The sequence below is a fragment of the Gordonia sp. SCSIO 19800 genome (assembly GCF_018132775.1).
In the GTDB taxonomy this organism is placed as follows: Bacteria; Actinomycetota; Actinomycetes; order Mycobacteriales; family Mycobacteriaceae; genus Gordonia; species Gordonia hongkongensis.
Genome location: NZ_JAGRQM010000009.1, coordinates 115344 through 170920, shown reverse-complemented (window position 1 = coordinate 170920; position 55577 = coordinate 115344). Strand labels below are relative to the sequence as shown.

The 55577-nt window shown below is 68.2% G+C and carries 61 protein-coding genes (2 of these 61 cut by a window edge); 38 read left to right on the top strand and 23 right to left on the bottom strand.

Features of this window, described 5'->3' with window-relative positions; all coding sequences use genetic code 11:
• Window positions 1-21: the 3' end of an SRPBCC domain-containing protein gene (locus tag KB201_RS12975; RefSeq protein ID WP_058252460.1), read on the top strand. 465 nt of this gene lie to the left of the window's left edge; only the last 21 of its 486 coding nucleotides appear in the window; the start codon falls outside the window, past its left edge; it ends in the stop codon at window positions 19-21.
• Between the two features lie 3 nt (window positions 22-24).
• Here KB201_RS12975 and ygiD read toward each other — a convergent pair whose 3' ends face one another.
• Window positions 25-900 carry a 4,5-DOPA dioxygenase extradiol gene (gene ygiD, locus KB201_RS12970; RefSeq protein WP_159371226.1) on the bottom strand — a complete coding sequence of 292 codons (876 nt, stop codon included), beginning with the start codon at window positions 898-900 and terminating at the stop codon, window positions 25-27.
• Window positions 901-993: 93 nt separating this feature from the next.
• Between ygiD and KB201_RS12965 the strand changes: the two genes are divergently transcribed.
• The 6 genes from KB201_RS12965 to KB201_RS12940 all read left to right on the top strand — a co-directional run bounded on the left by KB201_RS12965 (window position 994) and on the right by KB201_RS12940 (window position 6923).
• The gene (locus KB201_RS12965; RefSeq protein WP_211539420.1) at window positions 994-2229 is read left to right on the top strand and encodes a serine hydrolase; all 1236 of its coding nucleotides are present in this window, start codon (window positions 994-996) and stop codon (window positions 2227-2229) included.
• Window positions 2230-2297: 68 nt separating this feature from the next.
• Entirely contained in the window at window positions 2298-2897 is a 600-nt protein-coding gene (locus tag KB201_RS12960; protein WP_058252553.1) for a DUF1707 domain-containing protein, read from the top strand.
• Between the two features lie 127 nt (window positions 2898-3024).
• On the top strand, window positions 3025-3870 hold the full coding sequence (locus tag KB201_RS12955) for an ABC transporter permease (protein ID WP_058252462.1): 846 nt from the start codon (window positions 3025-3027) through the stop codon (window positions 3868-3870).
• A 40-nt stretch (window positions 3871-3910) separates the two neighbouring features.
• Window positions 3911-4699 (top strand): ABC transporter ATP-binding protein, encoded by a 789-nt coding sequence (locus KB201_RS12950; protein ID WP_058252463.1) that lies wholly within the window; start codon window positions 3911-3913, stop codon window positions 4697-4699.
• 32 nt (window positions 4700-4731) lie between these two features.
• Entirely contained in the window at window positions 4732-5805 is a 1074-nt protein-coding gene (locus KB201_RS12945; protein ID WP_058252464.1) for an ABC transporter substrate-binding protein, read from the top strand.
• Window positions 5806-5828: 23 nt separating this feature from the next.
• Complete coding sequence (locus tag KB201_RS12940; protein WP_058252554.1) at window positions 5829-6923, top strand: LLM class flavin-dependent oxidoreductase; 1095 nt, start codon at window positions 5829-5831, stop codon at window positions 6921-6923.
• A 36-nt stretch (window positions 6924-6959) separates the two neighbouring features.
• Here KB201_RS12940 and KB201_RS12935 read toward each other — a convergent pair whose 3' ends face one another.
• The 3 genes from KB201_RS12935 to KB201_RS12925 form a co-directional block, all read right to left on the bottom strand.
• Window positions 6960-8006, bottom strand: a complete 1047-nt coding sequence (locus tag KB201_RS12935; RefSeq protein ID WP_058252465.1) for a PHP domain-containing protein — start codon at window positions 8004-8006, stop codon at window positions 6960-6962.
• Window positions 8007-8097: 91 nt separating this feature from the next.
• The gene (locus tag KB201_RS12930) at window positions 8098-8442 is read right to left on the bottom strand and encodes an Lsr2 family protein (RefSeq protein ID WP_058252466.1); all 345 of its coding nucleotides are present in this window, start codon (window positions 8440-8442) and stop codon (window positions 8098-8100) included.
• Between the two features lie 265 nt (window positions 8443-8707).
• A complete protein-coding gene (locus KB201_RS12925; protein ID WP_374193920.1) occupies window positions 8708-9529 on the bottom strand; it encodes a hypothetical protein in 822 nt (273 codons plus the stop codon).
• Window position 9530: 1 nt separating this feature from the next.
• On the opposite strand from KB201_RS12925, the gene KB201_RS12920 reads away from it, so the two are divergent.
• From KB201_RS12920 to KB201_RS12895, 6 genes are all read left to right on the top strand, one after another.
• A complete protein-coding gene (locus KB201_RS12920) occupies window positions 9531-10388 on the top strand; it encodes a rhodanese-related sulfurtransferase (protein WP_058252467.1) in 858 nt (285 codons plus the stop codon).
• Window positions 10388-11446, top strand: coding sequence for a GTP-binding protein (locus KB201_RS12915; RefSeq protein WP_211539419.1), 1059 nt, complete (start codon window positions 10388-10390; stop codon window positions 11444-11446). The genes KB201_RS12920 and KB201_RS12915 overlap by 1 nt, the downstream gene beginning before the upstream one ends.
• A 197-nt stretch (window positions 11447-11643) precedes the next feature.
• A complete protein-coding gene (locus KB201_RS12910) occupies window positions 11644-12666 on the top strand; it encodes an N-acetylmuramoyl-L-alanine amidase (protein WP_058252468.1) in 1023 nt (340 codons plus the stop codon).
• An 82-nt stretch (window positions 12667-12748) separates the two neighbouring features.
• Window positions 12749-13672 carry an SDR family oxidoreductase gene (locus tag KB201_RS12905; protein ID WP_058252469.1) on the top strand — a complete coding sequence of 308 codons (924 nt, stop codon included), beginning with the start codon at window positions 12749-12751 and terminating at the stop codon, window positions 13670-13672.
• Window positions 13669-14466, top strand: a complete 798-nt coding sequence (locus KB201_RS12900) for a fructosamine kinase family protein (RefSeq protein WP_078113690.1) — start codon at window positions 13669-13671, stop codon at window positions 14464-14466. The genes KB201_RS12905 and KB201_RS12900 overlap by 4 nt, the downstream gene beginning before the upstream one ends.
• 20 nt (window positions 14467-14486) lie before the next feature.
• A complete protein-coding gene (locus tag KB201_RS12895) occupies window positions 14487-15071 on the top strand; it encodes a nucleosidase (RefSeq protein WP_065631068.1) in 585 nt (194 codons plus the stop codon).
• A 3-nt stretch (window positions 15072-15074) separates the two neighbouring features.
• Here KB201_RS12895 and KB201_RS12890 read toward each other — a convergent pair whose 3' ends face one another.
• From KB201_RS12890 to KB201_RS12875, 4 genes are all read right to left on the bottom strand, one after another.
• Window positions 15075-15977 carry a DUF6542 domain-containing protein gene (locus tag KB201_RS12890; RefSeq protein ID WP_211539418.1) on the bottom strand — a complete coding sequence of 301 codons (903 nt, stop codon included), beginning with the start codon at window positions 15975-15977 and terminating at the stop codon, window positions 15075-15077.
• 4 nt (window positions 15978-15981) lie between these two features.
• On the bottom strand, window positions 15982-17235 hold the full coding sequence (locus tag KB201_RS12885; protein ID WP_211539417.1) for a DNA recombination protein RmuC: 1254 nt from the start codon (window positions 17233-17235) through the stop codon (window positions 15982-15984).
• A 57-nt stretch (window positions 17236-17292) separates the two neighbouring features.
• The gene (locus KB201_RS12880; protein WP_211539416.1) at window positions 17293-17916 is read right to left on the bottom strand and encodes a methylated-DNA--[protein]-cysteine S-methyltransferase; all 624 of its coding nucleotides are present in this window, start codon (window positions 17914-17916) and stop codon (window positions 17293-17295) included.
• Window positions 17917-18000: 84 nt separating this feature from the next.
• Window positions 18001-19554, bottom strand: coding sequence for a DNA-3-methyladenine glycosylase 2 family protein (locus KB201_RS12875; protein ID WP_211539415.1), 1554 nt, complete (start codon window positions 19552-19554; stop codon window positions 18001-18003).
• A 118-nt stretch (window positions 19555-19672) separates the two neighbouring features.
• On the opposite strand from KB201_RS12875, the gene KB201_RS12870 reads away from it, so the two are divergent.
• The 5 genes from KB201_RS12870 to KB201_RS12850 all read left to right on the top strand — a co-directional run bounded on the left by KB201_RS12870 (window position 19673) and on the right by KB201_RS12850 (window position 23608).
• Window positions 19673-20011: a hypothetical protein gene (locus tag KB201_RS12870; protein WP_223258998.1), complete on the top strand. Its 339-nt coding sequence runs from the start codon at window positions 19673-19675 to the stop codon at window positions 20009-20011.
• Window positions 20012-20095: 84 nt separating this feature from the next.
• The gene (locus KB201_RS12865; RefSeq protein WP_058252557.1) at window positions 20096-21394 is read left to right on the top strand and encodes an AI-2E family transporter; all 1299 of its coding nucleotides are present in this window, start codon (window positions 20096-20098) and stop codon (window positions 21392-21394) included.
• 57 nt (window positions 21395-21451) lie between these two features.
• Entirely contained in the window at window positions 21452-22531 is a 1080-nt protein-coding gene (gene ychF, locus KB201_RS12860) for a redox-regulated ATPase YchF (RefSeq protein WP_058252475.1), read from the top strand.
• A 7-nt stretch (window positions 22532-22538) separates the two neighbouring features.
• Window positions 22539-23030: a peptide-methionine (S)-S-oxide reductase gene (locus KB201_RS12855; protein ID WP_211539414.1), complete on the top strand. Its 492-nt coding sequence runs from the start codon at window positions 22539-22541 to the stop codon at window positions 23028-23030.
• Between the two features lie 140 nt (window positions 23031-23170).
• Window positions 23171-23608 carry a VOC family protein gene (locus KB201_RS12850; protein ID WP_211539413.1) on the top strand — a complete coding sequence of 146 codons (438 nt, stop codon included), beginning with the start codon at window positions 23171-23173 and terminating at the stop codon, window positions 23606-23608.
• A gap of 16 nt (window positions 23609-23624) precedes the next feature.
• Here KB201_RS12850 and KB201_RS12845 read toward each other — a convergent pair whose 3' ends face one another.
• Complete coding sequence (locus KB201_RS12845; protein ID WP_211539412.1) at window positions 23625-24983, bottom strand: S1C family serine protease; 1359 nt, start codon at window positions 24981-24983, stop codon at window positions 23625-23627.
• 134 nt (window positions 24984-25117) lie between these two features.
• Here KB201_RS12845 and KB201_RS12840 point away from each other — a divergent pair, with 134 nt between their 5' ends.
• From KB201_RS12840 to KB201_RS12825, 4 genes are all read left to right on the top strand, one after another.
• Window positions 25118-25759, top strand: coding sequence for a GNAT family N-acetyltransferase (locus KB201_RS12840; protein WP_277244498.1), 642 nt, complete (start codon window positions 25118-25120; stop codon window positions 25757-25759).
• A gap of 22 nt (window positions 25760-25781) precedes the next feature.
• Complete coding sequence (locus KB201_RS12835) at window positions 25782-26333, top strand: putative immunity protein (protein ID WP_211539411.1); 552 nt, start codon at window positions 25782-25784, stop codon at window positions 26331-26333.
• Between the two features lie 106 nt (window positions 26334-26439).
• A complete protein-coding gene (locus tag KB201_RS12830) occupies window positions 26440-27423 on the top strand; it encodes an arabinofuranosidase (RefSeq protein WP_307848068.1) in 984 nt (327 codons plus the stop codon).
• Between the two features lie 156 nt (window positions 27424-27579).
• A complete protein-coding gene (locus tag KB201_RS12825; RefSeq protein ID WP_211539410.1) occupies window positions 27580-28461 on the top strand; it encodes a sulfurtransferase in 882 nt (293 codons plus the stop codon).
• Window positions 28462-28910: 449 nt separating this feature from the next.
• Here KB201_RS12825 and KB201_RS12820 read toward each other — a convergent pair whose 3' ends face one another.
• Entirely contained in the window at window positions 28911-29882 is a 972-nt protein-coding gene (locus KB201_RS12820; RefSeq protein ID WP_211539409.1) for an isopenicillin N synthase family oxygenase, read from the bottom strand.
• Complete coding sequence (locus tag KB201_RS12815; protein ID WP_159371211.1) at window positions 29882-30379, bottom strand: nucleoside deaminase; 498 nt, start codon at window positions 30377-30379, stop codon at window positions 29882-29884. The genes KB201_RS12820 and KB201_RS12815 overlap by 1 nt, the downstream gene beginning before the upstream one ends.
• Window positions 30380-30467: 88 nt before the next feature.
• Here KB201_RS12815 and KB201_RS12810 point away from each other — a divergent pair, with 88 nt between their 5' ends.
• Entirely contained in the window at window positions 30468-32060 is a 1593-nt protein-coding gene (locus KB201_RS12810) for a PucR family transcriptional regulator (protein WP_211539408.1), read from the top strand.
• Here KB201_RS12810 and cynS read toward each other — a convergent pair.
• Window positions 32048-32500 carry a cyanase gene (gene cynS / locus KB201_RS12805; protein ID WP_058252560.1) on the bottom strand — a complete coding sequence of 151 codons (453 nt, stop codon included), beginning with the start codon at window positions 32498-32500 and terminating at the stop codon, window positions 32048-32050. The two genes, KB201_RS12810 and cynS, sit on opposite strands and share 13 nt — an antisense overlap.
• Window positions 32501-32753: 253 nt before the next feature.
• On the opposite strand from cynS, the gene KB201_RS12800 reads away from it, so the two are divergent.
• Window positions 32754-33623 carry a formate/nitrite transporter family protein gene (locus tag KB201_RS12800; RefSeq protein WP_058252561.1) on the top strand — a complete coding sequence of 290 codons (870 nt, stop codon included), beginning with the start codon at window positions 32754-32756 and terminating at the stop codon, window positions 33621-33623.
• A 66-nt stretch (window positions 33624-33689) separates the two neighbouring features.
• Here the strand turns inward: KB201_RS12800 and KB201_RS12795 are convergent, their stop codons facing one another.
• Window positions 33690-35732: a DUF2339 domain-containing protein gene (locus tag KB201_RS12795; RefSeq protein WP_211539407.1), complete on the bottom strand. Its 2043-nt coding sequence runs from the start codon at window positions 35730-35732 to the stop codon at window positions 33690-33692.
• A gap of 126 nt (window positions 35733-35858) precedes the next feature.
• On the opposite strand from KB201_RS12795, the gene KB201_RS12790 reads away from it, so the two are divergent.
• Window positions 35859-36191 carry a hypothetical protein gene (locus tag KB201_RS12790; RefSeq protein ID WP_058252485.1) on the top strand — a complete coding sequence of 111 codons (333 nt, stop codon included), beginning with the start codon at window positions 35859-35861 and terminating at the stop codon, window positions 36189-36191.
• Window positions 36192-36234: 43 nt separating this feature from the next.
• Window positions 36235-36744, top strand: a complete 510-nt coding sequence (locus tag KB201_RS12785) for a carboxymuconolactone decarboxylase family protein (RefSeq protein ID WP_211539406.1) — start codon at window positions 36235-36237, stop codon at window positions 36742-36744.
• A 15-nt stretch (window positions 36745-36759) separates the two neighbouring features.
• Here the strand turns inward: KB201_RS12785 and KB201_RS12780 are convergent, their stop codons facing one another.
• Together KB201_RS12780 and KB201_RS12775 are read right to left on the bottom strand one after the other, a co-directional pair.
• Window positions 36760-37584 (bottom strand): ABC transporter permease, encoded by an 825-nt coding sequence (locus KB201_RS12780; protein WP_249145390.1) that lies wholly within the window; start codon window positions 37582-37584, stop codon window positions 36760-36762.
• On the bottom strand, window positions 37581-38567 hold the full coding sequence (locus KB201_RS12775; RefSeq protein ID WP_211539405.1) for an ATP-binding cassette domain-containing protein: 987 nt from the start codon (window positions 38565-38567) through the stop codon (window positions 37581-37583). The genes KB201_RS12780 and KB201_RS12775 overlap by 4 nt, the downstream gene beginning before the upstream one ends.
• Window positions 38568-38672: 105 nt before the next feature.
• On the opposite strand from KB201_RS12775, the gene KB201_RS12770 reads away from it, so the two are divergent.
• Window positions 38673-39374 carry a TetR/AcrR family transcriptional regulator gene (locus KB201_RS12770; RefSeq protein ID WP_211539404.1) on the top strand — a complete coding sequence of 234 codons (702 nt, stop codon included), beginning with the start codon at window positions 38673-38675 and terminating at the stop codon, window positions 39372-39374.
• Between the two features lie 67 nt (window positions 39375-39441).
• Window positions 39442-40680 carry an MFS transporter gene (locus KB201_RS12765; RefSeq protein ID WP_159371206.1) on the top strand — a complete coding sequence of 413 codons (1239 nt, stop codon included), beginning with the start codon at window positions 39442-39444 and terminating at the stop codon, window positions 40678-40680.
• On the opposite strand, the gene KB201_RS12760 is transcribed toward KB201_RS12765, so the two are convergent.
• Window positions 40661-41269, bottom strand: coding sequence for a TetR/AcrR family transcriptional regulator (locus KB201_RS12760; RefSeq protein WP_211539403.1), 609 nt, complete (start codon window positions 41267-41269; stop codon window positions 40661-40663). The genes KB201_RS12765 and KB201_RS12760 overlap by 20 nt on opposite strands.
• A 116-nt stretch (window positions 41270-41385) precedes the next feature.
• Between KB201_RS12760 and KB201_RS12755 the strand changes: the two genes are divergently transcribed.
• The 6 genes from KB201_RS12755 to urtE all read left to right on the top strand — a co-directional run bounded on the left by KB201_RS12755 (window position 41386) and on the right by urtE (window position 47705).
• Entirely contained in the window at window positions 41386-42432 is a 1047-nt protein-coding gene (locus KB201_RS12755) for an oxygenase MpaB family protein (protein WP_211539402.1), read from the top strand.
• Window positions 42433-42709: 277 nt separating this feature from the next.
• Window positions 42710-44023, top strand: coding sequence for an urea ABC transporter substrate-binding protein (gene urtA / locus KB201_RS12750; RefSeq protein ID WP_091344393.1), 1314 nt, complete (start codon window positions 42710-42712; stop codon window positions 44021-44023).
• Window positions 44024-44125: 102 nt separating this feature from the next.
• A complete protein-coding gene (gene urtB / locus KB201_RS12745) occupies window positions 44126-45013 on the top strand; it encodes an urea ABC transporter permease subunit UrtB (protein WP_058252491.1) in 888 nt (295 codons plus the stop codon).
• The gene (gene urtC, locus KB201_RS12740; protein ID WP_211539401.1) at window positions 45010-46122 is read left to right on the top strand and encodes an urea ABC transporter permease subunit UrtC; all 1113 of its coding nucleotides are present in this window, start codon (window positions 45010-45012) and stop codon (window positions 46120-46122) included. The genes urtB and urtC overlap by 4 nt, the downstream gene beginning before the upstream one ends.
• On the top strand, window positions 46119-47009 hold the full coding sequence (urtD, locus tag KB201_RS12735; protein ID WP_211539400.1) for an urea ABC transporter ATP-binding protein UrtD: 891 nt from the start codon (window positions 46119-46121) through the stop codon (window positions 47007-47009). Before urtC ends, urtD begins: the two co-directional genes overlap by 4 nt.
• Window positions 47010-47012: 3 nt before the next feature.
• Window positions 47013-47705: an urea ABC transporter ATP-binding subunit UrtE gene (gene urtE, locus KB201_RS12730; protein WP_211539399.1), complete on the top strand. Its 693-nt coding sequence runs from the start codon at window positions 47013-47015 to the stop codon at window positions 47703-47705.
• Window positions 47706-47723: 18 nt separating this feature from the next.
• On the opposite strand, the gene KB201_RS25080 is transcribed toward urtE, so the two are convergent.
• Window positions 47724-47855, bottom strand: a complete 132-nt coding sequence (locus KB201_RS25080; RefSeq protein WP_282958907.1) for a hypothetical protein — start codon at window positions 47853-47855, stop codon at window positions 47724-47726.
• 182 nt (window positions 47856-48037) lie between these two features.
• Window positions 48038-48778, bottom strand: a complete 741-nt coding sequence (locus KB201_RS12725; RefSeq protein ID WP_211539398.1) for a guanylate cyclase — start codon at window positions 48776-48778, stop codon at window positions 48038-48040.
• Between the two features lie 57 nt (window positions 48779-48835).
• On the opposite strand from KB201_RS12725, the gene KB201_RS12720 reads away from it, so the two are divergent.
• On the top strand, window positions 48836-49015 hold the full coding sequence (locus KB201_RS12720; protein WP_205333536.1) for a hypothetical protein: 180 nt from the start codon (window positions 48836-48838) through the stop codon (window positions 49013-49015).
• 56 nt (window positions 49016-49071) lie between these two features.
• Window positions 49072-49491 carry a hypothetical protein gene (locus tag KB201_RS12715; protein ID WP_058252499.1) on the top strand — a complete coding sequence of 140 codons (420 nt, stop codon included), beginning with the start codon at window positions 49072-49074 and terminating at the stop codon, window positions 49489-49491.
• 105 nt (window positions 49492-49596) lie between these two features.
• Here the strand turns inward: KB201_RS12715 and KB201_RS12710 are convergent, their stop codons facing one another.
• The gene (locus KB201_RS12710) at window positions 49597-49932 is read right to left on the bottom strand and encodes a transglycosylase family protein (RefSeq protein WP_058252500.1); all 336 of its coding nucleotides are present in this window, start codon (window positions 49930-49932) and stop codon (window positions 49597-49599) included.
• Window positions 49933-50209: 277 nt separating this feature from the next.
• Window positions 50210-51517, bottom strand: coding sequence for a cytochrome P450 (locus KB201_RS12705; RefSeq protein WP_211539397.1), 1308 nt, complete (start codon window positions 51515-51517; stop codon window positions 50210-50212).
• 82 nt (window positions 51518-51599) lie between these two features.
• On the opposite strand from KB201_RS12705, the gene KB201_RS12700 reads away from it, so the two are divergent.
• Window positions 51600-52241 (top strand): TetR/AcrR family transcriptional regulator, encoded by a 642-nt coding sequence (locus KB201_RS12700; protein ID WP_211539396.1) that lies wholly within the window; start codon window positions 51600-51602, stop codon window positions 52239-52241.
• Window positions 52242-52307: 66 nt separating this feature from the next.
• Here KB201_RS12700 and KB201_RS12695 read toward each other — a convergent pair whose 3' ends face one another.
• Window positions 52308-53393 carry an NADH:flavin oxidoreductase/NADH oxidase gene (locus KB201_RS12695; RefSeq protein WP_211539395.1) on the bottom strand — a complete coding sequence of 362 codons (1086 nt, stop codon included), beginning with the start codon at window positions 53391-53393 and terminating at the stop codon, window positions 52308-52310.
• Window positions 53394-53452: 59 nt separating this feature from the next.
• Between KB201_RS12695 and KB201_RS12690 the strand changes: the two genes are divergently transcribed.
• On the top strand, window positions 53453-54241 hold the full coding sequence (locus tag KB201_RS12690) for an enoyl-CoA hydratase (protein WP_211539394.1): 789 nt from the start codon (window positions 53453-53455) through the stop codon (window positions 54239-54241).
• A gap of 61 nt (window positions 54242-54302) precedes the next feature.
• On the opposite strand, the gene KB201_RS12685 is transcribed toward KB201_RS12690, so the two are convergent.
• Window positions 54303-55454 carry an acyl-CoA dehydrogenase family protein gene (locus tag KB201_RS12685; RefSeq protein ID WP_159371201.1) on the bottom strand — a complete coding sequence of 384 codons (1152 nt, stop codon included), beginning with the start codon at window positions 55452-55454 and terminating at the stop codon, window positions 54303-54305.
• Window positions 55455-55474: 20 nt separating this feature from the next.
• Window positions 55475-55577, bottom strand: the end of a protein-coding gene (locus KB201_RS12680) for an acyl-CoA dehydrogenase family protein (protein WP_159371200.1). Its footprint extends 1130 nt past the window's final position; only the last 103 of its 1233 coding nucleotides appear in the window; its start codon lies off the right edge, out of view; the stop codon is at window positions 55475-55477.

Sequence of the window (55577 nt, the reverse complement as noted above, 5' to 3'; positions counted from 1 at the left end):
GACGAGTTCCTCGCGGCCTGAGGGTCACAGGTTCGAGTTGAGTGTCGGGAACCCCTCGGGCAGTTCGGCGGCCGGGCCGCCGGCGCCGGACCCCGTGGGCTCGACGTCCAGCCCGTGCGTGTAGGCGGCCATCGAGATCGACCCGGCGGCATGGCCGTCCACGAGCAGATCCAGCGGGGCGTCCCCGGCGAGACCGGCGATGTACAGCATCGGCAGATAGTGGTCCGGGGTCGGCACGGACTTGTCGAAGTCGGGATGTCCGTCCAGACTCAGCACACTCGACGGCTTGTCCAGCAACACCTCTCGGGCCGCGTCGTCGAACCGGTGGGCCCAGTCGAATCCGCTGTCGGGCTTCGCGAAGTCGACCGCGCGGAGGTTGTGCACGATGTTGCCGCTGCCGATGATCAGCACACCCTGGTCGCGGAGCGGGGCGAGCCGGCGGCCCAGTTCGTAGTGGTGCTCGTAGTCCTTGAAAGCGTTGAGCGACAACTGGAGTACGGGTACGGACGCATCCGGGAACGTGTGCACCAGCACCGACCACGTCCCGTGGTCGATACCCCAACTGTCGATGTCGTGACCGCACCACGTGGGTTTGACGACATCGGAGACCATGTCGGCGACATCCGGGTCGCCCGGGGCGGGGTACTCCACGTCGAAGAGGTCCTGCGGGAAACCGTAGAAGTCGTGGATCGTCCGCGGCCGTGGCATCGCCGTCACGGCGGTGGCGTTGGTGTACCAGTGCGCCGAGATCACCAGGATCGCTCGCGGTTTCGGCACCGATGCACCCAGAGCGGCCCAGGCCTCGGTGTACTTGTTGCGCTCCAGGGCGTTCATCGGGTTGCCGTGACCGATGAACGCGACCGGCATCGTCCCCGAGCTCGTCGCGTCTACCGCTGACATCGTCGCCTCCTCCGGCCGATTGCGGACGGAGTCGACGCTACTCCGGAATCGCCGAAGTCGCCGACAGGGGTTCGGCGCCCGTGGAACAATACAATGCATAAGCGCTGGTCAATGCTGATTGCCGCGGTCCTCGCGATCGCTCTGGCGGCGTGCGGCACCGGGGGCGGTTCCGAACCCGCGTCCTCGTCGGCCTCGTCGTCGAGCCCGCAGCAGGCGGCGCAGATCGAGCAGATCGTCGAAGGTCTGATGGAGTCCCAACACCTCAAGTCGGTGATCGTGCGTGTCACCGAGGACGGCCAGGAGGTGACCACCAAGGCGTTCGGCGAGTCGCAGACCGGTGTACCCGCCACCGCGGACATGCACTTCCGCAACGGGTCGGTCGCCATCGCCTACGTCGCGGCGGTGTTGTTGCAACTCGTCGACGAGAAGGCGGTCGCCCTCGACGACATCATCGCGACATGGGTGCCCCAGATCCCCAACAGCGACCGGGTCACCCTCCGGCAACTGGCGACGATGACGTCGGGGTACCAGGACTATGTGCTCGGCAACGACGCGTTCGAGATCGAGGAGTTGACGAACCCGTTCAAGGCGTGGACGACCGACGAGATGTTGTCCTACGCGGTGAACAAGCCGCTGCTCTACGCCCCGGGGACGAACTGGAACTACGCGCACACCAACTACGTGATCCTCGGCCTCGTGCTGGAGAAGATCACCGGTGAATCGGTCGCGGATCTACTCCGGCAGCGGATCTCCGAGCCGCTCGACCTCGACAACACGGTGTCGGATCTGACGGCGGTGATCCCGGAACCCGCCCTGCATGCCAACTCGTCGGAACGCCGCGGGATTCTGAACCCTCCACCGTCGACGCCGTTCTACGAGGAGACGACCGGCTGGAACCCGTCGTGGAGCATCACCCACGGTGCGATCCAGACGTCGAACATCTACGACGTCGAGGCGACGGCCCGGAAACTCTTCGCGGGGGAGACGCTGTCGGCCGAGGGCTACGACACCATGGTCTCCACCCGGCTCCGCGGCGTGGCGCGTCCGCTGGCCGGTTGCTCGACGTGCCGGCCGATGAACGAGGAGTACACCTACGGCATGGGAGTCGTGCTGACCGGCGGCTGGATCGTGCAGAACCCGTTGTTCAACGGCTACGCGGCGGTCGTCGCGTATCTCCCGTCAGAGAAGATCGCCATCGCGGTGGCGGTGACCTACGACGCCGAGGCGTTCGGTCCGGACGGCTCCTACGCCAACGGCGGCAATCCGATCTTCGCGCAGATCGGCGCCCTGATGGCCCCCGACTCCGCGCCACCGATCCCGCGGAACTGACGCCGCCGCGAGCCCCGGCCGTCGTGCTGCGAAAACCCACCCAGCGCGGGTGCCATAAGGTGGCAGGTATGGTCGACCGCCTCCCCGACGACGATCTACGGGTCGGAAACCCGGAACGCGAACGGGCCGTGACTCTTCTCAACGACGCCTTCTCGTCGGGATATCTGGAGATCGCGGAGTTCGAGGACCGGTCCGGTCTGGTGTACGCCGCCAAGACCCGCGCAGACCTGCGAGCCGTCCTGGAACACCTGCCGAACGCCGGTCGCCTGTTCAACGAGCCGGGCCAGGCCGTAGCCGCGACCCCGGCCGTCGCCGTCCCTTCGGCCGGGCCCGTGCACCTCGCGGCCGAGTGGGAGACGGTTCGACGCAAGGGCACGTGGCATGTTCCGCCGTCGACGCTGGTCACCGGCAGCATGGGCACCGTCGACATGGACTTCACCCATGCGACGTTCCCCGGGCCGTCGACGATCCTGCAGCTGCAGGTCTCCATCACCACGGTGAAGCTCCGGATCGGCCCCGATCAGGAGATAAGGTACGGCGACCTCCAACTATCCGGATGGTCGAAGGTGAAGGACAAGGCCGGCGCACCGACGCGTCCGGGCGGACCGGTGATCGAGCTGACGGGGTCGGCGTCGGGGATGACCGGCATCGTCATCAAACGGAGCTGACGCATCGAACGGTATCGACCGGGGCTGACCGCTCGCCGTTACGCGAACGCTGGGCGGGTTTCCTACTTGTGCTCACGTTGAACTCAACGGTGTCGCGAGTGTTTCCCGATTCGTAACGTTGCCGCACGTGGCCGACCGAACACTCAGTATCAGCGCGCCCGGCGATCCGCGGGCGGTGGACCCGGGGTCGTCCGACTCCCCATCGGCCAAGGCGGGCCGGTCGTCCCGGCTGCACACCATCCTGCGCGCGCTGTCACCCATCGCCGTTCTCGTGCTCTGGCAGGTGGGCAGCGCACTGGGGATCATCCCGCAGGACAAGCTGCCCGCACCGTCGCTGATCGCCGAGGCCGGGTGGGAGGTCCTGAACAACGGACAACTCCTCGACGCCATCGCGGCGTCGGCGCAGCGGGTCGCGATCGGACTGACGATCGGCGTCGCGGTTGGGATCGGTCTGGGCCTGCTGGTCGGCCTGAGCAAGTTCGCCGACTCGGCCATCGACCCGAACATGCAGGCTATACGCGCACTTCCGCTCTTCGGTCTGATCCCGTTGTTCATCCTGTGGTTCGGCATCGGCGAGATGCCCAAGGTGCTGCTCGTGTCCCTCGGCGCGCTGTTCCCCCTCTACCTGAACACCTCCGCCGCGATTCGCCAGATCGACGGCCGCCTGGTGGAAACCGCTCGCGTGCTGGGCTTCTCGCGGCTGACCACCATCCGCGATCTCATCATCCCGGGTGCCATGCCGCAGATCCTGGTCGGTCTGCGCCAGGCCCTGGCGATCGCATGGCTCAGCCTCATCGTCGCCGAGCAGATCGCGGCCACGTCCGGGCTGGGATACCTGATCAACAACGCGCGCGACTTCCTGCGCACCGACATCATCTTCTTCGGCCTGATCGTCTACGCCGCACTGGGTTTGATCACCGACGCCATCGTGCGTGCGCTGGAGCGCTACACGACCCGATACCAGAACCGGTGACGCCCCCAACCCGCACATCCCGAGTCCAGGAGGCCCTACCATGACCGCCATCGCCACCCGCGATCTCGAGGTCCCGTCCGCCGACGACCTGGTCGACCCCGCCGGATACGCCGCGGAAGTCGAGAACGCGAGCCTGAGCTACGGGGACTATCTCGTGTTGCGGGACGTGACCCTGCGGGTCGGGGCGCACGAGATCGTCGCGCTCATCGGACGCAGCGGCAGCGGCAAGTCGACGCTGCTTCGCCTGCTGGCGGGCCTGTCGCAGACCGAGTCGGGCAGCGTCCGGACCGCCGGTCACCCGGCGGTGTCCTTCCAGGAACCGCGACTCTTCCCCTGGCGCACCGTCTTACAGAACGTCGCCTTCGGCCTCGTGCGCGAGAAGGTCGGCAAGTCACAGGCCCGCGAACGCGCGCGCCGCACCCTCGACGAGGTCGGCCTGAGCGACAAGACGGGTGCGTGGCCCGCGCAACTCTCGGGTGGTCAGGCGCAACGGGTCTCGCTCGCCCGTGCGCTCGTGGCCCGTCCGCAACTGCTGCTGCTCGACGAGCCGTTCGGCGCACTCGACGCCCTCACTCGGCGCACGATGCACGAACTGCTCATCTCGCTGTGGCGCGACAACGGGTTCGGTGCACTCCTCGTCACCCACGACGTCGACGAGGCGTTGCGGCTGGCCGACCGCGTCGTCGTCCTGGCCGGTGGCGAGATCGTCGAAGACCTCACCGTGCCCCGTCCACGTCAGACCGGCGACGCCGATGACCCCGACTCCGAGATCCCGCGCCTGCGAGCCGAATTGCTGACCGCACTCGGCGTCGCCGATCCGGCGCGCTGACCCTCCCGTTCCCTGACCGAAAGCCGATCTCGATGACACACCACCATCTTTCCGTGCGCGCATCCCGGGCCCGACGACGCCGCGTGCTCGCCGCCGTGCTGGCCACCGCCGCCCTGACCCTGGGCCTCGCGGGCTGTGTGCAGCGGGAGGACACCGCCGAATCGATCGCGAACGAGACGGTCGACGTCGCCTCACTGCAGGACCTGACCCTCCGAGTCGGAGACCAGAAGGGCGGCACCGAAGCCCTACTGCGCGCCTCGGGCGAACTCGAGAAGCTCCCGTTCACCATCGAATTCTCCACCTTCACCTCCGGCCCGCCGCAGATCGAGGCCGCCACCGCAGGCAAGATCGACTTCGCGGTCACCGGGAACACGCCGCCCATCTTCGGCGCCGCGGCGAACGCGAAGGTCAAGATCGTCACCGGGTACGCGAACAACGCCAGCGGCGACGCGATCCTGATCCCGGGAACGTCGACACTGGCCTCGGTCGCCGACCTCAAGGGCAAGAAGGTCGCCGTGGCGAAGGGCAGCTCGGCCCACGGACATCTGCTGCTGCAACTGAACAAGGTGAATCTGACCCTGGGGCCCGGCAAGGATGTCGAGCCGGTCTTCCTTCAGCCCGCGGATGCGTTGTCGGCGTTCACCTCCGGGAACGTCGACGCATGGGCGATCTGGGACCCGTACACCGCGATCGTCCAGCTCGAGAACAACCCGAAGACGCTCGTCACGGCCGAAGGCGTATCGAACGGTTACGGTTTCGGGATCGCGGGCGACGAGGCGCTTGCCGACCCGCGTCGCAACACCGCGGTACGGGAACTGGCGCTCGGGATCGCGCGGGCCGCCAACTGGGCCAAGGCCAACCCGGAAGAGTGGGCCGAGCAGTACTCCGCCGAGGTCGGGATCGACCCGCGGGCCGGCGCGATCGCCCAGGGCCGCAGCCTTCGACCCGCGATCGCACTCGACGACAGCGTCGTGGCGTCGGAGCAGGAGCTCGCCGATGCCTTCGCCGACTCCGGGCAACTCCAGGGGCAGGTCGATTTCGCAAAGTTCGTCGACAACCGCTACGACGAGGCCCTGGCACCGCTGTTCGGCACGCCCCAATCCTAGTGGCGCGAGAAGGGAACACGCCCATGAGCCATTTCCATTGGTTTCTGCCGACCGCCGGTGACAGCCGCGGGATCGTCGGAGCCTCACATGCATCGGCGACGAAACGGCACCCTCCGGGTTACCGTGCGCCAGACCTGCCGTACCTGATCGATGTCGCACGCACCGCCGATCGGCTCGGCTACGAGAGTGTCCTGACCCCGACCGGAACCTGGTGTGAGGACGCGTGGCTGACCACGGCCGCCGCGATCACCCACACCGAGCAGTTGACCTTCCTCGTCGCATTCCGCCCCGGGCTGATCTCGCCGACCCTGGCCGCACAGCAGGCGGCGACGCTCCAGCGATTCTCGGGTGGACGGATCGCGGTCAACATCGTGACCGGCGGTGACGAGGTCGAGCAACGCCGGTTCGGTGACTGGGTCGACCACGACCGCCGTTACGCGCGCACCGACGAGTTCGTGCAGATCGTCGACCGGCTCTGGTCCGGTGAGACCGTCGACTTCGACGGAGAGTTCTACCGTATCGCCGGGGCGTTCCTCGCGGATCCGCCGACCGATCCACCGCGGATCTACTTCGGCGGGTCGTCGGACCCGGCACTGACCGTTGCGGCCTCGCGTGCCCAGGTCTACCTCACGTGGGGCGAGCCGCCGGCGGTGGCCGGAGAGAAGATCGCGGAGGTGGCGCGACGCGCCGAGACGGTCGGCCGGTCACTCGAATACGGTGTGCGGCTGCATGTCATCGCCCGCGAGACCTCCGAGGAGGCGTGGCGGGTCGCCGACACACTGCTGCAGGGGATCTCCGACGACGAGATCGAGACCGCGTTCGCCCTGCACTCGGTCTCGGACTCGACCGGTCAGCGTCGGATGGCCGAACTCCACGGCGGACGTCGCGATGCGCTCGAGATCCATCCCGGCTTGTGGGCGGGGGTCGGGCTCATCCGTGGGGGAGCCGGCACCGCGCTCGTCGGCAGCTACGACGAGGTCGCGGCGCTGATCGGCGAGTACGAATCCGAGGGCTTCTCCCACTTCATCCTGTCGGGCTATCCGCACATCGAGGAAGCGCACTGGTTCGCCGAAGGCGTGCTGCCGGTGATCCGAGACCGGGTCGACGCCCTGAGCTGACAGCGTTCTGGACCGCTCGGGCCCCACCGGGACAGCTCAGCGGGCGAGCCACTCCGACAACCGGTCCGACGACCATGTCGTGACGATCCGGTCGGGGTCGATGCCGTGGTCGACGGCCCGCCGCGCGCCGAGGATCTTGAAGTCGAGTTGCCCGGGTGCGTGGGCGTCGGAGTCGATCGCGAACAGGCAGCCTGCGTCGTCGGCGATCTCGATCAGTTCGTCGGGCGGGTCGACCCGCTCCGGACGGGAGTTGATCTCCACGATGGTGTCGTGGGCCGCGCAGGCGGCGAACACGGCCTCGGCGTCGAAGGTCGAGGGCGGGCGGTGGCCGCGCCCGCTCAGCACTCGCCGGCCGGTGCAGTGGCCGAGGACGTGCACCCGTGGATCAGAGACCGCGGCGATGAGCCGGTCGGTCATGGCGTCGTGCGCCATGCGCAGATTGGAGTGCACGGACGCGGTCACGACGTCGAGCCGGGAGACCATCTCGTCGGTCTGATCGAGCGTGCCGTCGTCGAGGATGTCGATCTCGATTCCACGGAAGAGACGAAAGTGGCTGCTGTGACCGGTGTTCCAGTTGTCGATCGCCTCGATCTGGGCGGCGAGCCGTTCCGCGCTCAGTCCGTTCGCGACCGTGAGGCGCGGCGAGTGGTCGGTGATCGCGAGCCAGTCGTGGCCGGAGGCCTCCGCAGCCGCGGCCATCTCGTCGATGGGCGCGCCGCCGTCGCTCCAGTCGGTGTGGGCGTGCAGGTCGCCGACCACGGCCTCGACGAGGCCCTCGGCGCCGTCGGGGGCGAGGGGTGGATCTTCGCCCTGCAAACGTGCGAGGTACCCCGGTAGCTCACCGTCGGCGGCCTCGGCGATGACCGCCGCGGTGGTCTTGCCTATTCCCTTGATCGCGGTGAGAGTGCCGGCGACAGCCCGTGCGTGTAGCTCGGACGGGTCGAGTCCGGCGGCCGCCTGCCCGGCGCGGCGGAAGGCCTCCACGCGGTACGTGCTCTCCCGGCGACGCTCGAGCAGCCACGAGATGCGCTCGAGTGCGCGAATCGGGTCCACCGGAGCCGACAGCGGGGTCAGGGGCCTCATCGGCGAACAGCCCTTTCAACGCCTGTTGCCCGGCACGCGAAAGGCGGCCGGGCAACAGGTCTCATGTGTGATGACGGTCAGGTCTGACCGATCAGTGTGCGGCTTCGAAGGCCTCGATGATGCTCTGCGGGATGCGACCGCGATCACTCAGTTCGTAACCTTCGCGGATGGCCCACTCGCGAATCGCCTTGGTGGTCTCCTTGTTGCGTCCGCCCCCGGTCGCAGTCGACGCCGTTGCGGTGCGCTTGGTCACGCGACCGGTCTGGCGGGAGATGTCGAGGTACTTCGACAGCGAATCGCGGAATTGCTGCGCGTGCTTCGACGAAGTGTCGAACTCGTAGTTCTTTCCGTCGAGTGACCACCGGACGGTTTCGTACTGATCCAGCACCTTACCGTCGAGATCGTCGATGACCTGAACGATTTCCTTTTTCGCCATGAATTGCTTGTCCCCTCGAATTGTGTCATCCGACCAAGACGGACGTGCAAGGCCCGAAAACCTGCGTCCCCCCGTTTTGATCTATTCCAACTGTGCACAGCTTAGACTCAAACCATGAGTACTTGCTGAGAACCCCCGCCTAGACCATAAATCATTGAATAGCGTTAGGGAAGTCGAGACACGTCCGTTTGTTGACAAGTCGGATCCATGCTGGTCTCGACGGCGGGTTACGCGCAGTGGCGGACCGGTTCGAAGTAGGTGTGGTCTAGCTCGTGGGCACAGCCCCGGTCGTCCGCCGGGACGATTCGTCCGATTCCTCGGGCGACACGCTCACCAACGCTTCGGGCGCCCGATCTGCTGCATAGATGGTTTGGTAACCGTTCGGGGTGATTGCGAATCCTGATTGAGAACGCGATTCTAGACAGAACATACCGACGGTCTCAACGAGACAAGAAAATCGTGATATCGAAATTGTGCGACCGAAGTCGACAATCGAACTGCGATACAGAACGGGATATCGATTGGCGCACGCACCGCGCTGCGGTCCATCCGGTCCCAGGACGGCGTAATCCCGGGCCCAGTCGCAGGCGCCCGAGTCGGACGACGGGCGTTCCGCCGAGGAATCGTCGTCCGCATCCTCATCGATCCGACAGGCGAGCGCCGACGAACCGTTGGTACCGGTCGAGCAATTCACCGCCCGATCCGGCGTCGAGAAATGGAAACCGGACGAGTCCTGCAGCGGCGAATCCTCCGTCACCGAGCCCTGGTGGAAACGCGAGTTGTCGACGCGTGGTGCCATTGCGACGACTCGCCCGATTGTCCAGTCGGGCAGATTCCGCGCCGAGTCCTCGCCGGTGGTCGATGTCGTCGACGAGGACTCGATTTCGGTCACCGTCGACAACTCGTCGGTGGGCGGAATGACGATTCGGGACGGGCCGGAGTCCGACGGCAGGGAGCATCCGGCGAGTGCGACCGAAACGGTCAGAGTCCCGATTGCCGCGGTTGCGCAGATCACGCGCAGAAATCGGCGGTCGCGGGACCGTGATGTGGATTCGGGGCGGGGTCGCCGATTTCCGTACCCTTGCACTGTGCCGACCCCCAAGATCGTCTTGTTCTACGTCTTCGTTCCGCTGCCCGATCCCGAGGCCATCCGGTTGTGGCAGCTGGCGGTGTGCGAGTCGCTCGGGGTCCGGGGCAGGATCATCGTGTCACGCCACGGGATCAACAGCACCGTCGGTGGCGACATCGCCGCGGTCAAACGCTACGTCAGGACGACCCGCGCGTACCCCGGGTTCGCGGGGGCGGACATCAAATGGTCCGACGGCACGGGCCGGGACTTCCCGCGGTTGAGCGTGCGCGTCCGGCCCGAGATCGTGACCTTCGGGGTTCCGGACGAGATCGAGGTCGACGAGAACGGGGTCGTCGGCACCGGAACCCGGCTGAGTCCGGAGCAGGTGCACGAGCTCGTGGACGCCCGCGGCGACGACGTGGTCTTCTTCGACGGGCGCAACGAGATCGAGGCAGAGGTCGGGCGATTCGCCGACGCGGTCACGACCAAGGCGCGGACCACCCGGGACTTCGTGCCGTTGATCGAGAGCGGCGCGTTCGATCATCTCAAGGACCGGCCGATCGTCACGTACTGCACGGGCGGCGTGCGCTGCGAGGTCCTCAGCACGGTGATGCGGAACCGCGGGTTCGCCGAGGTCTACCAACTCGACGGTGGCATCGTGCGTTACGGCGAGCGGTACGGCGACGACGGGCTCTGGCAGGGTTCGCTCTACGTCTTCGACGACCGCATGGGCGTGGAGTTCTCCGACCACGCGGAGGTGCTCGGCCGCTGCGTCGAATGCCGTCGTCCGACGAGCAATGTCGCCAATCACCCCGATCGGGACGGCCGCGACCTCGCCGTGATCTGTGCGGACTGTCTGGAACCCGACCGCCGGTGATGAGCGCTGCGAAGACCCCCGGTCGCCGCGGTCCGGTTCCGGTCGTCGTGGTGGCCGGGTATCTGGGTTCGGGAAAGACGACACTGCTCAATCATCTGTTGCGGTCTGCCGGGCGCACCGGCACCCGTTTGGGCGTGCTGGTCAACGACTTCGGCAAGGTGAACATCGACGCGCTGCTCGTCTCGGCGCAGGCGGACGGCACGGTGAGCCTCGGGAACGGGTGCATGTGCTGCACCGTCGACGCCGACGGCCTCGCGGACGCGCTCACCTCGCTGGTTCGTCCGAGCGCGGGGATCGACGCCATCGTGATCGAGGCGAGCGGGATCGCCGAACCCAAAGCGCTCATCCGGATGGTGACGTCGGTGGCGGACGCACGACTCCGCTACGGCGGACTGGTCTACGTGGTCGACGCCGCGCACGTCGAGGAGGTGCGCGGTACGCATCCGGAGCTGGACTCGCACGTCGCGATCGCCGACCTGGTGCTCGTCAACAAGGTCGACCTGATCCCGGATGAGTCCCGACGCGTCGTCGAAGAGCTTGTCGCACAACTCAATGCGACCGCACCGCGGGTGGCGACCCGGAATGCCGCGATCGATCCGGCGCTCCTGTTCGATGTCGTTCAGCGCGACGTCGCGCAGGCTCGGTCCGGCCAGATGGCTTTCGACGAGTTGCTGCTCGACGACGCGGGTCACGCTGACCACGAGCATCTGCACGCTGAATACGAGTCGGTGTCGTTCTCCAGTGACCGGCCGATGGATCCGCGGCGCCTGGCGCGATTTCTCGAACGTCCGCCCAATGGGTGTTTCCGGATCAAGGGAATCGTCCATTTCGACGTACCGAGGCATCGGCAGCGGTTCGTCGTGCACGGAGTCGGCGGCTTCGTGCGCGTGATGCGTGAATCCTGGGAAGGGCGGCGTCCGGCCACCGAACTCGTCGCGATCGGGCGCGGTCTCGACGAGGCGGCCGTGCGCGCCGAGCTGGAGGCCGCCGTCGCCCGACCGGAGGGCGCTGCGGACGAGAACGGCATCCTCGGAATCCTGCGGCACCTGGCGGACTGACCCGCGACACGCTCGACACGCCGATCGGAGAGGTCACAGCTCCCTAACGAAATGCCGTTGTCCCAGGACGACCATTTCGGAATCCCGCATTCGTTTGTTTCACTGTTATGTCTGTGACCAGTGTGACCAGTGGTACTCAACGGGAGGGAGTGAGGCAAGTGACCAGCGCCTCGGCGCGTCGCGGCCTCGACAGCGCAATGTTCCGAAAGACGACAGCCCAACGCCTCGCCACGATCGGCTTCGCCATGGTGGCCGCCACGTCGATGGCGGTCGCCTCGAACGTGGTCGCGGCACCCGCCGAAGCGGCCCCCGCCCGCGGGACGGCACTGGCGGGGAAGACGATCTTCCTCGACCCCGGTCACCAGGCCTCGGCCGCCGGTCACGACCTCAGGGCACAGGTGCCGGACGGGCGCGGTGGCAAGAAGGACTGCCAGACCAGCGGCGCGACCGGTGTGAACGGCGCCAAGGAGCACACGGTCAACTGGCAGATCGGGCAACTCGTGAAGGCCGGCCTCGAAAGCCAGGGGGCTCGGGTGGTCCTGAGCAGGCCGGACGACACCGGGTGGGGCGGTTGTGTGGACGAACGCGCCGCCGCGGCCAGTCGCTCGGGCGCCGCGGTCGCGGTCAGCCTGCACGCCGACTCGACGGCGCGGGGAGCCGACGAGTCCAAGAAGGGCTTCCACATGATCGTGCCGTCGCTGCCGGTCCCGGATGCCACCGTCGACCGCGTGCAGTCCGGCGAGGGACGCGAGGCCTCGACGACCATGCGCGACGCCTTCGTCAAGGCCGGGTTCCCGTCGGCGAACTACGCCGGCGTCCGCGACGGCATCCAGACCCGTCCCGACATCGCCGCGGTGAACCTGACCAAGGTCCCGGCGGTGTTCATCGAGATGGGCAACCTCGCCAACCCCGGTGAGGCCAAGGCGCTCGCCGGCCGGGACGGTCAGGTCAAGTACGCCATGGCGATCACCGACGGCATCCTGAACTACGTCAACGGGAACGCCGCCACCGGAGCGGGCCCGGCGCCGTCGGTGCCGACGGACGACGCCAGCGGACTGTCCTCGGTCATCCCCTTCGTCGAGCAGCTCCTCGCCACCGAGGACCCCGAAGCCGTGGCGCGGCTGCTGATGACCCAGGGCCAGGACGTGTCCGCACAAGTGCTCAAGGCGATGCTGACCATCGTCTACGCGCTCTTCGACGGGAAGCTGCCGATCGGCTGACGTCGCCTGCGCGCGGCCGGACCCGGCGGGGCGATCCGTCGATCGGCTGAGGTCCGCCGCGGCGGACGGCTAACCTCGCGTCATGGGTCTCAGAGAGCTGCTGTTCATGGACACCCCGGTGCCGTCGCTGCGTGGCCGCAAGGTCCTCATCACCGGCGCGGCGAGCGGAATCGGCAGGGCCACCGCCCAGGCCGCCGCCGCCCGGGGCGCCGAACTGGTGCTCACCGACCTGCACGCGGATCAGCTCGACGAGGTTGTCGCGGCCATCACCGCGGCCGACGGAACGGTCCTCTACCACGTGGCCGGGGACGTCTCGGACTTCGACTGGGTGGCCGGGTTCGCCCGCCAGGTCGACGCCGAGGTCGGCGTCATGGACGTGGTGATGAACATCGCCGGGATCTCGGCCTGGGGAACGGTGGAGAATCTCGAACACCGGCACTGGCGGAAGCTGGTCGACGTCAACCTGATGGGGCCGATCCACATCATCGAAAACTTTGTGCCGCAGATGATCCGACGAGGACGCGGCGGACACATCGTGAACGTGTCGTCGGCCGCCGGCCTGTTGGCGCTGCCGTGGCACGCCGCATACAGCGCCAGCAAGTTCGGGCTGCGGGGCGTGTCGGAGGTTCTTCGATTCGATCTGCGGCGTCACGGGATCGGGGTGTCGCTGGTGTGCCCCGGCGGGGTGGACACGCCGCTGGTCGACTCCGTGGAGATCGTCGGCATCGACCGCGAGAACCCGCGGGTCAAGGCCGCCATCAACGGATTTCACAAGGTCGCGGTGTCGCCCGACGTGGCGGCGGCGGCGATCCTGACCGGGATTCGCAAGAACCGCTTCATGGTCTACACCTCGTTCGACATCCGGTTCGGGTACTGGTGGGCGCGAAAGTTCGCACTGCCGTATGAGATCGCGATGCGAGTCGCCAACGATCGTTTCGACCGGCTCGCGCGAGTGAGTGCGAAGAGTCTCGAGGCGACGGCGACCGACGAGCATTCCTCCCGGTGAGTCCCGCCTTCACCAAGACGCTGCGCGAGAGCGGCCCGCGGGGCGGTCATCCCGACTTCTTCGCGGCCGAAGCCGCCGGGTTGCGTTGGCTGTCGGCGTCGGGAGCGCCTGTCGTACAGGTGATCTCGGTGAGCGAAGACGCAATCGAACTCGAACGCCTCGAACGCGGTCGGCCATCGCCCGGAGCGGCACGGGAGTTCGGGGCCGCGCTCGCTCGGATGCACGACGCGGGCGCCCCGCAGTTCGGTTCCCCGCCTGCCGACGCGGACGGAACACCGTTCTCCGGTCAGCTGTTCATCGGTCGCCGAGAGTTGAGCTCGGTCGAATACCGGTCGTGGGGTGAGTTCTATGTCCGGGAACGGGTGGAACCGTATCTGGCCCCGGCACGCGCGGCCGGGAACCTCACGACCGAGGACGAGGACGCGGTCCGCGACGCATGTGTCCTGATCGCGGACGGCGTGTTCGACGACGACGAGGGGCCGGCACGCATCCACGGCGACCTCTGGAACGGGAATGTGATGTGGACTCCGCGGGGCGTGGTGATGATCGACCCGGCCGCGCACGGCGGTCATCGGGAGACCGATCTGGCGATGCTCGCATTGTTCGGGTGCCCGCACCTCGATGCGGTCCTCGACGGCTATCGAGACGCGCACCCGCTCGTCCCCGGCTGGCAAGACCGCGTCGACGTCCACCAACTGCATCCGCTCGCCGTGCACGCGGCCGGCCACGGACCCGGATACGGCTCGTCGCTGGGCCGCGCGGCGCGGGCGTCCGCCGCGCTCGCCCGCGGCTGACACACGCCATAATCGTCGGCGTGACTCACAACGCGCTGCCCCGACCCGGTGTCCTCGTCGTCTCGGCGACGCGGGCCGAGGCCAGACATGTGCCGCCCGGGATGCGGGTGCTCGTGACCGGCATCGGCAAGGTGCGCGCGACGATGGCGCTGAGCCGGGAACTCGCCGGCGGGGCGCCGGTCTCCGAGGTCATCAACATCGGTACCGCGGGGGCCCTGCGCGACGGTGTGAGCGGCGACGCCGAGTTGGGTCTGTTCCTCCCGTCGGCCGTGCTCGAACACGACATCAGCAGCACCGAACTACGGGCGATGGGTTATGAGATGACCGACCGCTGGGAGCTACCCGGCGGCGACGGAACGGTGCTGGCGTCCGGGGACACCTTCGTCGCGGATCCGGTTCGTCGGCGCGAACTCGCCCGGCATGCCCACCTCGTCGACATGGAGGGATGCGCGGTCGCCCACGTGAGTGCCGAGTTCGGCGTGCCCTGCCGCCTGATAAAGGCGGTCACCGACAACGCGGACGAGGGTGCGATGGAGTGGCCCGCGCTCGTCGACGCCGCAGCGCGTCGGCTGGGGCGTTGGCTGGAACGCAACGTCACGAGCTGAGGCTCAGGACCGAGTGTCGGCGACTCCGGCCGGGGGGATGTCGGTTGCCGACTCATACGTCGGGATGTCCGGGCGTCGCGGCGCGGGCGTGGCGTCCGACGGCGTGAGGTCGGGGGCCGCGAGGTCGGCGACCGTCGGTCGCGGCGCGCCCGTTGCGGAACGAGAACCCTTCGTCGCCGAGCGGGACGTCGCGGACGGCCGGTCCGGAGCGCCGGTCGAACGCGGTTTCGCCCGCGATCCCGGCGCGGCCTTGGTCGACGGCGAAGACTGCGCTGCCGATCGGTTCTTCTCGGGAGACGCCGACGGGGCCTCGGTGGCGGCTCCGGACGAGCCGGCTCCCTTGGCGCGACGATGCGTTGCCGCGCGGCCCGAGGGCCGGTCGGCATCGCCGCTCCCGGCCGCGGACCTGCTCGGGGGCGTCCGGCCCGCCCTGTCGCGACCCGCGGCCCGGCGTTTCGCCGGCTCGGCGGCCTCGCGGGTCAGGAACCACCGGGCGAGCACGATCCCCAGGGTCACGAGGAACGTCGTCAACATCCAGGGGAAGTCCGCCGCGATGGGGAGCAGGACATTGAAGACGAGGCTCTTCAGTCCCGACGACGCCTGCTCGGAATTGAGTCCGTACAGCGTGACGATGCTGACGAAGAAGGCGATGAGCGGGGGCTGCGCGGCGGCGGTGAACAGGGCACGACGACGCACCGCCAGCGCGGCGATCACACATCCGACGAGGTAGCAGAACTTGTAGATCGAGCCCAGCGAATCGTTGCTGCCGGCGTCGATGGCCGCACCGAGGCCCGTGATCCCGGTGGCCAGGAGAACGGCGCCCCACCACGGCACACCGCGGACCGCGGGCAGTACCGACTGCCGGTCCAGTGGTACCGCGGTTTGGAGACGTTGCGGGGAAGGCACATGGTCACGGTACCGGGTCCTCGACAGAAATCGTTTCACCCCCGGACCGGGGCGTCGATGCCGCCTCAGGCGCCGTCCCAGGCCGGGCGGTCGGCCCCGCCGGGCGGCAGGTGTCGTGGATCACCGGTGGTCGTGGGGCGTCCGGGACGTCGCCCAGGGCGTCGAGCTCGGCCAACCGGCGTGCGGTGACGCCGAGGCGACTGTCCACCGAACCGATCGTCGAGTTGTAGGCGTCGACCGTGCGCTGCAGCGATGTGCCGAGGGTGCCGAAGTGAGTGAGCACCCCGGCGAGCCGCTGATGGAGCTGCAGACCGAGGTCGTGGATGACCGCGGCGTCGCGAGCCATCGCATCGTGACGCCATCCCAGTGCGACGGTCCGTAGCAACGCGATGAGGGTGGTCGGGGTGGCGATGACGACGTTGCGTGCGAAGCCGAACTCGAGCAGGTCGGGGTCGGTGCGGGCGGCGGCTTCCAGGACGACGTCGCCGGGCACGAACAGCACCACCATCTCCGGTGTGTTGTCGAAGGCGGACCAGTAGGACTTCGCGGACAGTCGTGCGATGTGCGCGCGCAGGGCGCGAGCATGTTCGCGGATGAGTTTGTCGCGAACGGACGTGTCGGTGGCCTCGGCCGCCCGCAGGTAGGCGTCGAGGGGCACCTTGGCGTCCACGACGATGTCGCGGCCGCCGGCGAGGTGGACGACGAGGTCCGGCCGCAGCGTCGTGGCACCCCGGCCGTTTCCCGAACCGTTCGGATCGGAGGGGTCGGTGACCGACACCTGGGTGCTGAAGTCGCAATGCTTGGTCATGCCGGCGAGCTCGACCACGCGCTCGAGCTGGACCTCACCCCATCGGCCGCGGGCGTGCGGGCTGTGCAACGCGTTGGCCAGCTGGCGGGTCTGGTCGTTGAGCGCGATCGACGCCGAGTGGATCCCGCGCACCTGCTCGGTCAGTCCGGCGTACGCGCCGATCCGGTTGTTCTCGACCCGGCGCAGTTCGTCGGCGAGCTGGGCGAGGTTGGCGCGCAACGGCTCGACGATGTGCGCAACCGAGCTGCCGATCGCCGACGACTGCCGGCGTGCCGCGTCCTCGGTGGCCCACGACAACGAGGACGCGACGTCGTCGCGCGCGGCGCGCAGCATCTCCACCTCGGCACGAGCCGCCGCCACGGTCGCGGCACTGCGAGCGGCGTGCGCCCACCAGCCCAGGGCGATCCCCAGGGCGAGGCCGACGACGAGTGAGAGGGCGGCAGCAGTCATGTCGTCGATGGTGTCGGACACCCCCGACAAGTTCGGCCGGACCGCGGGCGACGGGCACTATCGGTCGGCGGAACCGCTCCGCTCGTCCGGGCCGCTCCGTGCGCCGGCCTCGAAGTCGAGCAGCCACTGCTTGGTGGGCAGGCCGTAGCGGAAACCACCGAGGCTTCCGTCGCTGCGCTTCACCCGGTGGCAGGGCACGAACAGGGCAGCCGCGTTGCGCGCGCAGGCGGCTGCCGCGGCCCGGACCGCCGCCGGCTGACCGGCCAGTTCGGCGAAGCGGGTGTAGGTGACGGGGTTTCCGGGCTCGACCAGGCGCAGGGCGTCCCAGGCCGGACCGAGGAAGGTCCCGCCGGAACGTTGGACGACCGGAATCCGTGACGGCGCGGCGAGATCGCCGTCGTAGTACGCCGACACGGCGTCGGTGATGGCGCCGAGCGCTGCCGATGGCTGGACCGATTCCGGGCGTAGCGCGCGGTGGACGAGCGCCGTCAGGTAAGCGGGGTCGTCGGTCCACCCCGACGCCAGGACCCGGTGGTCGGGATCGGCGACGACGGTGAACGCCCCGTTGGGAGTGGCGACGGTGGCATAGCCGACTGTCGTTGTGCGGCCGATGGTTCGGTCACTCCCCGGTTCGGGGGTGTCGGGCCCGGAGGCGGCGGTGGTGGTGGTCGGTGCGGACATTGTCGCTCCTTGCGGATCGCTGGGGATGTGATCGGAAGAGAGATCGCTACGAGATGCCGGTCGTCGGAGTCTGCTCACTGCTCGTCACACGGCCTGTCCGGCGGCGTCGAGTCGGTGTCGCCACAGGTGCATGGTCGCGTACGAGCGCCACGGTGCCCAGTGCCGCGTGTCCCGCAGATCGATTCCGAGGTCGGCGGCTGCCCGGACGACCACGAGGTCGTTCGTGAGCAGGACGTCGGGATCGCCGGTGACTCGCATCGTGACGATGTCGGCGGTCCAGGGGCCGATGCCGGGCAACTCGAGAAGCTGGGCACGAAGATCAGACGCATCGACCCCCACATGCGGTTCCACCCGACCTTCGGTGAGTGCCGCCGCGACGCCGATCACGGCATCGATCCGCCGCCGCGGGCCGCGGAGGACCTCGTGTCCACGGGCGGCGATGACACCCGGCGTCGGGAAGGACTTCGACGCCGGACCGTCGACTGTCGTCGCCGTCGCGGACGGGGTGGCGAAGGCGTCGCCGACCGGTTCGCCGAGGGCCTCGGTGAGCCGGTTCACCTGGTTGCGCGCGGCGGCGAGACTCACCTGCTGACCGAGCATGGTCCGGATGATCGTCTCGGCCGGGTCGAGGCTGCCGGGCGCACGGAGGCCCGGCGCCTGGCGCAGCAGCCGCTGCATCGTGGCGTCGGCGGCCAGTGCGTCCTCGGCCGCGGTGATGTCGGCGTCGAGGTCGAGCAGACGCCGGATCCGGTTGACCGCGACCCCCACGTCACGCATGTCCAGTCCGTGGAGGGCGACGACGGCGTGGTCGTCGTGCGGCTCCACCTCCGCCGACGCTGTTCGGTGGGGTAGGGCGAGGACCCGGCGGTAACGCCAGCCGTGCGGACTGTCCGGGGCGTCGACGACGGATTCGACCCCGGCCACGGCGTGCGCGTCCAGGAACCAGCGCATCCATGGCCAGCGATACGGCGCGCGGAACGGCAGGCGCAGGGTGACGCTTCCCGGGGCGGAATCGGTGCCGATCGCATCCTTCCTGCGGCTGTGCAGGCGTCGAAGCTCGGTGGGGGTGAGTCCGAAAACGGCGCGGACGGTGTCGTTGAACTGGCGCACGCTGGCGAATCCGGCGGCGAACGCGACGTCGGTCATCGGCATCGTCGTGCACTGGATGAGCACGCGGGCGTTGGTGGCGCGATGTGCTCGGGCGAGCGCGAGTGGCCCGGCTCCGAGATGCCGGGTCAGCACGCGGGTGAGGTGCCGGGGTGAATACCTCAGACGCGCCGCGAGTCCGTCGACCCCTTCGCGTTCGACGACGCCGTCGGCGATGAGCCGCATCGCGCGAGCCGACATGTCGGCGTTGATGTTCCACAGCGGGGAGCCCGGAACGGCGTCGGGTGCGCAGCGTCGGCAAGCACGGAAACCCTGCTGCTGGGCGGCCGCCGCGGTGAGGACGAACGCCACGTTGGCGGGTCGGGGGGTCTGTGCCGGACACGACGGACGGCAGTAGATGCCGGTGGTGCGGACCGTGACGAAGAACTGACCGTCGAAGCGGGCGTCGCGGGCCTGCACTGCGCGATAACACCGGTCGAAGTCCGGCGCGAAACCCCCGGTGTCGGGTTCTGTTGCGGTGCCTGTGCTCACCCGTCCACTGTGTCATCCGTCGACGTCCCGGTCTGGCGGGAATCGGACATCGCGACGGCATCCCACTGAGCGGACGAAAAGTGTGATCTGGGTTACATGTCTGTGGCAGCATGGCGCCATGACCACCCGGTTCGATGGCCGCCGCAGAAGTCGGCACGACGACCAGTCCCTGTCCGGACTCCCCGCGTGGGGGCTGGAGATGATGATGGGCCTCTACGGCCCGGAGACGATCAGGCGTGCCTGCGCCGAGGAAACCGAGCTCGGCATCACGGCGCGGGCCGAGCGGGTCGCCCCGGCCGCCGGATGCGCTCCGTCGTCGGCCGAGCCCCCGCCGCGATCGGACGCCGGGCCAGCCGGGCGCGACGACACCCCGGTCGTCTTCAACCAGGTCGACGCCGAACTCGAGGCCATCAACTCGCTGGTTCGCTACCTCGGACGGAAATTCCGCCGCCGCTGATCATGTCGTCGGACGGACCACATGTTCGTACGACCGTCGCCGCGTCGATGTCGCATTGTCATGCCGATGTGTGAGGATCCTCGGGTGACCGACAGCTCGGACGATCAGCGCGCGGACGACTCGTCCGCCGACGCAAGACCAGACACCACCAAGGTCGGTGCCGACGCCGTCCTCGGCGGCGATGCGGTGCTCGGCGGCGGTGAGAAGACGTATCCGACCCGGCTCCAGGTGATGATGACCGGCCTGCGGTCGTGCGCGACGGTCGGCGCGCAGATCGTGTTGGTGGCCGCCGCGCTGTGGGTGCTGTTCTGGTTGCTCGGCAAGTTCTGGGTGATCTTGTTGCCGATTCTCCTGGCCATCATCGCGTGCACGATCCTGTGGCCGCCGGTGCGGTGGATGCGCAACAAGGGCGTGCCGGCCGCCGCGGCGTCGTTCCTGATGATGCTCATCGGACTGGGTGTGTTCGCCGGTGTGATCGGGCTGATCGTCCCGTCGGTCGTCGACCAGGCGCCCGAGCTGGCGAGCCGCGCGACCGATGGTGTGGAGCGTCTGCAGGACTGGGTGCAGGGTCCGCCGCTGAACGTCGACGACCAACAACTCGACAACATGGTGAGCACCATCACCGACCGACTGCAGTCGAGCGCGTCGACCATCGCGGCCGGCGTGTTCAGCGGCGTCGGAACGGCGACGTCGCTGCTGATCACGATGTTCACCTCGCTCGTGCTGGTGTTCTTCTTCCTCAAGGACGGTCCGAAGTTCGTGCCGTGGCTCGACCGCACCGTCGGCAAGCCCTCGGGCAACCACCTCGGTGAGGTGCTGACCCGCATGTGGAACAGCCTCGGCGGCTTCATCCGCACACAGGCGATCGTGAGTTTCGTCGACGCCGCGCTGATCGGTCTCGGTCTGTTCATCCTGGGCGTCCCGTTGGCTTCTGTGCTGGTGGTCATCACCTTCCTCGGCGGATTCATCCCGATCGTGGGTGCCTTCGTCGCCGGCGCGCTCGCGGTGTTGATCGCACTCGTGTCCAACGGTCTGACCACGGCCCTGATCGTGCTGGGCATCATCCTCGCGGTGCAGCAACTCGAGGGGAACGTGCTCCAGCCGTGGTTGCAGTCGAAGTCGATGGATCTGCACGCGGTGATCGTGCTGTTGTCGGTGACCCTGGGCGGCACGCTGTTCGGTATCACGGGCGCGTTCCTCGCGGTTCCCGCGGTGGCCTCGCTCGCCGTTGTGCTCCGCTACCTGAACGAGCAGATCGCCGAGCGGGCCGGCGAGTCGTTGCCACCCGCGAACACACCGGTGACGACCCAGGTCGGTGTTCCGAACGATGACCCGCCGAAGGATCCACCGAACCCGGTGAAGGGGTTGCTCGACCGGGACTGACTCCTCGGACCGACGCCCCGCCGGGCGTCGCGCTGCCTGCCGATAGACTGGGCGCCCGTGAGTCTCACCCTGGGAATCGTCGGTCTGCCCAACGTCGGTAAGTCGACCCTGTTCAATGCCCTGACCCGTAACGACGTCCTCGCGGCGAACTACCCGTTCGCGACGATCGAGCCGAACGTCGGCGTGGTCGAACTGCCGGACAGCCGCCTGGGCCGCCTCGCGGAGATCTTCGGCAGCGAGCGGATCCTGCCCGCCACGGTTTCCTTCGTCGACATCGCCGGCATCGTGAAGGGTGCGTCGGAAGGTGAGGGCATGGGCAACCAGTTCCTCGCCAACATCCGCGAAGCCGACGCCATCTGCCAGGTGGTCCGGGTGTTCGACGACGGTGACGTCGTCCACGTCGACGGTCGCGTCGATCCCTTCGCCGACATCGAGGTCATCGAGACCGAGCTGATCCTGGCCGACATGCAGACGCTCGAGAAGGCCATCCCGCGTCTGGAGAAAGACGCGCGCAAGAACAAGGACCTGGCCGAGACCCTCGCTGCCGCCAGGAAGGCGCAGGAGATCCTCGACACCGGCAAAACACTGTTCTCGCAGAAGGATTCGTTCGACCTGGCGTCGGTGCGCGAGCTGCACCTGATGACCGCGAAGCCGTTCCTCTATGTCTTCAACTCCGACGAGGGTGTGCTCACCGACGACGCCCGTAAGGCGGAGCTGCGCGCCGCCGTCGCACCCGCCGACGCGGTGTTCCTCGACGCCAAGGTCGAGAGCGAACTCCTCGAACTCGACGAGGAGGACGCCCAGGAGCTGCTCGACTCGATCGGGCAGGACGAGCCGGGCCTGACCTCGTTGGCGCGCGCCGGTTTTCACACCTTGGGCCTGCAGACCTACCTCACGGCCGGCCCCAAGGAATCCCGTGCCTGGACCATCCACCAGGGCGACACCGCGCCCAAGGCGGCCGGTGTCATCCACACCGACTTCGAAAAGGGCTTCATCAAGGCCGAGATCGTCTCGTTCGACGACCTCGACGCCGCCGGCTCGATGGCCGCGGCCAAGTCCGCCGGCAAGGTGCGCATGGAGGGCAAGGACTACGTCATGAAAGACGGTGACGTCGTCGAGTTCCGGTTCAACGTATAGGCAAACGATGACTTCCGTGCCGCCGAACGACGAGCTCTACCTCGCGGGCGGTTGCCTGTGGGGTGTGCAGGCATTCGTCGCGACGCTGCCGGGTGTGACCTTCACCGAGGCCGGCCGGGCCAACGGCACGAGCCACACCCTCGACGGTGAGTACGACGGCTACGCCGAATGCGTGCGGACCCGGTTCGATCCGGCTGTCGTGAGCGTCGAGCAGTTGGTCTCGTATCTCTTCGAGATCATCGACCCGTACAGCGTGAACCGACAGGGTCCCGACGTCGGCGAAAAATACCGCACTGGTGTGTATTCCGACCGGCCCGAGCACCTCGACCAGGCGCGACTCTTCATCGGTGCGCGGGCCGACGCGGATCGCATCGCCGTCGAGGTGCTCCCGCTGACGAACTACGTCCGTAGCGCCGACGAGCACCAGGATCGGCTCGCGCGGTTTCCGAAGAGCGCGTGCCACCTTTCGCAGGAGCTGCTGACGAAGTACCGCGGCTGACGGTTCAGCAATGGGTATCCCTCAGCGATACCTCTTGGTGAACCCTCCGCGCCGAGTGTCCGACCATCCCCGGCCGGCCGGCCGTGCACGGTCTCGCGACACGCTCATGGCCGCCGCCCATCGTTGCTAGCGTGACCTCCATGCCCATCACACTCGAGAACGTCGCCATCGCCGTGCGTGACCTCGACGCCGCGACCGCCTTCTTCACCGACCTCGGTCTCGACGTCATCGGCCGGGACACGGTCCGCGGGGAGTGGGCCGACACGGCGGTCGGGCTCGACGGCAACCACGTGAAGATGGCGATGCTGCAGACCCCCGACGGTCACGGGCGGCTCGAACTCTTCGAGTACATCCACCCCGAGGCCATCGAGACGCCACCCACGCAACCCAACGACATCGGGATGCACCGCGTCGCGTTCTCGGTCGACGACATCGACGAGGCCCTCGAGGTGGCGGCACGGCACGGGTGTCATCCCGTGCGCGGCGTCGCCACCTATGGGGACGTGTACAAACTGACCTACGTGCGCGGGCCGAGCGACATCCTCGTGATGCTCGCCCAACGACTCTCGCCGGGCTGATCCGACGCAGCTCGGGTCACGGGTTCCGACCGAAGGGGTTGCCGCCGAACGGCAACGGGGAACCGCCCGATCTGCTGCCGGATTCCGGCACCGTCGTCTCCTTCTGGTCGACGGCACTGCCCAGCTTCACCTGGACCGTCCGGGCACCCGAACCGGAACCGATGGTCACCGGCACGGTCTCACCCGGCTCGTGGGTGAGGATCTGCGCCATCAGGTCGGCGTAGTCGGAGACGGTGGTGTCCCCGACCTTGGTGATGACGTCGCCCTGCCGGATACCCGCATCTGCCGCGGGCCCGCCACGCTGCACCGACGAGACGGTCGCGCCCTCGGTCCGGTCGCCCGCCGACAGTGAACCCGACACTCCCATCACGGGTTTGGTGGCCTGACCGTCCTGCAACAGTTGATTGGCGATGCGCTTGGCGGTGTTGATCGGGATCGCGAAACCCAACCCGAAGGACTGCGGCCCACCGGACGCGGCCTGGCCGGTGTCCACCGCCGAATTGACCGCGATCACCTGCCCCTGCAGATTCACCAGTGGCCCACCGGAATTGCCCGGGTTGATGGGGGTGTCGGTCTGAAGACCGTTGTACACGGTGAGCGACGAACCACTGGCGTCGCCGGCGGTCACCGTCCGCGACAGCGCGCTGACGATGCCGGACGTCACCGTGTTGGACAGGCTGTCCGGGCTGCCGACGGCGACCACCTGCTGGCCGACCTTCAGCGCATCCGAATCACCGAGTGCCGCCGGGGTCAATCCCGACGCACCCTCGAGCTTGATGACCGCGAGATCGTACGACGGGGCGTTCCCGGTGACGGTGGCGTTGTGCTGATGCCCGTCGCCGGTGGTGACGACGATCGTGCTGCCGGAGCCCGCCCCGGCGACGACGTGGTGGTTCGTCAGGACGTAACCGTCGGGGGAGAGGACGATACCGCTGCCCACCGCCGTGCCGTTCGCGGTCTGGACCTTGATGTCGGCCGTCGACTTCGACGCCGCGCTCGCGGCATACGTCACCGAACCGGGTTGCGCGTCGGCGGCATTGGCCGCGGCGGCCGGTTGCGAGTTGAGGATCGGTACCGACGCGGCGTCGTGCCCGAGCAGCGAACTGCCTCCCATGCCGACGGCGCCGCCGAGCAGTCCCGCGAGGAGCGCGGTGACGATGATCGGCTTCGTCACGCCGGCCCGCTGCCGCGCGACCGGAGGAGGCGGCGAGGGTGAGACGAATGGCGGCGGGGTGGCCTGCGGGTTCATCGCCCAGGGCCCGGGCGGCGGCACCGGTCCGCGCGGCGGCGCAAAGGGTTCGGTGATCGGGGCGTGGTCGTCGTCGGGCGTGGGGGTCTGGGGCGTGTTCACGGCACCACGATGCCTGCGCCTCATGTGAACAGGGCTACGGAAATCCTGCGGATTTGCTGACAAGCTCGACGCGGACTCTCAGGTGTCTCTGACCTGTCCACTGCGGATTTCCCGCGCCACGAGATATCAGTGTCGACCGAATGTGGTTCCGCGGTAATGTGACCCGCCGACCACCCGCATCCGACTCAACCCTCGAGGACAGTGACATTTCCATCGACCACGCGATCATCACGGATCTCGACGATGCCGCCGGCACTCTCGCCGCCGCTTTCGACGCCTATCCCTGGACTCGATGGTCCATTCCCGAGGACGGCTATCGGGAACGGTTGCACCGACTACAACGGATGTATCTGGGATACGCCTTCGACCACGGTGTCGTGCTGGTCACCACGGACCGGTGCGGCGTGATCGCCCTGCTGCCCCCGGATGTGCCGGAGCCGGATGGACAGTTTCAGGCCGAAGCGGCCGCCCTGCACGGCGATCGGCTGGCCGCGGTCGCCCGGGCCGAGACCCCTGCGCACCCGGCAGGCGCATGGAACCTGGCGACACTCGGAGTCCACCCGGACCGCCAGGGCAAGGGGCTGGGAAGTGCGCTGGTCCGCGCCGGACTCGCCGCGGTCGACGACAGGACTCCTCCTCCGGGTGCGTGCGTCGCGCTCGAGACCTCCGACGATCGCAATGTGATGATCTACGAACGTGCCGGGTTCGTCGTCACCGCAACGACTCCGGTCGACACGGGCCTCGTCGTCCATTCGATGCTCCGCGATCCGGATGACGGCGGGTTGTCGGCGACCGTGTGAGGACACTGCTAGCGTTCGGTCGATGGCGGACTTCGAGTTGACCGACGACGACCTGCGGGTCGTCGTGCGCTGTGCCACGGAGTGGGCCGAAGAAGTGCTGCCGGTCTTCGAGCGAACGCGACCCGACGACCCGCGTCCCCGCGCGGCCATCGAGGCGGCCCGGGAATTCGCCGCCGGCGCAAGCAGATCGACGCGCCAGCGGACGGCCGCCTTTGCGGCGCATCGTGCGGCGAAGGACGCCCCGTCGGAGACTGCCCGACTGGCCGCCCAAGCCGCGGGCGACGCCGCGGCGGCGGCATATCTGCATCCGATCGCGAAAGCGCACCAGGTCGGTCACATCCTGCGGGCCGCGGCGAACCGGGTGTACATCGCCGAACTGGAGAACGGCGGAGACCCGGCGGTGGGGAACGAGATGGTCGAGGCCGTGTGCCAACGGACACCACCCGAGCTCATCGATGTGCTGTGTCGGTACCCGGAACCGGATGCCGGGGCATCACGGGCGGCCCGCCTGATGGCCGAACTCGACAGCCGGTTGCGGGCGTCGGGCAGACGGACGACTGGGACGCCTGACTGAGACGAATGGCCGCTCGGCCACGTCAAATCCACTGTGCAGGAACAACCTGACGACCTTCCGGGTGAGAGTTGCACATCGTGCGCCGTTCGTCGTCGATACTGCATCGGTGACTCCTTCCAGACGAACCGTGCTCGCCGCGGCCTTCGTGGTCCTGCTCGCGGTGGCCGGACTTCTCGTCCCGGCGCCGGCGAGCAGTGCCGCCGCGCCCTCGGGTTGGCGGTACACGATGGTCGCGTTCAGCAACGCGAGTGCGCGCGACATGGGTGTGTACGAGTCCTCCGACGGCCTCGAGTACACCCTGGTGCGCAGGTCCGCGTACCGGCCGCCGACGGGGTACGTCCGCGATGCGAGCATCTTCCGACACACCGACGGCTGGTATTACGTGACGTACACGACCGCCGACGGGGCCAGCATCGGGTTCGCGCGCAGCCGCGACCGCGTGAACTGGAACTTCCTGTACAACTGGCCGGTGCCGCTGTGCTGTGCGTTCCTGCCGGGGGCCGGTGTCGGCAAGGGATTCGGCTCGAGCGGATCAGGTTCGTCCGGCTCGTCCGGGTCGGCGGGTTCGAGTGACGGTCCGTCGTTGTCGCCGTTCACGACCAAGGCCTGGGCGCCCGAATGGTTCGTGGAGGGTGGCCGGGTCAACGTGATCCTGTCGATGTCGACCGGTGGTGGTTTCGTCCCGTACGTGATGACGGCGCTCGATCCTGGGCTGCGGATGTGGAGTCCGCCCGTGCCGCTGTTGAGCATCGGCGCCGACCACATCGACACCACGGTCATCAAGGTCGGGCCGATCTATCATGCATTCACCAAGAACGAGACGCGAAAGTTCATCGAGCACGCGGTCTCGGGCTCGCTGTACGGGCCCTACCGGTTCGTGCCGCCGGGCAACTGGGGTCGTCTCGTGGAGGGTCCGGTCGTCGTCCAGCTACCGAACGGCGCCTGGCGGATGTACCTCGACGCCTACCGGAACGGCCGATACCTCTACTCCGACAGCACCGATGGGATGCGCACCTGGTCGCCGGTGAAACAGATCCCGGGCATCTCCGGGACGGTCCGCCACGTGGGCGTGATGCGCGAGCGCGCCTGACGGCGACGGGTCTGCGCGCCGCCGCGACGCGACGCACCGGTCGCGTACGTGCGTCAACCGTCGTGCTCGGTGAGATTCGGCACGGTGCCGAGAAGCCGACGGGCACCTAGTCTCGGTGACGTCGGGGGTGTTTTGCCCGTTTCTCGAGAGGTTCCGATGAGTACATCTGTCCTGCCCCCGCTGGTCGACGTCGCCTGGTTGCGGGAGCGGCTCGACGACCCCACCGTGGTCATCGTCGACGCGACCACCCATCTCCCGATTCCGAAAGAGGGGCCCTATGTCCCCGAATCGGGAGCGGAGTCCTTTCGCGCGGAACACATCCCGGGTGCGGTGTTCGCCGATCTGCTGACCGACTTCGCCGACGCCGACAGCCCCGAACCGTGGACGGTCCCGTCATCCGAGCAGTTCGCCACGGCCGCATCGGCGTTGGGGATCGGAGACGGGGCGACCGTCGTGGTGTACGACCAGCTCGAGGGGTTCTGGGCAACGCGCTTCTGGTGGCACCTGCGACTCGAGGGTTTCGACGCCGTGACCGTGCTCGACGGCGGCCTGCCGGCCTGGAAGGCGGCCGGCGCCCCGGTGACCGATGCCGAGTCGACCGTCACCCCGCGTACTTTTCACGGGACGCGTCGTCCCGAACTGTTGCGCTCGACCACGGAGGTCGCTGCCGCGCTTGATGATCCGTCGACGCTGCTGGTCAACGTCCTCGACGAGGCGACTTATCGGGGTGAGACCACGACGTACGCCCGTCAGGGCCATATCCCGGGATCGGTGAATCTCCCGGTGTTCTCGATCCGCGACGCCGAGACCGGCGACCTCCGCCCGGTCGAGGAGCTGCGTCGGGAGTTCGAGGCGGCCGGGTTGCTGGCCGACGACACCAAGGTCGTGACGTACTGCGGAGGCGGCATCGCGGCCACCGGGATCGCGCACGCGCTCGCCCTCGTCGGTCGCGACGACGTCGCGGTCTACGATGGATCGATGACTGCGTGGGCCAACGACCCGTCGCTCCCGCTGGTCACCGGACCGGAACCGCGTTGACGACGCCGGGCCGCTCCAGCGGTCTGGCGCTACGCGTGAATTCGCGTCCCCCTCAGCAGGATCGAAGGGCACATTGCCCTTCGACCCTGCTCACGGGGACGAGCTTTTCCGGGCCGGCCGGCCGCTCCCCAGGGTGCGAGTAAAGCGAGCCTCGAAGGCTAATGGCTACAGGAACATTCCCACCAGACCCTTCGAGGCTCGTCGCTATCGCTCCTCGCACCTCAGGGAGCGGGGGTCGCGCACCTAGCACCTCAGTATCTGCGGCCTGGCGCCCGTCGTGAACCACGAAAGCACTCTGCTCCCTGAGGAGCGAGCCTGCGAGCGTCACGAAGGGTTACGCAACCCTCGGTCGCCGGACCCTTCGTGACGCGACCTCCGCAAGCTCCGGGCGCTCCTCAGGGAGCGGAGGGGGTTCGCGCTTTTCCGCCTCGGGAGTGGAGGGCCAGGTCTCAGCCGACGGTGATCGCGTCGAGGCGCTGTCGGATGAAGTCCCCGGACACCACCGGTTCGAGTCCGGCGCGGCGGCCCGCGGGTGGGGCGACGGGGGAGACGAGGGCGTCGTGATCGAGTTCGTAGAAGAAGATCAGCGAGACGAGGTCTTCGGCGGGTGCGTCGGGTTGCGGTGGCAGGACGCGGTGCCGGCCCGCGGGCCAGCGCCCGGCCGACCAGTACTCGAGGATGTCCCCGATGTTGACGGTCAGGGCGTCGGGGTTCCACGGTGCGTCGGCCCACCCGGATTGCTCGCTGTAGACCTGCAATCCGCCGGCGCCGGGTTCGCGGTCGAGGATGGTGACGGTGCCGAAGTCGGTGTGCGGTCCGATGCGGAACTGGCCGGGTTCGGGGGTTCCGACGTCGTGCAGCGGCGGGTAGTGGTTGATGTTGGACGACCACGTCGGCGTCGACGCGAGGTCGCGGAACGGATCGTCCGGGCCGACGAGGCCGAGTGCGGCGGCCATCAGCGCCAGCAGGTCGTCGGACAGCCGCCGCATCTGAGACGTCCACGCCGTGAACAGTTCTCGGAGTTCGGGCGTCTCTGCCGGCCACACGTCGGGGGCGAACCAGTACCCGTCGATCTCGGGTATGCCCACCGGCGTCTGCGCACCGGAGGTGAACGACTCCTTCAGGTCCGGCGGGGTCTCGGTGCCCTCGGCGAAACCGTTGGCCTCCTTGCCGGGACCGATCCAACCGCGGCCGCCGACACCGGCGGAGTACCGGCTCTTGACGTCGGCCGGGAGAGCGAAGAACCGACGGGCCGCCGCGCGAAGGGAGCTCGGCAACTCGGGATCGAGTCCGTGCCCGGTGACGAGCAGGAACCCGGCCTGCTGCAGGGATTCATCGACAGCGGCGCAGACCCGTTGCGCGGCAGCACCTCCGGCCTGCCACTCCCGAAGGTCGACGGTGAGTACCGGGCTGTCGGTCATTACATCTCCACGTTCTCGTCGGCCGGGGCGACCCCGATGTCCTCGTTCCACACCGCAGGATTGGCCGCGATGTACGACGACATCATCTCCGCGCACCGCTCGTCGTCGAGCACGATGACCTCGACACCGTGCTCACGCAACCAGTCCTCTCCGCCGTAGAACGAGGTGTTTTCGCCGATGACGACCGTGCCGATGCCGAATTGGCGGATGAGGCCGGAGCAGTACCAGCACGGCGACAGGGTCGTCACCATGATCGTCGGCCCGTAATCCCGTTGCCGCCCCGCGGCGCGGAATGCATCGGTCTCGCCGTGCGCCGACGGATCGTCGGCCTGCACGCGCCGATTGTGGCCCGCGCCGAGCAGCGTGCCGTCGGCCGCGAAGAGGGCCGCGCCGATCGGGATGCCGCCCTCGTCGAGGCTCGTCCGTGCCTCCCGGTAGGCGACGTCGAGCATCCCGGACACGTCGAGACCGGCATGGCCGGGCAGCGAGATCGTCATGCTTCGAGAGTGCCGGGTGGCTCCGACGGTGACAACTGACAGATCGTCGTACTGCGGCCGAGGCCGCCGGTGCATATTGTCTTCGTCCATGACGCTCGATCGACCCCCGACGGATACCGCCACCCCGACGCTTCGGGAGATCCTCGACGACCACCTGGCGGTCGCCGAGCCGCGGGTTCTGAGCGGCCACGAACGTCTCGACGCACCCGTGCGGTGGGTGCATTCGAGCGAGATCTACGAGATCGGGCCGCTGCTCACCGGCGGCGAGTTGCTGCTCACGACGGGGCTCGGTCTGCGCGGACTCGATGCCGGCACCCGCAAGCACTATGTGCAGGACCTGTCGCAGCGCGGGGTCGCGGCGGTCGCGATCGAAGTGGGTCGGACGTTCGAGGCGGTACCCGAGGAGATGGTGCGGGCGGGATCGGCGGTCCGGCTGCCGATCATCGAACTCCGGGCGGTGGTCCCCTTCATCGACGTGTGCCGAGCGGTCAACACCGCGATCGCCGCCCGCGAGGTCGACGAGTTACGAGTCCGCTCGACTCTCGTGGAGTCACTCCACGACGACCTGGCGGCCGGTGCCGGGGTCGCGCCCATGCTCGGCCATGTGGCCGAAACCCTGCATGCGCCTGTCGTTCTCGTGTCCACATCCGGGGCGCTGCTGTCCGCGCACGGCGTCGACGACGACTCGGCGGCGTGGCGGGTCGTCGACCGGGCCGTATCGGAGGCCACGGTCCACAGCAAGGGACGTCCGATCGCCCGGCTGATCGTGGGCGAGCGCACCGACGCCGGCCCGGTCCCGTTCGCGCAGAGTCTGTTGCGTGCGGCCGCCGGTCCGGTGGCGGTCGGCCTGACCCGGACCGGGGTCCGGGGTTCGGCCCTGGCCGCGCGGCTCGTCGAAGACCTGGTCGACGCCAGACCGATGCGACCCGCGGATCTGCGGGCACGCCTGGCCGCCGCGGGGGTGTCCGTGGGGGCGCCCACCGTGGTGGTGCCCCTTGCGGCGGAGGCCCCCGACCCGCGGATGGCCGATGCCGCGGTCGCCGGCGCCGAGCTGGATTCGGTGGCACGCAGCATCGTCGACGCCACGGTCTACGCTCTGGCCGCGGTGCCGGCCGGGGGAGGAGAGGGCGCCACCGACCCGGTCGACCGGGTGGCGTCCTCGTTGACACGGCAGGGCAACCGAATCGGACGCACCACGGTCGTCGTCGGAAACCCCTGTGTCATCGACGATGTCGGGCCCGGCGCGGATGTGGCGTCCGTCCTCTCCGCCTCACTGCGCCGATGCGGGCGGCAACTCGGGCTCGCGGCGTCCACCGCCGCGGGCCTCGGGACGGGACGACGGGTGTTCACCTCGCGCGAACTCCTCGTCGACGAGGCGATCGGTGCGCTGGATCCCGCTCTTCGGACGGAGCTGCGGTCCCTGGTGGAACCACTCGTCGCGGCCGATGGACGCTCCTCGTCGGACCTCGTCCGGACCCTGGCGGTGCACCTGGCGCACGGCTGCAGCGCGACGCGGTCGGCTGCGGCGCTCCACATCGGCAGGCAGAGCCTCTATCAGCGGCTCGAACGGATCCGGACGGTCCTCGGTTTCGACCCCACCGACCCGGCCGTCTACCTGACGACGATGCTGGCCTTGCGTTCGGTGACCCGCGAGGTTCACCAGGTGGCTCACCAGTTGTAGTCGAGGAACTTCCCGTCGAAGGTCACGACCACGCGGTCGCCGTTCGGGTCGGGCCGGCGTCGGATGTCGATGTTGAAGTTGATGGCGCTCATGATGCCGTCGCCGAACTCCTCGTGGATGAGTGCCTTCAGCGCGGGCCCGTAGACGTCGAGCGCCTCGTAGAAGCGGTAGATGGTGGGATCGCTCGTCGCCGCCTCGTCGGGTGTACGCGTCGGCTGTTGCCGCAGACTCTCGGCGACGCCCTCGCCGAGGCCGAGCAGTTCCACCACGGCGGTGGCCTTCGTGGCCGGGACCGGATGTTTGCCCAGCAGCGCAGCGACGGTCCAGACCAACGGGGCGTCGATCTTCTCGGCAATTGTCGCCCACGTCAGTCCCTGGCGAATCCGCGCGGCGTTGATCAGCTCTGCGGCATCGGTTTTCGGCATGATCGGGGTGGTCATCGTCATCTCCATCGATAGTGTTGGACCACACCCACATTGCCCATCGGCGGGCACGATGCCAAGTCGAGTCAGCGACTTTCGGCAGTGTTCACACGATCGACACGCCCACCGCCGACCGCGACGACACCAGAACTTCACACCGCGACCTGGACCGAGTGAGGGCGGTGTAACAGGGAGACTCGTCGATGACACCGAACGGACATGTGGCCTCGGTTCCATGGGCGCATCAACTGAGGAGTTCGAGGAGAACCACATGTCCTATGTGAAACCGTCCGAATTCGCGGTGAAGATGGTCGACGCCGGCGAGTCCAAGGCGTTCATGTCCACCCGCGACACCCTGATCAGGGCGTTCATGGCCGGCGCGATCCTGGCTCTGGCCGCGGCCTTCGCGGTGACCGTCACCGTGCAGACCGGCCAGCCGCTGGTCGGTGCGCTGTTGTTCCCGGTCGGCTTCATCCTGCTCTACCTGATGGGATTCGACCTGCTCACCGGTGTGTTCACGCTGGTGCCACTCGCACTGCTCGACAAGCGACGAGGAGTCACGGTCCGGTCGATGCTGCGCAACTGGGGTCTGGTGTTCCTCGGGAACTTCCTCGGCGCCATCCTGGTCGCGGTGATGATGGCGGTCATCCTGACCTATGGATTCAGCGTCGCACCCGACGAGGTGGGACAGCGGCTCGGCGAGATCGGCCACAGCCGTACCGTCGGTTACGCCGAGCACGGGGCCGCCGGCATGCTGACGCTGTTCATCCGCGGCGTGCTGTGCAACTGGATGGTGTCCACCGGTGTCGTCGCCGCGATGATGTCGACATCCTTGCCCGGCAAGGTGATCGGGATGTGGATGCCGATCATGCTGTTCTTCTACATGGGCTTCGAGCACTCGATCGTCAACATGTTCCTCTTCCCCTCGGGTCTCATGCTCGGCGGTGACTTCTCGATCGCCGACTACCTCGTCTGGAACGAGATCCCCACCGTGATCGGCAATCTCGTCGGCGGACTCACCTTCGTCGGTCTGACGCTGTACTTCACCCATGTACGGACCGCTCCGGATCGTCGACCCCCCGCCCACGACGCGACGACCGAGGTCGACGTGGCCGCGCCGGTCCGTACGACGACCGCTTAGTCCCGACGCCGACCCGTATGACGTCGTGCCCGCATTCCGGGCACGACGTCATACTGTTCGGCAGGGTCATACGGCTGTCGCCGAATCCGGCTCGGCCGGGTCGTCCTGGAGAGCGCTGGCGTACCAGGCGCCCAGGCCGAGCAGGATGAGTCCGGTCACGATGAACACGATCACGCGGAAGATCCCGTCGAGGGTGGCCAGGTCGAAGAGGAACAGTTTCGCCATCGCCGCGGCGACGAGGACGAGACCCCCGGTGACCGCGGCGGTACGTGCGGCACCGGTGCGACGCCGGGCATAGGCCAGCGCCGTCCCCGCGAGGACCATCCAGCAGGTTGTCGCCAGCACGTGACCGGCGAGGAAGCCGTCCGACCCGGCGACCAGGACGCCCGCGGTCACACTGATCGCGGTGAGTGCGTAGACGACGACCACTCCGGCGGCGATATGGGCTGCGCGCGAAACTTTCTCGTCGGTGAGGCGGGCCCACCCGGCGGCCAGGACCAGGGCGCCGGCGGCCGCGAACACACTCGCCACGACGATCCCCAGAGACGCGTCCCGTCGCATCAGGTCCGCATCGGCGAGCACATACGGCGGCGCCGCGTCGAGTAGCGCCGCGAAACCGATGGCCCACAGGACCGAGCCACCGGCTAGGAGTACCCGCGAGGTCGTCGACCGTGTCCGGGCGACAAGCGCGGTCACCGTTGCCAGGCCGAGCAGGACGGTGACCGCCACCGTGCCGTCGAACGCCACCAGAACGGCGACGAACAGCAGCAGAAGGGCGGTCGCGGACCAGATCTGCGCAACGACGTCGGGCACGCGCGGGGTGGAGCCGGTACGCGAGTCGGGAAGCCCCGATCCGATCAACACGGTTCCGATCAGCGCGCCGGCGATGCAGGTCTGCAGGATCACCGCGCCCGGCATGTTCATCACCGCTCCGGTGAACAACGCGGGGATGGTCGTCGCACTCGCCAGACCGGCCAGCGTCGCCCGGAACTGCGTGGTGGGCATCGCGATCAGGGCGCCGGCGACCCCCAGCACGACGACCACGACGACCGCGGCCGCGAAGACGGTGTCGGCGGCACCGGCCGACGTCCAGCCGGCCAGCGCGAGGACACCGACCAGGGTCAACGGAATCGTGGGCGCGGCGAGCCGCACGGCATGCAGCCAGATCCAGTCGCGACCGAGCTGGACCCACGCCGATGCCGCGGCGAGGACCACCATGAACGCGATGAGGGTGGTGTCCAGTCCGCCGGTGAGCACCGGTGCCAGAGCGATCAACGGCACGACGACGAGCAGCCCCAGGTGTTCGCTGCGCCACCGATGGGCAAGCGCGAGCCCAGCCGCGGCGACGAGTCCCGCGACTCCGAGGCCCACGACGATGGGCAACCAGTCGTAGATCTTGGTCGCGGCCAGGACGTCGAGGTAACCCGCCGCGATCCCGGTGGCCGTCAGCGCGATGGCACCGATCCGGCCGTCGGGCCGGCCGCGCGACCAGATCCCGCCGGCGACGAGCGCCGCGGCGAGGACCGCGCCACCCGCGACGCGGAATTCCGGGCGGAGCAATCCGGCCTGTGCGGCCAGGACGAGGAGCAGTGCGACACCGATGAGGGTCACGCCCACGCCGGCGGTGGCGAGGATCTTGCCGATCAACCCGCGTTCGGCGGCCGCGCCGATCCGGTCGGACATCGACGGCCCGGCCGGCCGCGGAGGCGACGCGACCGGCGGATACGGTCGCGCACTCGCCGGGCGGGGCATCGGCGGAGGACCTTGCGGGCCCGGCGGAGCGATCGGGGGTCGTTGGTGGCCGACCGGTGGCGGCGCCGTCGGCAACCAGGGCCGGGACGGGGGTGTGGGCCGAGGTCCCGCGGCCTGCGCAGGAGCTGCCGCCACCGTCGGTGGGGTGAGGCCGGCGGCGGGTGGCTGCACGGCGGATTGCGGTGCGGGGGCGACGTCGCGAGCAGGCTCGTCGGGCTCGGCGACGATACGTCGCAGCTCGGCGAATTCGGCTGATACGGTGGACATCTGGCGTGCTATCGCGTCGAACTCGGTCGAGATCCGCGCCAGGGTGGCAGTACTCGGATCGCCGCCGAATGTGCTGCTGGGAGAGTTCATGTGTCGACGATGACCGGTCGCGCCCCGGCATGGATGAGTAGTCCTACCCACCAGGGGTGGGGGATTCGTGTGACGGGGTGCGCGGCGACGTGATTGCCGGACGGCCCGGCAGGGTATCGCTGGACCATGACTGATCCGCACAATGCTGCCGACCGTGGACGCGCCGACGTCGAGAAGCGCTGGCAGGACACCGGAAGCTACCGGTCCGCGGCCCTGTATGTCGTGGCCGTCGTCGCGCTCGGCGCGGTGGCCTGCGCGGTCTTCCTCGCCGTCGACCCCGCCAACATCGCCCTCGCGTCGCTCGTCCCCGGTGTGTTCCTTCTCGGCGGGATCGGTGCACTGGTCAACGCCTACCGCACCTATCGTCGGGGCGGCACCTGGCCGATGTGGCAGGGCGCGGCGTGGTTCCTGTTCGCCCTCATGCTCGTGGCGCTGGCGTTTCCCGCGATGGCGGGCTGATGCCTGTTTCCCACTGTGACGGGCTGATGTCTACTGTGGGGCCATGCCTGCGCAACGGGTGCGAATCGACAAGACCACGCCGCAGGTCTACCGAAAGCTGATCGCGGTATCCGCGGAGGTCGCCGCGGCCGCCGAATCGATCGGGCTGAGTCGGTCCCTCGTGGAACTGGTGAACCTGCGGTGTTCGCAGCTCAACGGTTGCGCCTTCTGCATGGATCTCCATGCGCAACTGGGCCGCTCCGCGGGTCTGACGACGCAGCAGATCGACGTCATGGCCGGGTGGCGGGATGCGCCGGACCTCTACGACGACGTCGAGCAAGCGGCCCTGGAGATCGCCGAGCTCGTCACCGAACTGCCGGCGCACGACGCGGCCGACCTCGCCTACGACCGGGCGACGGACATCCTCGACACCGACCAGACCGCGGTGCTGATCTGGGCGGCGGTGACCATCAACGCGTTCAACCGGATGTCCATCATGAGCGGGTACCGCCCCCGGCCCGGCGCCTCGCCGCAGAAGGCGGCAACACCGTTCACCGGTGGCGCGACAGGCTAGTCGGCCGTCCTCGCCTCACCGCCCTTTGCGCGCGAACACCCAGCCGGCCGCCGCGAGTGACACCAGCGCGATCGCCGCGCACCAGGCCAGGCCCGTCACCGCTGTCGACGTCAGATCGTGCACCGGTGACCCGCCGGTGCCCATGCCGACCAGCAGGGCTCGAATGGACTCGATCACCGGTGTGACCGGTTGTGCCTCGGCGAAGCCGCGCAGCCAGGCCGGCATCGTCTCGGGTGGCACGAACGCACTCGAGACATACGGCAGGAAGAGCATGACGAGGCCGAAACCGCCTGCCGCGGCGGGCGTTCGCACCGCCACGCCGATGAACGCGGCGAGGCAGGTGATGGCCGGGATGTAGGCGAGGACCATCCCGGCGGCACCGAGCCATTCGAACAGCGACGCCGACGGCCGGAAACCGATGGCGACCGCGACGATCAGGACGACCGCGGTGGACACGGAGTTCTTCACCAGGCTGGCCGCGACATGGCCGAACACCAAGGTCGCGCCCACGATGGGCATCGACCGAAAGCGGTCGATGACGCCGCCGTTCATGTCGTTCGCCACCGCCAGTGCGGTATTGGACGCGCCGTAACCCGCGCACAGCAGGATGACTCCCGGAGTCGCGTAGGTGATGTAGTCGGTACCCACCGACATCGCGCCGCCGAAGACGTAGACGAACATGAGCATGATGGCGATCGGCAGGACGAGCGCGAGGATCAACTCGTCCGGATCGCGGCTCATCATCCGCAGCGATCGCCCGAACATCGTGGTCGCGTCGATCTGCAGGTGCCGGAGTCGCTTCGACGACGAGCCCTCGGCGAGGACAGTGGTGAGACTCATGCCGCGACCTCCTTCCCGGTGGCCGGTTCGGCGGGTTGTCCGGTCGCCGCGAGAAACACGTCGTCCAGTGTGGGAGAACGCAATTCCCAGGCATCGACGGTGGCGACGGTTCGATCGACGAGATCGAGGACCGCGCGTGTGTGGGCCACCGACCGGTCGGTGGGCACGCGGACGGTGGTCGACTGGACCGACGGCCCGAAAGCCGCCAGGTCGGAGGCGAGGGCGGTGGCGTCGGCCGCGGTCGGCACGACGAACTCGAGCGCGGCCTCGCCGACGCGGCGTTTCAGGTCGGCCGGTGTACCGGCGGTCCCGATCCGGCCGCCACTGATGAGGGCCACGCGGTCGGCGAGGCGGTCCGCCTCCTCCAGATACTGCGTGGTCAATAGGACTGCCGTCCCCTGCGCGACCACGTCGTCGATCACCTGCCAGAGCATCTGACGGCTGCGCGGGTCGAGGCCGGTCGTCGGCTCGTCGAGGAAGAGGACCACCGGCCGGTCGAGGAGTCCCGCGGCGAGATCGAGACGCCGGCGCATACCGCCGGAGTACGTCGCGACCAGTCGGTCGGCGGCGTCGGTGAGATCGAAGGCGAGCAGGAGTTCGTCGACGCGGTGATCGACGGTGCGGCGAGGATGGTGCGCGAGCCGACCCATCATCCTCAGGTTCTCGCGACCGGTGAGCTTGTCGTCGACGGCCGCGTATTGCCCGGTCAGACTGATGATCTCGCGGACCCGGCGGCGATCGGCGACGACGTCGAAGCCGCCGACGCGGGCGGTCCCTCCGTCGGGGCGGGTGAGGGTGGACAGGATGCGCACCGTGGTCGTCTTACCCGCGCCGTTGGGGCCGAGCAGGGCGACGACCTCCCCGGCGCCGACGTCGAGGTCCAGCCCGCGCAGGACGGGCACCCGGGAGTCCCCGCGGCCCAGCGATTTCGTGAGGCCGACGGCCTCGACCGGCATGGGTGACGAACGGTCCGGGACGGTCATGTCGGACTCCGATCTGTTTATGTCCGAAACTGTTTATCTCGGTAACTGCGTACAGTAGACGCAGTTGTGCGCGACGGCAAGGGTCGCCGACCGAGAGGACCGCGAATGGCAGAGGGTGGGGACGGGACGCTGCAACGGCTGTGGACTGGTGGCAGGGCGGGCAGCCGTGGTCCCAAACCGGCCCTCGATCTCGGCCGCATCGTCGACGCCGCGATCGCGATCGCCGACACCGACGGCCTCGACGCGGTTTCCATGGCGCGCGTGGGTGAGGCGCTCGGCTGTTCGGCCATGGCCCTGTATCGCCACGTGTCCGGCAAGGCTCAGCTGCTGAGCCTCATGGTGGACGCGGTGGCGGGTCAGCTCCCGTTGCCGCCGCGCCGAGGGGAGTGGCGCGAGGATCTGGCGGCGTGGACGCGGGCGCAGATCGACGGCATGGTCGAACGCCCCTGGTTCCTCGAACTGCCGCTGACGGTCGCGGTCCCGGGTCCGCGTCGAATGCGTTGGATGGAGGCGGGTTTCGAGATCCTGAAGGACTTCGACCTGCCCGGTGACGACAAACTCGAGATCCTCGGCCTGCTCGCCCAGTATGTGCTGTCGGCAACCCGGCTGGAGATCGAGATGCGGCGTGCGACGGGTACCGATGTGGAGTCGGACTTCGAGCAGGTGCTGACCGGTCTCGCCGATCCCGCGCAGTATCCGTACCTGTTCGCGGCGATGCAGAGCGCGGGCGGGGAGTCCGACGACCGTGAATTCGGGCTGCAGCTCATTCTCGACGGCATCGCATCGCGCGCCACCGGCTCGCCCTGACGCGTCACCGGGCACGCTGACCGGCCGCCCACCGCCGCACTCGCATCGGTGCGGCATGATGTCACCCATGTCGACTGTGCGCTCGGGCCGGCTCGCGGTCGGCACGCTGTCGCTGCTCACCGTTCTCTACTTCGCGCAGGGCCTGCCCTACGGATTCTTCAGCCAGGCGGTGCCGGTCATCCTCCGCGAGGAGGGTTACTCACTGACCCAGATCAGCGTGTACGGACTGTTGTTCGCGCCCTGGGGCCTGAAATTCCTGTGGGCGCCCTATGTCGACGCCTACGGCACCCGGCGCAGATGGCTGGTGTCCCTGCAGTTGTCGTCGGCGGTCGTCGCACTCGTCTTGGCGACGCTCGATCTGTCCGGGTCCCTGGTCTGGCTCCTGATCGGCATCGCGGTCATCAACCTGCTGTCGGCGACGCAGGACATCGCGACCGACGGGCTGGCGGTGTCGATGCTCGAGCCGCGTCAGCGCGGTCTGGGCAACGGAATCCAGGTGGGCGCGTACCGAATCGGCATGATCGCCGGCGGCGGCGGGCTCCTCTGGCTGTTCTCGTTTGCCGGCTGGCGCACCTTGTTCGTCGTGATGGCGGTGCTCCTGTTCGCGGTCACCGTCGGCGTGTGGTTTCTCGCCCGTGAGCCGAGCCGACCGACCGGCGATGCGCCACTGACACCGTCGAAGCGGGTGTCGCCCGGGTTGTTGCTGACGGGCTGGTCGTCGCGGCTCCGACGTCCGGGCGTGATCGCGTTCATCCTCGTCGTCGGAGCGTTCAAGTTCGGCAACTCGATGGCGTCGGCGCTCGTCGGCCCGTTCATGTCCGACATCGGACTCACGCTGGGCCAGATCGCGCTCGTCGAAGGTGCGTTGTCGTCGGCCGGGGCGCTCGGCGGAGCCGCGCTCGGCGGGTGGCTCGCCTACACCTACGGTCGGCGGCGCGCACTACTCGTCGGCGGTGTCACCCAGACACTCAGTCTCGGACTGTATCTGGTCGCGTCGATCGGCGTCGGCGGCTTCTCGCTGGTGGTCACGGCCAGCCTCGCCGAGCACATCCTGGGTGGCGCGGCGACCGTCGCGGTGTTCACCCTGATGATGGATGCGTGCCAGAAGGGCTACGAGGGCAGCGACTACACCTTGTTCGCGTGCGCCGTGGTCGGCGTGCAGGGTGCGGCCGGGTTCGCCGCCGGGGTCGTCGGCGACCTGTTCGGCTTCCCGGCTATCTTCGCGACCGGCCTGATCCTGTCCGGCCTCGGCTGCCTGGTCATGATCAGGGCCCTCGATCGCGGTCTCATGAAACGTCTCGGGTAGGCAGGAGGGTCGCCATCGCCTCGTCGACGACGCGGTCGAGGTCCTCACCCAGGCTGCCGGCCAAGAACTGTTGCACCAGTTCGGACATCGCGCCGGTGAAGATCGCGGCCCGCACCCGGCTCGTGAGCCGGTCGGTGTCGCGGGCGTCGGCCTCGGCGAACGCGAGGTCGCGGAGCATGCCCTGGGTGGTGGCCCGCCGTTCGGCGAGAACGGGATTGGTCACCCCGGCGGTGAACAACACGCGGCCGCGCCGCGGATCCGACGACGCGTGGCCGAGGACCGCACGGATACCCGCGCGGGTGCGTGACCGGACCGAGGGGCCCGCCTCGCGCATCGCGGCCTCGACCACCGCACCGAGTTCCGCCGTCGCGGTGTCGTAGACCGCGCCGAGCAGATCGTCGGTGTCGGAGAAGCTCTCGTAGAAGTACCGGGTGTTGTAGCCGCAATACCGGCACACCGAGCGAACCGACAGCTCGGCTTCCGCGCCGACGCCTCCGAAGATGTCGAAGGCGGCCGCGATCAGGGCCGCTCTACGCTCCGCGCGCCGGTCCGCGAGCGGTACGCCCGCCCAGCGGGTCGGTGAGGACATCTGCTCACCATAGTCGGCCGCGAACGTGCCCCGCACAGATCTGGTCACGCCTGTACCCAAAGGGCTACTCTGGGTACGACCGTGACCAATGGTCGACCCGAGCGGAAGGTCTCCAGATGACTGTGTCCATGGCTCCTCTCCGACTGCCGTCGACCGACTGGATTCCGGTTCCCCTCCCGCACGAGTTCGTCGGGTCGTGGCTGAACGGCAAGTTCGACGCCCACGTCCGCGCGAAGTTCTTCCGCGGGATGGACTTCGAGAAGCCGGCCGGCGATCCGGGTTGGTTCGGCCCGGGCAGCGCGACCTGGTACGTCCATTCGCACACGCCGGCGCTCATCTTCGGTCTGCAGTGTGCGTCGTACCTGGAGCGTCTCGACCCGAGCATCTTCTGGATGGGTGTGCAGCACTCACGGCTGGTCCGGCGCCGCGAGGACGGAACCCCGACCCTGTCCATCGATCCCGACGGCGCGATGACCAGACTCGGGCACTCGCTGGCCTTCTTCATGGGGACCGCGTACGGCTCGACCGAGTCCGCCGAGCGACTGGCGCGGATGGTACGCGCGATGCACCACACCATCAAAGGTGTCCGGCCCGACGGTGCGGCCTACGACGCCGACGATCCGGCCTGGCTTCGCTGGAACTATGCCACCGTCGTCTGGGGTATCGCCACCGCACACGAGATCTACCACCCGCAGCCGCTGCGGGGCGCCGAACTCGACGGCTATTACCGGGAATTCGTGCGTGTCGGTCACGCGCTGGGTGGGACCGACCTGCCCACGACCAAAGCCGACACCCTCACCTGCTTGGCCGAGTACCTTCCGAAACTCGCACTGACACATGGCAATGCGATGGCCACCGGGTTGAACGTACGCAACCCGGCCCAGGGCGCCGTGGACTGGGCGATCCGTGACACGATGCCCCGCTGGGCCCAGCAGCTCATCATGTACCGCCCGCCCAATCCGGTCGAACGGCGTGCGCGCCGGAGTGCGGTGTGGGGTCTGATCAACTCCGCCCATCTGACGATGGGGGAGGCGCCGGAGTTCGCAGCCGCTCGTCGTCGCGTGGCGCACGGGACGACGGTGCCGCACACGCTTCCGCGCTATGAACTCGGATCTGACCCCGAGCGTACCCGTGCCGAAATCGAGGCCTCGTTCGCCCGTTAGCCGCTGTGGGCGCTCGTGTCAAACCGGGTCGCTCCGAAACTTCAATGAAGGCAACGGAATTCGCCGGCATCAGATCGTGACGGCGGGTCCGGAAGCGGAAACATCGATTTCATCTCACGTCACGCCGGTGTAACAAAGTCAATTTACGTTTACCTCCCATACGCCAGATCGCAAGGCTTGCGACGCGTATCTCATCGGGGGTCACGCGGTGACAGGCCGCGTGTTCGTCGTGCCCCCATCTGAGTGGACCTGAGACGTAATGAGAAAGGCTTCGCCGATGCCGTCTGTTCCGTTGCCGCCCGGCCCCCCGCCGGCGGACATCCCGCCGTCCGCCCCGACCCGGTCACGCCGTCGGCGGTACGGCATCCTGGTCCCCGCGGCGCTGTCCGCGGTGGCGCTGGTCCTGAGCGCCTGTGGCAGTTCGGCCAGCGAGGAATCGGCATCGAGCGCCGAATCGTGTGTCGACACCTCCGGGAGCACCATCAAGGTCGGCTCGCTGAACTCGCTGTCGGGCACCATGGCGATCTCCGAGGTCACCGTGCGTGACTCGATCAAGCTCGCCGTCGATCAGATCAACGACAACGGCGGAGTGCTGGGCAAACAGATTCAGCTCATCGGCGAGGACGGGGCCTCCGAGCCGACGATCTTCGCGGAGAAGGCCGAGAAGCTGATCTCGAGTGATTGCGTCGCAGCGGTGTTCGGCGGTTGGACGTCGTCGAGCCGCAAGGCCATGCTGCCGGTCTTCGAGGACAACAACTCGCTGCTGTACTACCCGGTGCAGTACGAGGGCCTGGAGTCGTCGCCGAACATCTTCTACACCGGCGCCACGACGAACCAGCAGATCGTGCCGGCCCTGGAGTACCTGAAAGAGGAGGGCGTGAAGTCGCTCTACCTCGTCGGTAGCGACTATGTCTTCCCGCAGACGGCCAACCGTGTCATCAAGGCGTACGCGGAGGCCAACGGCATCGAGATCAAGGGCGAGGACTACACCCCGCTCGGTTCGACGGACTTCTCGACGATCGTCAACAAGGTCCGTACCGCCGACGCCGACGCCGTGTTCAACACTCTCAACGGCGATTCCAACGTCGCGTTCTTCCGCGAGTACAAGAACGTCGGCCTGACCCCGCAGGCCATGCCGGTCGTCTCGGTGTCCATCGCGGAGGAAGAGGTCGGCGGTATCGGTGTGGACAACATCGAGGGCCAGCTGGTCGCGTGGGACTACTACCAGACCGTCGACAACCCGGTGAACGCCTCGTTCGTCCGTGACTACAAGGCCGCATACGGCGCCAACAAGCCGACCTCCGACCCGATGGAGGCCGCCTACGTCTCGGTCTACCTGTGGAAGAACACCGTCGAGAAGGCCCAGTCGTTCGCCGTCGCCGACGTCCAGAAGGCTGCCGGCGGAGTCACTTTCGACGCTCCGGAGGGCCTCGTCACGATCGACGGCGAGAACAACCACATCACCAAGACCGCGCGCATCGGTGAGATCCGTGGCGACGGACTGATCTACACGGTGTGGGATTCGGGTCAGCCGATCGAGCCGGACCCCTACCTGAAGTCGTACCCGTGGGCCGAGGGCCTGAGCAACTGACACCGTCGACGACCCGTCCCGCGTCCTCCAGCGACGCGGGACGGGTCGCGCACGGTCCCTCCCGGCGAACGCGGCACTCGCCGACGACGAACGGATAGACACGTGGAAACCGTTATCGGACAGCTCTTCACCGGGCTCAGTCTCGGTTCGATCCTGCTTCTCGCAGCTCTCGGCCTGTCCCTGACCTTCGGTCAGATGGGCGTGATCAACATGGCCCACGGGTCGTTCATCATGGCCGGGTCGTACACCGCGTACACGGTGCAGGAATACCTGATCTCCAATGCCGGGGTGTCCCTGCTGGTCTCGCTCGTCATCGGGTTCCTAGTCGGCGGCCTGATGGGCGTTCTCCTCGAGGTCACCCTGATCAAGCGGATGTACGACCGCCCACTGGACACACTCCTGGTGACGTTCGGTGTCGGATTGATCCTCCAGCAGCTCGCCCGCGACATCTTCGGCGCGCCGGCGGTCGACGTCGTCGCACCGTCGTGGTTGTCCGGCGGCGTCGACATCCTCGGCGCGGTCGTCCCGAAGACGCGCCTGTTCATCATGCTGCTGGCCATCGTCGCGGTCACCGCGATCGCGGTGACCATGAAGTACACGCCGATGGGTCGGCGCATCCGCGCCGTCGTCCAGCACCGGGATCTCGCCGAGACGAGCGGGATCTCCAGCCGCCGAACCGACATCACGACGTTCTTCATCGGTTCGGGACTCGCCGGCATCGCCGGGGTCGCACTGACGTTGATCGGATCCACCAGCTCGAACACCGGGATGACCTATCTGATCGACGCATTCCTGGTCGTCGTGATCGGCGGGCTGGGCCAGATCAAGGGCGCGGTCATCGCGGCCATCGCGCTCGGCGTCCTGAACTCGTTCATCGAATACAACACGACGGCGTCGGTGGCGAAGGTCGCCGTGTTCGTCATCATCGTGATCTTCCTGCAGATCCGGCCGCAGGGGCTGTTCACGGTCCAGTCGAGGAGTCTTGTGTGAAGGACTATTTCAGCAGTTCCTGGAAGGTCTGGGCGGGCTTCGGCGTCGCCGCCATCCTGTTGTTCGCGGTCGCGCCCGCCGTCCTCTCGGACTTCCGTCTCAACCTGCTCGGCAAGTTCCTCTGCTTCGGCATCGTCGCGGTGGGCATCGGCCTGGCCTGGGGTCGTGGTGGCATGCTCACCCTCGGCCAGGGTGTGTACTTCGGGCTGGGTGCGTACATCATGGCCATGCACCTCAAGATCTCCGACGCGGAACTGCGCGGCGACGACGTGCCCGACTTCATGCAGATCGCCGAGATCAGCGAACTGCCGGGGTACTGGAAGCCCTTCGCCTCACCGGTGGTGACGATCCTGGGCATCCTGCTGGTACCGACGTTGCTGGCGATCCTGCTGGGTCTCGGCGTGTTCAAACGGCGCGTCAAGGGTGCCTACTTCGCCATCCTGTCCCAGGCGCTGGCCGCCGCCTTCGCGATCCTGCTCATCGGTCAGCAGACCACCGGTGGCAGCAACGGCCTCAACCGTTTTCGCAGCTTCTTCGGGCTCGCCCTGAACGACCCGGTGAACCGGCAGCTGCTGTTCTTCATCACCGCGGCCATCCTGCTCGCCGTCGTGGCGATCACCCGTCAGCTGATGTACAGCCGGTACGGCGAACTGCTGGTCGCCGTCCGCGACCAGGAGGAGCGGGTTCGGTTCCTCGGCTACGACCCGGCCAACACCAAGGTCGTCGCCTACGCCATCGCGGCGTTGTTCGCGAGCATCGCGGGGGCCATGTTCGTTCCCATCGTCGGCATCATCTCGCCCGCCGACGTCGGGATCGTGCCGTCGATCGCCTTCCTGATCGGCGTCGCCATCGGCGGGCGCACAACGCTTCTAGGCCCGGTCCTCGGCGCCATCGCGGTGGCCTGGGCGCAGACCAGTCTGTCGGAGAGCTTCCCGTCCGGCTGGACTTATGCGCAGGGAATCCTGTTCATCGTGGTCGTCGGGTTCTTCCCGGCCGGGCTGGCCGGCCTGGGAGCACTGGTCAGGTGGCGCCGGAAGAGGGCGCCGGATTCGTCCCCGACCGGCGACATCGACGAACACACCAGCAGCAAGGTAGGAGCGTCGTCATGACCGAAGCAGAATCGACCGTCGTCGGGCACCCGCCGGTCGCCGGCGGCAACGCCGGGATGGACAGCGACTACCTCCAGGTGCGCGGTCTCAGCGTGGAGTTCGACGGTTTCAACGCCGTCTCCGACGTGGATCTCACACTGCTGCAGGGTGATCTGCGGTTCCTGATCGGTCCCAACGGTGCCGGCAAGACCACCATCATCGACGCCATCACCGGCCTGGTGAAGTCCACCGGTTCGATCCAGAAGTCCGGTGTGGAACTAGTCGGCAAGAAGGTGCACCAGATCGCGCGGCTCGGGGTGGGCCGGACCTTCCAGACCGCGAGCGTCTTCGAGGAACTGAGTGTGCTGCAGAACCTCGACATCGCCGCGGGCGCCGGGCGTTCGGTGTGGACGATGCTGCGGCGTCGACCGACGCAGATCCCCGACTCGATCGCCGAGGCGCTCGAAACCATCGGCCTGCAGGACCTGGCCGACACACCCGCGGGCGTACTGGCCCATGGTCAGAAGCAATGGCTCGAGATCGGGATGCTGCTGGTGCAGAACGCCTCGGTGCTGCTGCTGGACGAGCCGGTCGCCGGGATGAGCCACGAAGAGCGTGAGGAGACCGGGAACCTGTTGCGCCGCATCGGCGGTGAGCGCACCGTCGTGGTCGTCGAGCACGACATGGACTTCATGAGGTCCTTCGCGACATCGGTCACCGTGCTCGCGCGGGGGCGGGTGCTCGCCGAGGGCACGGTCGCCGAGGTCCAGGCGAACCCGAAGGTCCAGGAGGTGTACCTCGGAACCGCGGCCGGCGGTGAGGAACTCGAGGAGATCGCCGCCGACACCGACACGACTGCGACTTCGGCGAGCGCGGCTGCAACGCAACCGATCACGGAGAAGGGCTGAACCATGCTGAAGATCTCCGGAGTCCACGCGGGCTACGGTCGGACCGAGGTGATCCACGGGGTCGACATCGAGGTACCGGCCGACGGCGTCGTCGCGGTGATGGGACACAACGGGGCCGGAAAGACGACCCTGCTGCGCGCGGCCGTCGGGTTGGTGAAGACCACCAAGGGAACCATCACGTTCGACGGCGTCGACATCACCCGGGCGCGTCCGAGCGTACGGGTCGGGCACGGCATCGCCTACGTGCCCCAGGGGCAGCAGAGTTTCGGCCACCTCACCACCGCCGAGAACCTGCAGGTGGTGGCCGACGGCCGCAAACGCGGCAAGGAGCTGGTCGCCGAGATGCTGGACATGTTCCCGGCACTCAAGGAGCTGCTGGGACGACGCGCCGGCCTGTTGTCCGGCGGCCAGCGTCAGCAGCTGGCGATCGCGCGGGCGCTCATCACCGAGCCGCGGATGCTCATCCTCGACGAACCGACCGAGGGCATCCAGCCGTCGGTCGTCGCCGAGATCGAGCAGACCATCACCACGCTCACCCAGCGCGGTGGGCTGGGTGTACTCCTCGTCGAACAGCACATCGGGTTCGCCCTCGAGGCGGCGCAGCGGTACTACGTGCTGGAGAGCGGCCGCGTGACGTCGTCGGGTGAGGGCGGTACGGCCGCCGAAAGTGCGGTGCGCGAGGCGATGACGATTTAGCACGACGCGCGGGTCACCTCAGCCGGGCGCTTGCCGGCTGAGGTGCTCCCACTTGTGGTAGCCCCGGTCACGTGCGCGGTCCATCTCGAGCACGTAGTCGAACGACTGGCTGCCGACGATCAGGCGCCGAGGCGGGTCGGGGAGCGCCACGAGTTCCAGGATGACCGGCGCGGTAGTGGCCGGGACCCACGACTACACCTGCAGGTCCCGATCACTCCCGCCGGAGAGAGCGGTCTCGCCAAGCGATCCTCGAAGCGACCCGAGCCCTGGTCGTGGAGCAGTCGTACGACAAGGTCACGGTGGAGGCGATCGCGGCCCGGTCCGCGCCGGCGTCAGTCCAGCCGGACTCCGATCTCGGGGGTGAGTTCGTGCGGCGCGTGGAGGGGGAGATCGTCGCCGCTCCAGAATCGCCCGGGGTCGAACCAGTTGGAGTCCTTGGACGCGTCGAGGATGCCCATCTCCCGATAGGTGATGGCCACCACCTCGGCGCAGTAGGCGGCTTCTAATCCGACGCCCTCGGTGTTCTGGCTTTTCCGCTGCTGCCGTTCGTCGCGTCGTTGACGGACCTTGCGGTCGAGGTAGGGGATGCCCCGGACGAGGTCGGTCGAGTTGGGCACCCGGCCGCGAAACCACCGGCCGGCCAGGCGCGCGGTGGTCGGGAACGGCGTCCCGTCGAGTTCGGCGATCACCTTGAGGAGAGCGTTCTCCTGATCCGGGGAGACCTCCGGCGTGAGCTGTCGGAACCAGCACGCCTGCTTGTAGCGGATCATCCACTGCTCCGCGGCTTCTCGAGCGTCGTGTAGCTGCACGCCGCGATGATTCGATCCGGTCCACACGTCGGTCAGCCGATCGCCGAGCTCTGCGTGCCACAGCAGCGGTGGCAGATCGTCGATGCAGACCGCCATCGCGACATGGTTCACGGGAGCGTTGGTCAGGGTGCGGATGGCCCGGTCCGGTCCGGAATGGCCGCGGAAGAGCCAGATGTCGCCGGTGCGGGTGGCGTCGAGTGCGTCGGTTAACGAGATGCCGGCGTCGGCGCGGTCTCGGCCGAGGAGAATTCTGCTGGTGGGCACGAGAGCAGGCTAATGGGTCCGGAGCACGCACGACGCCGCGCGACCTATCCTGCCCGCATGAGGAACCTGTGGAAATGGCTGGGATTGGCGGGCGCGGTCGGGGTGGCCACCGGCGGGGTGATGGTCGCGCGTGACCAGCGGCAGCGGAAGTCCTATTCGGCCGACGATGTCCGGGCACGCCTGCATCAGCGGCTCGACGAGACGGAGAACGCGGGTGGCGAAACCGCTGATTCCTGAGGACACTGGACAGCGTTGACCGGCAGCTCTTCAGGGTGGCCGGAGGAAGGAACATCATGACCGACAACAGCGGCTCCGGCGGACCGTTCAATTTCGGCCCCGAGGACTTCGACCGATTTGCGCGCGAAGCCGGTGACGGACTGCGCGACGTGTTCGGCAAGCTCTTCGAGGGGCAGGCCGGACCGGCAGCCTTCTCGATGTTCTTCGACGAGGCCGCCCGCGGCCGCACTCGCACCAAGCCCCGTGAGGAGACCACCGGTGAGGCCGGCTCGGGTGTTTGGGCGGTGTTCGTCGTCGACGACGACGGCGGTGCCCGCGTCGAGCAGGTCTACGCCACCGAACTCGAGGCCCTACGCGCCAACAAGACCAACACCGATCCGCGACGCAACGTGCGGTTCCTGCCGTACGGCATCGCGGTGAGTGCGTTGGACACGACGATCGGGGACAGCGGCGACGACGCCGCGCCCACGCCGTAGACAGCGGCAGACGCAACAAGGCCGGCGAGTCCTGGAAAGGACTCGCCGGCCTCGTCGTGTCGACGACTGCACGGCCTCACGGCACGTGCTGCGCCGGTGCCTGCGTCAGAGGTTGGCGCCGCACACCGGCCAGGCGCCGGGGCCCTGGGTGGCGAGCACGTTCTCCGCGACGCGGATCTGCTCCTCGCGGGAGGCGTCCGCCGGATTACCGGTTCCGCCGTTGGCCTGCCAGGTGCTCATCGAGAACTGAAGGCCACCGTAGTAGCCGTTGCCGGTGTTGATGGCCCAGTTGCCGCCGCTCTCGCATTGAGCGACCGCGTCCCAGTTGCCGCCTGCTGCGTGCGCGGTGGACGCCAGCATCCCGAAGGGGGCGGCAGTCAGTGCGCCGACGATGGCGGCGCGGGCGACGAGCTTGGTCATGTGGGTCTTGGTCATTCGCATGGTCTTCGTTCCTCCTCACCACCCCGGGGTTGGCAGGGCGGTTGATCTCGGACCGTGGGCGACCATACGGGTTGGGTAACGGCTTGGTCACGTCGAGTCCGTGACCTGGGCGATTCGGATAACGCCGAGATAACGCTGTTAGCTTTACGGCGAATTCGCAGCGCATACCGCAATTCGGCGGGGGCTCGCCGTCGCCGATGTTCGGCCGCGTTCGATGACGAAGGTCACAGCGTGAATGTGGGGCTCGTCACGTCGGCCCCCGGGCGTCGAGCTGGGGTCAGCGCGGAACGACAGCGATACGACCACCACGGGACGGGGCATACGCCACCCCGCGCGAGAACCAGCGTTCGGACTTGGCGCTGGTCGGCAGCAGTTCGAAGTCCGCCAGCAGTGTCCGCAGGGTCACGTCCATCTCCATGGTCGCGAATGCCGCCCCGATGCACCGCCGTGTGCCGCCGCCGAACGGCAGCCAGGCCGACGGAGGCTTGGTGCCCAGGAAACGGGTCGGGTCGAAGACCTCGGGCCGGGCGAACTCGCTGGTGTCGTCGTGGAGGAGTGCGATCGAGACGAGGACGTTGTATCCCTTCGGGATCCGCCACTCGCCGAGGTCGAGATGGTCGGCGACGACATGCCGGCCGGCGAAGTCGATGACGGGTCGGCTGCGCTGGACCTCCAGGATGGTGGCGTGGCGGTAGTCGGAGCCACCGGCGTCCACCTCGGCCACCAGTTCGCGCACCACCTCGGGGTGCCGGCGCAGCCGCTCGAGCGCCCACGCAAGGGTCGTCGCCGTGGTCTCGTGTCCGGCGGCGAGCATCGTGGCCAGTTCCTCGGCGGTCTCGTCGTCGGTCATCGGACTGCCGTCGTCGTAGGTGCTGCGCAGCATGATCGCCAGGATGTCGGTGCGCTCATCCAGGCGAGAATCGTTGCGCGCCTTCGTGATCAGCCCGCCGACGTAATCTCGGTATTCGGCATTGCGTCGCGCGTACCGGTGATTGGGGTCGATCGGCCGGAGAAGGCGTGGGAGTGGGGGTACCGTCGCGGCGCGCGAACCGACGGTCACCATCGGTGGGATCATGTCGCGGAGTCGGTCCAGCTCGCTGCCCTCGGCGCCGAAAACCGCGCGGAGGATGACGTTCAGGGTGATGCGCATCATCGGTTCGATGGAGGCGAACTCGACCCCGGTGGGCCAGGACGCTGATTCGGCGCGAACCTCGTCGACCACCATCTGTTCGTACGACCGAATCGGCTTGCCGTGCAACGGCGGGGTGAGCAGTTTGCGCCGGGCGCGGTGTCGGGCGCCCTCCAGCGCGAACATCGATCCGGTGCCTAGTATGCGGCCGAGGTTGGGCTGGACGTTCTCGACCTGGTCGCCGGCGGTGAACAGCTCGCGCGCCATCGCGGCATCGGAGATGACGACGGAAGGGCCGAAGACGGGCAGGTTCACGGTGAAGGCCGAGCCGTGCCGGTCGTGGAGATATCGAAAGAAATGTCGCCGCGACACGACCGCGCCGAGCCCCTGGATGGTGGACGGGATCGACGTGGTGGGCGGCAGAACCGCCTCACCGCTCAGGGTCGGGGTGTTCACGAGTGAGGTCCTCTCGCCGCAGCGGTGGTACGTGCACGTACCACCCGACGGTACGCTCACGTACCGGTCGAGACAAGGGCCTATGCTCGAAGGCGTGACTGGATCGGGCCCGCTCGCTTCGCTCCCGGCGCCCTGGCTGACCTCGTCGGCGGGCGCATCGAGCCGGGACCGGCTGCTCGCGGCGATGCTCGAGTGCATCGTCGAGGCGGGTTACCGCGACACCACGGTCGCCGACATCGTGCGGGTCGCGCGGACCTCGAGGCGGTCGTTCTACCAAGAGTTCGCCGACAAGCAGTCATGCTTCTTCGCGCTGCTGACGGTGACCAACGAGTTAATGATCGCCGAGATCGCGCGGCGCGTGGATGCGGAAGCCTCCATCGAAGAGCAGGTGCGACAAGCGGTGTCGTCATATGTTGCAGCGAGTGAGCGGTATCCGGGTCTCACGCTGAGCTGGATTCGCGAGTTGCCCGCGCTCGGCAGCGCCGCCCAGGCGGTCAAGGACGAGGCCCTGGAAGCGTGGATCGAACTCTTCGTCGGCCTCACCTCGACCCCGACGATGGCCGCGGCGGGGGTGGTGCCGATGGACCGTCAGCGCGCGATCTTCCTGTGGGGAGGCTTCCGGGAGCTGACCGCCGGTGCCGTCGAGTCCGGCGCCCCGCTCGCATCGATCATCGAGCCGGCGACCGCGGCGTCCCTCGCGCTGGTGACGCCGCGGCCGGTGTGACGAGACCCTTCGTGACGGCCCTCCGCAAGCTCCGGGCCTACTCAGCTCAGGGAGCGGGGACCGGGCTCAGTGCCACGAACCGCGTTGATACTGCGGCGGATACGGCGCCTCGCGCTTGTCGATGCCCAGCTCGTGTGCGGCGCGCAGCGGCCACGACGGCTCCCGCAGCGCGACGCGTCCGAAGAAGACGGCGGTGATGTCGTCGTCGCCGGCGACCTTCTCGGCCTGATCGGGTTCGGTGATGAGGCCGACGGCAGCGGTGGGCACACCCGACTGGCGGTGGATCGACCGGGCGAGGTCGACCTGGTAGCCGGGTCCGACGGGGATGTCGGCGAGGACGTTGCCACCCGAGGAGACGTCCACGAGGTCGACGCCGCGGCCGGCGAGGAGGGCGGCGAGACGGGCGGAGTCGTCCACATCCCACCCGCCCTCGGTCCATTCGGTGCCGGACACCCGGATGAACAGCGGCTTCGGCGACGGCCACACCGCGCGGACCGCGTCCACGACCTCGAGGGTCAGCCTCGTACGTCCCTCGAAGTCGCCACCGTAGGCGTCGGTGCGCCGGTTCGAGAACGGGGAGAGGAACTGATGCAGCAGGTAGCCGTGCGCCGCGTGGATCTCGACGACGTCGAACCCGGCGTCGTCGGCGCGACGGGCGGCCTGTGCGAACGCGTCCACGACCTCGGCGATCTGCTCGGTCGTCATGGCGGTGGGGGCGGGCAGTCCCTCGAAGGCGACGTCGGACGGGCCGAATGTCGTCCAGCCGCCGTCGTCGAGCGGAATGGCGCCGGAGCGGTCGTCGAACGCCGCGTAGGTGGAGGCCTTGCGGCCGGCGTGGGCGAGCTGGGTGCCGATGACCGAGCCCTGCGAATGGACGAAGTCGACGATGCGTCCCCAGGCCGCGGCCTGGTCGTCGTTCCACAGACCGGCGTCGTGTGCGCTGATCCGGCCTTCGGGCACCACGGCCGCCGCCTCGGTGAGGATCAGTCCGAAGCCGCCGGCAGCTCGGGAACCGAGATGCGTCAGGTGCCAGTCGGTGGGCACCCCGTCGCCGGCGAAGCAGCTGTACTGGCACATCGGGGCGAGCCAGATCCGGTTGGGGATCGCGACATCGCGGAGGGTGATCGGTTCGAAGAGCGCGGTACTGGTCACGACGAGACACAACGATCGATCCGACGTCGTATTCCCGCGGCACTGCATAGTGTCGGGGCATGACCGAACAAATCCTGCACGAGGCGGTGTCGACGGAGATCGCCGAACCACTCGGGGTGATCACACTGGGGGACGCGCGGCGTCGTAACCCGTTGTCCACGAGCACGATGCGCGCCATCACCGCCGCGCTTCGGGACTTCGACGACGATCCGCGCGTGCGGGTCATCGTGATCCGGGCGCTCGGACCCGCGTTCTCCGCCGGGCACGACCTCGGTGAACTCGTCGACCGGACCCTCGACGACGAGCGGGCCGTCTTCGCGACGTGCACGGAACTGATGCGGACGGTCCACGAGGTGCGACAGCCCGTCATCGCCGAAGTCGCCGGCATGGCCTTCGCGGCGGGGTGTCAACTGGTCGCGACGTGCGATCTGGCGGTCGCGGGCCGCAGCGCGCGGTTCAGTACGCCGGGTGTGCGGATCGGGCTCTTCTGCTCGACTCCGATGGTCGCGCTGTCCCGCGCGATCGGACGCAAGCGCGCCATGCACATGCTGCTCACCGGCGAACCCATCGACGCCGGGACCGCCGCGGACTGGGGGCTGCTCAGCGGCGTCGTCGACGACGACGAGCTCGCGAACTCGGTGCGGGAGCTGGCGCTCCACATCGCCGGGTCGAGCGCGCGGACCGTCTCGATCGGCAAGCAGGCGTTCTATCGGCAGGTGGAGCTCGACGAGTCGGCGGCGTATGACGAGATGGGTGAGACGATGGCGACCAATGCGATGACCTGCGATGCGCAGGAGGGTATGTCGGCGTTCCTGCAGAAGCGGAAGCCGGTCTGGACCGACAGCTGAGTCAGGCCCGGACGCCGAATCGCCACCTCCGGAACCGGAAGGTGGCGATTCGGCGATGCGGTCAGGCGTCGATCTGCGCGGTGGCGGTCGCGAAACGGGCGAGATGGGCGTCCGCGGTGCCGAATTCGTACTCGATGGCGGTGAGACGCTTGAAGTAGTGGCCGATGGCCAGCTCTTCGGTCATCCCCATCCCGCCGTGCAACTGCACCGCGTTCTGTCCGATGAACCGGGCGGCGCGACTGACGGTGGCCTTGGCGGCCGAGACCGCCGCCGCCCGTTCCGCCGGGGAGCCCTCGAGGGACAGGACCGCGAAATACTGTGCGGCGACCGACTGTTCGAGCTCGAGATGCATGTCGACCATCCGGTGCTGCAGCACCTGGAAGCTGCCGATCGGGACCCCGAACTGCTCGCGCTGCTTGGAGTACTCGACGGTGTCGGTGAACACCTTGCGCATCAGGCCGACGGCCTCGGAGACGACCGCGGCGGTTGCGGTGTCCCACGCCTTCTCGAGGATCTCGATGGCGTTCTCGTCGGCGATGAGCGCGTCGCCGGGCAGGCGCACGTCGGTGAACGTGATGTCGGCGGCCTGGCGGTCGTCGATGGTGCGCAGCTTGTGCAGCTCGAGACCCGTCGGCCCGCTGTCGGCGAGATCGATCAGGAACAGCGAGACGCCGGCGGGATCGTGGGGTTCGCCTGCTGTGCGGGCACTGACGATCAGGTAGTCGGCGAGCGGCGCCGTGGTGACGACGGCCTTGGTGCCGTTGAGCACCCACTCGTCGCCGTCCCGGTCGGCGGAGGTCTCGATGCGGGAGAGGACCCCGCCCGAGCCGTCCTCGAGCGCGGCGAGTGCACTGAGCGCCTCGCCCTCGGCGATGCGACCGGCGGCCTCGAGGGCGACCGGGTTGCCGGTCGCGTGCAGCAGGCCCGCACCGAGCACGACCGTGTCGACGAACGGCTCGACCACGAGGGCGTGCCCGAGCGCTTCGGTGACGACCATCAGTTCTTCGGGGCCGCCGCCGAATCCGCCGATGTCCTCCGGCAGACAGGCGCCGACGACCCCGAGGTCCTCGACGAAGGCCTTCCAGATCTTCGGCTGCCAGCCCTCGCCGACCTTCGCGGCGTCGCGGCTGACCTGCAGGTCGTACCGCGCGTCGAGGAACTTGTCGAGACCGTCGGACAGCAGTTGCTGTTCGGGTGTGAGTGTGAAGTCCATTGGTTATCTCCTGTGACCCGTCAGAGACCCAGAGCCGCTTTGGCGAGGATGTTTCGTTGAATTTCGTTGCTGCCGGCGTAGATCGAGCCCGCGCGGTCGTTGAAGTAGTGCAGCGGCGCGACG

What these genes read in the sequence shown, in the direction of transcription:
- ygiD (WP_159371226.1), bottom strand. Translation starts at nt 900, where the DNA reads ATGTCAGCGGTAGACGCGACGAGCTCGGGGACGATGCCGGTCGCGTTC.
- KB201_RS12965 (WP_211539420.1), top strand. Translation starts at nt 994, where the DNA reads ATGCATAAGCGCTGGTCAATGCTGATTGCCGCGGTCCTCGCGATCGCT.
- KB201_RS12960 (WP_058252553.1), top strand. Translation starts at nt 2,298, where the DNA reads ATGGTCGACCGCCTCCCCGACGACGATCTACGGGTCGGAAACCCGGAA.
- KB201_RS12950 (WP_058252463.1), top strand. Translation starts at nt 3,911, where the DNA reads ATGACCGCCATCGCCACCCGCGATCTCGAGGTCCCGTCCGCCGACGAC.
- KB201_RS12945 (WP_058252464.1), top strand. Translation starts at nt 4,732, where the DNA reads ATGACACACCACCATCTTTCCGTGCGCGCATCCCGGGCCCGACGACGC.
- KB201_RS12940 (WP_058252554.1), top strand. Translation starts at nt 5,829, where the DNA reads ATGAGCCATTTCCATTGGTTTCTGCCGACCGCCGGTGACAGCCGCGGG.
- KB201_RS12935 (WP_058252465.1), bottom strand. Translation starts at nt 8,006, where the DNA reads ATGAGGCCCCTGACCCCGCTGTCGGCTCCGGTGGACCCGATTCGCGCA.
- KB201_RS12930 (WP_058252466.1), bottom strand. Translation starts at nt 8,442, where the DNA reads ATGGCGAAAAAGGAAATCGTTCAGGTCATCGACGATCTCGACGGTAAG.
- KB201_RS12915 (WP_211539419.1), top strand. Translation starts at nt 10,388, where the DNA reads ATGAGCGCTGCGAAGACCCCCGGTCGCCGCGGTCCGGTTCCGGTCGTC.
- KB201_RS12910 (WP_058252468.1), top strand. Translation starts at nt 11,644, where the DNA reads ATGTTCCGAAAGACGACAGCCCAACGCCTCGCCACGATCGGCTTCGCC.
- KB201_RS12905 (WP_058252469.1), top strand. Translation starts at nt 12,749, where the DNA reads ATGGGTCTCAGAGAGCTGCTGTTCATGGACACCCCGGTGCCGTCGCTG.
- KB201_RS12885 (WP_211539417.1), bottom strand. Translation starts at nt 17,235, where the DNA reads ATGACTGCTGCCGCCCTCTCACTCGTCGTCGGCCTCGCCCTGGGGATC.
- KB201_RS12880 (WP_211539416.1), bottom strand. Translation starts at nt 17,916, where the DNA reads ATGTCCGCACCGACCACCACCACCGCCGCCTCCGGGCCCGACACCCCC.
- KB201_RS12870 (WP_223258998.1), top strand. Translation starts at nt 19,673, where the DNA reads ATGACCACCCGGTTCGATGGCCGCCGCAGAAGTCGGCACGACGACCAG.
- KB201_RS12855 (WP_211539414.1), top strand. Translation starts at nt 22,539, where the DNA reads ATGACTTCCGTGCCGCCGAACGACGAGCTCTACCTCGCGGGCGGTTGC.
- KB201_RS12850 (WP_211539413.1), top strand. Translation starts at nt 23,171, where the DNA reads ATGCCCATCACACTCGAGAACGTCGCCATCGCCGTGCGTGACCTCGAC.
- KB201_RS12845 (WP_211539412.1), bottom strand. Translation starts at nt 24,983, where the DNA reads ATGAGGCGCAGGCATCGTGGTGCCGTGAACACGCCCCAGACCCCCACG.
- KB201_RS12835 (WP_211539411.1), top strand. Translation starts at nt 25,782, where the DNA reads ATGGCGGACTTCGAGTTGACCGACGACGACCTGCGGGTCGTCGTGCGC.
- KB201_RS12825 (WP_211539410.1), top strand. Translation starts at nt 27,580, where the DNA reads ATGAGTACATCTGTCCTGCCCCCGCTGGTCGACGTCGCCTGGTTGCGG.
- KB201_RS12820 (WP_211539409.1), bottom strand. Translation starts at nt 29,882, where the DNA reads ATGACCGACAGCCCGGTACTCACCGTCGACCTTCGGGAGTGGCAGGCC.
- KB201_RS12815 (WP_159371211.1), bottom strand. Translation starts at nt 30,379, where the DNA reads ATGACGATCTCGCTGCCCGGCCATGCCGGTCTCGACGTGTCCGGGATG.
- KB201_RS12810 (WP_211539408.1), top strand. Translation starts at nt 30,468, where the DNA reads ATGACGCTCGATCGACCCCCGACGGATACCGCCACCCCGACGCTTCGG.
- cynS (WP_058252560.1), bottom strand. Translation starts at nt 32,500, where the DNA reads ATGACCACCCCGATCATGCCGAAAACCGATGCCGCAGAGCTGATCAAC.
- KB201_RS12800 (WP_058252561.1), top strand. Translation starts at nt 32,754, where the DNA reads ATGTCCTATGTGAAACCGTCCGAATTCGCGGTGAAGATGGTCGACGCC.
- KB201_RS12795 (WP_211539407.1), bottom strand. Translation starts at nt 35,732, where the DNA reads ATGAACTCTCCCAGCAGCACATTCGGCGGCGATCCGAGTACTGCCACC.
- KB201_RS12790 (WP_058252485.1), top strand. Translation starts at nt 35,859, where the DNA reads ATGACTGATCCGCACAATGCTGCCGACCGTGGACGCGCCGACGTCGAG.
- KB201_RS12785 (WP_211539406.1), top strand. Translation starts at nt 36,235, where the DNA reads ATGCCTGCGCAACGGGTGCGAATCGACAAGACCACGCCGCAGGTCTAC.
- KB201_RS12780 (WP_249145390.1), bottom strand. Translation starts at nt 37,584, where the DNA reads ATGAGTCTCACCACTGTCCTCGCCGAGGGCTCGTCGTCGAAGCGACTC.
- KB201_RS12775 (WP_211539405.1), bottom strand. Translation starts at nt 38,567, where the DNA reads ATGACCGTCCCGGACCGTTCGTCACCCATGCCGGTCGAGGCCGTCGGC.
- KB201_RS12770 (WP_211539404.1), top strand. Translation starts at nt 38,673, where the DNA reads ATGGCAGAGGGTGGGGACGGGACGCTGCAACGGCTGTGGACTGGTGGC.
- KB201_RS12765 (WP_159371206.1), top strand. Translation starts at nt 39,442, where the DNA reads ATGTCGACTGTGCGCTCGGGCCGGCTCGCGGTCGGCACGCTGTCGCTG.
- KB201_RS12760 (WP_211539403.1), bottom strand. Translation starts at nt 41,269, where the DNA reads ATGTCCTCACCGACCCGCTGGGCGGGCGTACCGCTCGCGGACCGGCGC.
- KB201_RS12755 (WP_211539402.1), top strand. Translation starts at nt 41,386, where the DNA reads ATGACTGTGTCCATGGCTCCTCTCCGACTGCCGTCGACCGACTGGATT.
- urtA (WP_091344393.1), top strand. Translation starts at nt 42,710, where the DNA reads ATGCCGTCTGTTCCGTTGCCGCCCGGCCCCCCGCCGGCGGACATCCCG.
- urtD (WP_211539400.1), top strand. Translation starts at nt 46,119, where the DNA reads ATGACCGAAGCAGAATCGACCGTCGTCGGGCACCCGCCGGTCGCCGGC.
- urtE (WP_211539399.1), top strand. Translation starts at nt 47,013, where the DNA reads ATGCTGAAGATCTCCGGAGTCCACGCGGGCTACGGTCGGACCGAGGTG.
- KB201_RS12720 (WP_205333536.1), top strand. Translation starts at nt 48,836, where the DNA reads ATGAGGAACCTGTGGAAATGGCTGGGATTGGCGGGCGCGGTCGGGGTG.
- KB201_RS12715 (WP_058252499.1), top strand. Translation starts at nt 49,072, where the DNA reads ATGACCGACAACAGCGGCTCCGGCGGACCGTTCAATTTCGGCCCCGAG.
- KB201_RS12710 (WP_058252500.1), bottom strand. Translation starts at nt 49,932, where the DNA reads ATGCGAATGACCAAGACCCACATGACCAAGCTCGTCGCCCGCGCCGCC.
- KB201_RS12700 (WP_211539396.1), top strand. Translation starts at nt 51,600, where the DNA reads ATGCTCGAAGGCGTGACTGGATCGGGCCCGCTCGCTTCGCTCCCGGCG.
- KB201_RS12690 (WP_211539394.1), top strand. Translation starts at nt 53,453, where the DNA reads ATGACCGAACAAATCCTGCACGAGGCGGTGTCGACGGAGATCGCCGAA.
- KB201_RS12685 (WP_159371201.1), bottom strand. Translation starts at nt 55,454, where the DNA reads ATGGACTTCACACTCACACCCGAACAGCAACTGCTGTCCGACGGTCTC.